General features: G+C 72.6%; 56 protein-coding genes and 1 riboswitch (1 of these 57 cut by a window edge). Of the genes, 35 read left to right on the top strand and 21 right to left on the bottom strand.

Translation table 11 applies throughout. The features are described from left to right. From glf to AB4880_RS19785, 6 genes are all read left to right on the top strand, one after another. Window positions 1-262, top strand: the end of a protein-coding gene (gene glf, locus AB4880_RS19810) for a UDP-galactopyranose mutase (protein WP_367920941.1). 932 nt of this gene lie to the left of the window's left edge; 262 of the gene's 1,194 nt are visible here — the last part of the coding sequence; its start codon lies off the left edge, out of view; its stop codon occupies window positions 260-262. Beyond that, on the top strand, window positions 259-2,271 hold the full coding sequence (locus AB4880_RS19805; RefSeq protein WP_367920940.1) for a glycosyltransferase: 2,013 nt from the start codon (window positions 259-261) through the stop codon (window positions 2,269-2,271). Before glf ends, AB4880_RS19805 begins: the two co-directional genes overlap by 4 nt. Next, window positions 2,264-3,157 carry an ABC transporter permease gene (locus AB4880_RS19800; protein WP_367920939.1) on the top strand — a complete coding sequence of 298 codons (894 nt, stop codon included), beginning with the start codon at window positions 2,264-2,266 and terminating at the stop codon, window positions 3,155-3,157. Before AB4880_RS19805 ends, AB4880_RS19800 begins: the two co-directional genes overlap by 8 nt. Window position 3,158: 1 nt before the next feature. Then, window positions 3,159-3,935 carry an ABC transporter ATP-binding protein gene (locus tag AB4880_RS19795; RefSeq protein WP_367920938.1) on the top strand — a complete coding sequence of 259 codons (777 nt, stop codon included), beginning with the start codon at window positions 3,159-3,161 and terminating at the stop codon, window positions 3,933-3,935. 284 nt (window positions 3,936-4,219) lie between these two features. Further along, entirely contained in the window at window positions 4,220-4,384 is a 165-nt protein-coding gene (locus AB4880_RS19790) for a hypothetical protein (protein WP_367920937.1), read from the top strand. Between the two features lie 256 nt (window positions 4,385-4,640). Next, on the top strand, window positions 4,641-6,806 hold the full coding sequence (locus tag AB4880_RS19785; protein ID WP_367920936.1) for an N-acetylmuramoyl-L-alanine amidase: 2,166 nt from the start codon (window positions 4,641-4,643) through the stop codon (window positions 6,804-6,806). Window positions 6,807-6,836: 30 nt separating this feature from the next. On the opposite strand, the gene AB4880_RS19780 is transcribed toward AB4880_RS19785, so the two are convergent. Beyond that, a complete protein-coding gene (locus AB4880_RS19780; protein WP_367920935.1) occupies window positions 6,837-7,556 on the bottom strand; it encodes a TIGR03089 family protein in 720 nt (239 codons plus the stop codon). Between the two features lie 24 nt (window positions 7,557-7,580). On the opposite strand from AB4880_RS19780, the gene AB4880_RS19775 reads away from it, so the two are divergent. Further along, on the top strand, window positions 7,581-8,660 hold the full coding sequence (locus AB4880_RS19775) for a mannose-1-phosphate guanylyltransferase (protein WP_367920934.1): 1,080 nt from the start codon (window positions 7,581-7,583) through the stop codon (window positions 8,658-8,660). A gap of 15 nt (window positions 8,661-8,675) precedes the next feature. Here the strand turns inward: AB4880_RS19775 and AB4880_RS19770 are convergent, their stop codons facing one another. From AB4880_RS19770 to cofD, 3 genes are read right to left on the bottom strand one after another with little or no spacing between them, the layout of a single operon-like run. Next, window positions 8,676-9,437 (bottom strand): DUF3105 domain-containing protein, encoded by a 762-nt coding sequence (locus AB4880_RS19770; RefSeq protein ID WP_367920933.1) that lies wholly within the window; start codon window positions 9,435-9,437, stop codon window positions 8,676-8,678. Window positions 9,438-9,482: 45 nt separating this feature from the next. Then, entirely contained in the window at window positions 9,483-10,439 is a 957-nt protein-coding gene (cofE, locus tag AB4880_RS19765) for a coenzyme F420-0:L-glutamate ligase (protein WP_367920932.1), read from the bottom strand. After that, complete coding sequence (cofD, locus tag AB4880_RS19760; protein WP_367920931.1) at window positions 10,439-11,467, bottom strand: 2-phospho-L-lactate transferase; 1,029 nt, start codon at window positions 11,465-11,467, stop codon at window positions 10,439-10,441. The genes cofE and cofD overlap by 1 nt, the downstream gene beginning before the upstream one ends. A 162-nt stretch (window positions 11,468-11,629) precedes the next feature. Here cofD and AB4880_RS19755 point away from each other — a divergent pair, with 162 nt between their 5' ends. The 4 genes from AB4880_RS19755 to AB4880_RS19740 all read left to right on the top strand — a co-directional run bounded on the left by AB4880_RS19755 (window position 11,630) and on the right by AB4880_RS19740 (window position 18,063). Further along, window positions 11,630-11,884, top strand: a complete 255-nt coding sequence (locus tag AB4880_RS19755) for a WhiB family transcriptional regulator (protein WP_038680682.1) — start codon at window positions 11,630-11,632, stop codon at window positions 11,882-11,884. A gap of 83 nt (window positions 11,885-11,967) precedes the next feature. Further along, on the top strand, window positions 11,968-14,832 hold the full coding sequence (locus tag AB4880_RS19750) for a glycosyltransferase (RefSeq protein ID WP_367920930.1): 2,865 nt from the start codon (window positions 11,968-11,970) through the stop codon (window positions 14,830-14,832). Continuing rightward, window positions 14,825-16,252, top strand: a complete 1,428-nt coding sequence (locus AB4880_RS19745; RefSeq protein WP_367920929.1) for a DUF5719 family protein — start codon at window positions 14,825-14,827, stop codon at window positions 16,250-16,252. The genes AB4880_RS19750 and AB4880_RS19745 overlap by 8 nt, the downstream gene beginning before the upstream one ends. 2 nt (window positions 16,253-16,254) lie before the next feature. Continuing rightward, window positions 16,255-18,063 carry an acyltransferase family protein gene (locus AB4880_RS19740; RefSeq protein WP_367920928.1) on the top strand — a complete coding sequence of 603 codons (1,809 nt, stop codon included), beginning with the start codon at window positions 16,255-16,257 and terminating at the stop codon, window positions 18,061-18,063. Between the two features lie 157 nt (window positions 18,064-18,220). Here the strand turns inward: AB4880_RS19740 and AB4880_RS19735 are convergent, their stop codons facing one another. Both AB4880_RS19735 and AB4880_RS19730 read right to left on the bottom strand, forming a co-directional pair. Continuing rightward, a complete protein-coding gene (locus AB4880_RS19735; protein ID WP_367920927.1) occupies window positions 18,221-19,510 on the bottom strand; it encodes an HNH endonuclease signature motif containing protein in 1,290 nt (429 codons plus the stop codon). A gap of 115 nt (window positions 19,511-19,625) precedes the next feature. Next, window positions 19,626-20,084 (bottom strand): metallopeptidase family protein, encoded by a 459-nt coding sequence (locus AB4880_RS19730; protein WP_367920926.1) that lies wholly within the window; start codon window positions 20,082-20,084, stop codon window positions 19,626-19,628. Between the two features lie 51 nt (window positions 20,085-20,135). Here AB4880_RS19730 and AB4880_RS19725 point away from each other — a divergent pair, with 51 nt between their 5' ends. The 6 genes from AB4880_RS19725 (at window position 20,136) to AB4880_RS19700 (ending at window position 25,437) form a co-directional block, all read left to right on the top strand. Further along, complete coding sequence (locus tag AB4880_RS19725; RefSeq protein WP_367920925.1) at window positions 20,136-20,513, top strand: DUF3499 domain-containing protein; 378 nt, start codon at window positions 20,136-20,138, stop codon at window positions 20,511-20,513. A gap of 112 nt (window positions 20,514-20,625) precedes the next feature. Continuing rightward, on the top strand, window positions 20,626-22,005 hold the full coding sequence (locus AB4880_RS19720) for a phosphomannomutase/phosphoglucomutase (protein ID WP_367920924.1): 1,380 nt from the start codon (window positions 20,626-20,628) through the stop codon (window positions 22,003-22,005). Further along, the gene (locus AB4880_RS19715) at window positions 22,002-22,187 is read left to right on the top strand and encodes a Trm112 family protein (protein ID WP_437440510.1); all 186 of its coding nucleotides are present in this window, start codon (window positions 22,002-22,004) and stop codon (window positions 22,185-22,187) included. Before AB4880_RS19720 ends, AB4880_RS19715 begins: the two co-directional genes overlap by 4 nt. Before the next feature lie 30 nt (window positions 22,188-22,217). After that, window positions 22,218-23,243, top strand: coding sequence for an SIS domain-containing protein (locus AB4880_RS19710; protein WP_367920923.1), 1,026 nt, complete (start codon window positions 22,218-22,220; stop codon window positions 23,241-23,243). A 59-nt stretch (window positions 23,244-23,302) separates the two neighbouring features. Further along, window positions 23,303-24,436, top strand: coding sequence for an acyltransferase family protein (locus AB4880_RS19705; protein WP_367920922.1), 1,134 nt, complete (start codon window positions 23,303-23,305; stop codon window positions 24,434-24,436). A 35-nt stretch (window positions 24,437-24,471) separates the two neighbouring features. After that, entirely contained in the window at window positions 24,472-25,437 is a 966-nt protein-coding gene (locus tag AB4880_RS19700) for a DUF808 domain-containing protein (protein WP_367920921.1), read from the top strand. A gap of 10 nt (window positions 25,438-25,447) precedes the next feature. On the opposite strand, the gene AB4880_RS19695 is transcribed toward AB4880_RS19700, so the two are convergent. After that, complete coding sequence (locus tag AB4880_RS19695; protein ID WP_367920920.1) at window positions 25,448-25,876, bottom strand: 6,7-dimethyl-8-ribityllumazine synthase; 429 nt, start codon at window positions 25,874-25,876, stop codon at window positions 25,448-25,450. A 52-nt stretch (window positions 25,877-25,928) separates the two neighbouring features. Further along, window positions 25,929-26,093, bottom strand: a riboswitch (FMN riboswitch). 33 nt (window positions 26,094-26,126) lie between these two features. Next, window positions 26,127-26,729 (bottom strand): class I SAM-dependent methyltransferase, encoded by a 603-nt coding sequence (locus AB4880_RS19690; RefSeq protein ID WP_367920919.1) that lies wholly within the window; start codon window positions 26,727-26,729, stop codon window positions 26,127-26,129. Window positions 26,730-26,788: 59 nt separating this feature from the next. Here AB4880_RS19690 and AB4880_RS19685 point away from each other — a divergent pair, with 59 nt between their 5' ends. The 3 genes from AB4880_RS19685 (at window position 26,789) to AB4880_RS19675 (ending at window position 29,789) form a co-directional block, all read left to right on the top strand. Continuing rightward, window positions 26,789-27,343 carry a hypothetical protein gene (locus AB4880_RS19685; RefSeq protein ID WP_367920918.1) on the top strand — a complete coding sequence of 185 codons (555 nt, stop codon included), beginning with the start codon at window positions 26,789-26,791 and terminating at the stop codon, window positions 27,341-27,343. A 67-nt stretch (window positions 27,344-27,410) separates the two neighbouring features. Next, window positions 27,411-28,136 carry a YcnI family copper-binding membrane protein gene (locus tag AB4880_RS19680; protein WP_367920917.1) on the top strand — a complete coding sequence of 242 codons (726 nt, stop codon included), beginning with the start codon at window positions 27,411-27,413 and terminating at the stop codon, window positions 28,134-28,136. Window positions 28,137-28,139: 3 nt separating this feature from the next. After that, window positions 28,140-29,789, top strand: a complete 1,650-nt coding sequence (locus AB4880_RS19675) for a copper resistance CopC/CopD family protein (RefSeq protein ID WP_367920916.1) — start codon at window positions 28,140-28,142, stop codon at window positions 29,787-29,789. Here AB4880_RS19675 and AB4880_RS19670 read toward each other — a convergent pair. From AB4880_RS19670 to AB4880_RS19655, 4 genes are read right to left on the bottom strand one after another with little or no spacing between them, the layout of a single operon-like run. Then, window positions 29,776-30,411 carry an SCO4651 family lipoprotein gene (locus AB4880_RS19670; RefSeq protein ID WP_496559910.1) on the bottom strand — a complete coding sequence of 212 codons (636 nt, stop codon included), beginning with the start codon at window positions 30,409-30,411 and terminating at the stop codon, window positions 29,776-29,778. The two genes, AB4880_RS19675 and AB4880_RS19670, sit on opposite strands and share 14 nt — an antisense overlap. Window positions 30,412-30,437: 26 nt before the next feature. Next, window positions 30,438-30,638 (bottom strand): hypothetical protein, encoded by a 201-nt coding sequence (locus tag AB4880_RS19665; protein WP_367920914.1) that lies wholly within the window; start codon window positions 30,636-30,638, stop codon window positions 30,438-30,440. 23 nt (window positions 30,639-30,661) lie between these two features. Next, entirely contained in the window at window positions 30,662-31,534 is an 873-nt protein-coding gene (locus AB4880_RS19660; protein ID WP_367920913.1) for a DUF8832 domain-containing protein, read from the bottom strand. Then, window positions 31,531-32,616, bottom strand: coding sequence for a calcium:cation antiporter (locus AB4880_RS19655; protein ID WP_367920912.1), 1,086 nt, complete (start codon window positions 32,614-32,616; stop codon window positions 31,531-31,533). Before AB4880_RS19655 ends, AB4880_RS19660 begins: the two co-directional genes overlap by 4 nt. Window positions 32,617-32,694: 78 nt before the next feature. Here AB4880_RS19655 and AB4880_RS19650 point away from each other — a divergent pair, with 78 nt between their 5' ends. The 3 genes from AB4880_RS19650 to AB4880_RS19640 are packed head-to-tail and all read left to right on the top strand — an operon-like array spanning window position 32,695 to window position 35,651. After that, window positions 32,695-34,635 carry a TIGR03960 family B12-binding radical SAM protein gene (locus AB4880_RS19650; protein ID WP_367920911.1) on the top strand — a complete coding sequence of 647 codons (1,941 nt, stop codon included), beginning with the start codon at window positions 32,695-32,697 and terminating at the stop codon, window positions 34,633-34,635. Window positions 34,636-34,653: 18 nt separating this feature from the next. Then, window positions 34,654-35,064: an SRPBCC family protein gene (locus tag AB4880_RS19645; protein ID WP_367920910.1), complete on the top strand. Its 411-nt coding sequence runs from the start codon at window positions 34,654-34,656 to the stop codon at window positions 35,062-35,064. 20 nt (window positions 35,065-35,084) lie between these two features. Beyond that, window positions 35,085-35,651: an AAA family ATPase gene (locus AB4880_RS19640; protein WP_367920909.1), complete on the top strand. Its 567-nt coding sequence runs from the start codon at window positions 35,085-35,087 to the stop codon at window positions 35,649-35,651. On the opposite strand, the gene AB4880_RS19635 is transcribed toward AB4880_RS19640, so the two are convergent. Continuing rightward, window positions 35,630-35,974 (bottom strand): hypothetical protein, encoded by a 345-nt coding sequence (locus tag AB4880_RS19635; protein ID WP_367920908.1) that lies wholly within the window; start codon window positions 35,972-35,974, stop codon window positions 35,630-35,632. The genes AB4880_RS19640 and AB4880_RS19635 overlap by 22 nt on opposite strands. Window position 35,975: 1 nt before the next feature. After that, window positions 35,976-36,296: a hypothetical protein gene (locus tag AB4880_RS19630; protein WP_367920907.1), complete on the bottom strand. Its 321-nt coding sequence runs from the start codon at window positions 36,294-36,296 to the stop codon at window positions 35,976-35,978. Window positions 36,297-36,401: 105 nt separating this feature from the next. Here AB4880_RS19630 and AB4880_RS19625 point away from each other — a divergent pair, with 105 nt between their 5' ends. Next, entirely contained in the window at window positions 36,402-36,776 is a 375-nt protein-coding gene (locus tag AB4880_RS19625) for a hypothetical protein (protein ID WP_367920906.1), read from the top strand. Between the two features lie 56 nt (window positions 36,777-36,832). Here the strand turns inward: AB4880_RS19625 and AB4880_RS19620 are convergent, their stop codons facing one another. Further along, entirely contained in the window at window positions 36,833-37,564 is a 732-nt protein-coding gene (locus AB4880_RS19620) for a DUF4190 domain-containing protein (RefSeq protein ID WP_367920905.1), read from the bottom strand. 110 nt (window positions 37,565-37,674) lie between these two features. Here AB4880_RS19620 and AB4880_RS19615 point away from each other — a divergent pair, with 110 nt between their 5' ends. Beyond that, complete coding sequence (locus AB4880_RS19615; RefSeq protein WP_367920904.1) at window positions 37,675-38,295, top strand: class I SAM-dependent methyltransferase; 621 nt, start codon at window positions 37,675-37,677, stop codon at window positions 38,293-38,295. Between the two features lie 13 nt (window positions 38,296-38,308). Here AB4880_RS19615 and AB4880_RS19610 read toward each other — a convergent pair whose 3' ends face one another. The 3 genes from AB4880_RS19610 to AB4880_RS19600 are packed head-to-tail and all read right to left on the bottom strand — an operon-like array spanning window position 38,309 to window position 40,337. After that, window positions 38,309-39,211 carry a glycosyltransferase gene (locus tag AB4880_RS19610; protein ID WP_367920903.1) on the bottom strand — a complete coding sequence of 301 codons (903 nt, stop codon included), beginning with the start codon at window positions 39,209-39,211 and terminating at the stop codon, window positions 38,309-38,311. Further along, window positions 39,208-39,564, bottom strand: coding sequence for a DUF2304 domain-containing protein (locus tag AB4880_RS19605; protein WP_367920902.1), 357 nt, complete (start codon window positions 39,562-39,564; stop codon window positions 39,208-39,210). The genes AB4880_RS19610 and AB4880_RS19605 overlap by 4 nt, the downstream gene beginning before the upstream one ends. Further along, window positions 39,561-40,337: a glycosyltransferase family 2 protein gene (locus AB4880_RS19600; protein ID WP_367920901.1), complete on the bottom strand. Its 777-nt coding sequence runs from the start codon at window positions 40,335-40,337 to the stop codon at window positions 39,561-39,563. The genes AB4880_RS19605 and AB4880_RS19600 overlap by 4 nt, the downstream gene beginning before the upstream one ends. 64 nt (window positions 40,338-40,401) lie before the next feature. On the opposite strand from AB4880_RS19600, the gene AB4880_RS19595 reads away from it, so the two are divergent. From AB4880_RS19595 to proB, 7 genes are all read left to right on the top strand, one after another. Further along, window positions 40,402-41,586 (top strand): winged helix DNA-binding domain-containing protein, encoded by a 1,185-nt coding sequence (locus AB4880_RS19595; protein ID WP_367920900.1) that lies wholly within the window; start codon window positions 40,402-40,404, stop codon window positions 41,584-41,586. 16 nt (window positions 41,587-41,602) lie between these two features. Further along, the gene (locus AB4880_RS19590) at window positions 41,603-42,322 is read left to right on the top strand and encodes a TIGR03936 family radical SAM-associated protein (protein ID WP_367920899.1); all 720 of its coding nucleotides are present in this window, start codon (window positions 41,603-41,605) and stop codon (window positions 42,320-42,322) included. A 308-nt stretch (window positions 42,323-42,630) separates the two neighbouring features. Beyond that, complete coding sequence (locus tag AB4880_RS19585) at window positions 42,631-45,711, top strand: Rne/Rng family ribonuclease (RefSeq protein ID WP_367920898.1); 3,081 nt, start codon at window positions 42,631-42,633, stop codon at window positions 45,709-45,711. Window positions 45,712-45,893: 182 nt separating this feature from the next. Further along, on the top strand, window positions 45,894-46,196 hold the full coding sequence (rplU, locus tag AB4880_RS19580) for a 50S ribosomal protein L21 (protein ID WP_367920897.1): 303 nt from the start codon (window positions 45,894-45,896) through the stop codon (window positions 46,194-46,196). A 39-nt stretch (window positions 46,197-46,235) separates the two neighbouring features. After that, the gene (gene rpmA / locus AB4880_RS19575; protein ID WP_308086007.1) at window positions 46,236-46,490 is read left to right on the top strand and encodes a 50S ribosomal protein L27; all 255 of its coding nucleotides are present in this window, start codon (window positions 46,236-46,238) and stop codon (window positions 46,488-46,490) included. Window positions 46,491-46,575: 85 nt separating this feature from the next. Further along, window positions 46,576-48,135, top strand: coding sequence for a GTPase ObgE (gene obgE / locus AB4880_RS19570; protein WP_367920896.1), 1,560 nt, complete (start codon window positions 46,576-46,578; stop codon window positions 48,133-48,135). Further along, window positions 48,128-49,243 (top strand): glutamate 5-kinase, encoded by a 1,116-nt coding sequence (proB, locus tag AB4880_RS19565; RefSeq protein WP_367920895.1) that lies wholly within the window; start codon window positions 48,128-48,130, stop codon window positions 49,241-49,243. Before obgE ends, proB begins: the two co-directional genes overlap by 8 nt. Here the strand turns inward: proB and AB4880_RS19560 are convergent. Further along, the gene (locus AB4880_RS19560) at window positions 49,212-50,306 is read right to left on the bottom strand and encodes an FAD-dependent monooxygenase (protein WP_367920894.1); all 1,095 of its coding nucleotides are present in this window, start codon (window positions 50,304-50,306) and stop codon (window positions 49,212-49,214) included. The genes proB and AB4880_RS19560 overlap by 32 nt on opposite strands. A gap of 67 nt (window positions 50,307-50,373) precedes the next feature. On the opposite strand from AB4880_RS19560, the gene AB4880_RS19555 reads away from it, so the two are divergent. From AB4880_RS19555 to AB4880_RS19545, 3 genes are read left to right on the top strand one after another with little or no spacing between them, the layout of a single operon-like run. Continuing rightward, window positions 50,374-51,549 carry a cysteine desulfurase family protein gene (locus AB4880_RS19555; RefSeq protein WP_367920893.1) on the top strand — a complete coding sequence of 392 codons (1,176 nt, stop codon included), beginning with the start codon at window positions 50,374-50,376 and terminating at the stop codon, window positions 51,547-51,549. Window positions 51,550-51,562: 13 nt separating this feature from the next. After that, window positions 51,563-52,678 carry a tRNA 2-thiouridine(34) synthase MnmA gene (gene mnmA / locus AB4880_RS19550; protein ID WP_367920892.1) on the top strand — a complete coding sequence of 372 codons (1,116 nt, stop codon included), beginning with the start codon at window positions 51,563-51,565 and terminating at the stop codon, window positions 52,676-52,678. Further along, complete coding sequence (locus tag AB4880_RS19545; RefSeq protein ID WP_367920891.1) at window positions 52,675-53,679, top strand: uroporphyrinogen decarboxylase/cobalamine-independent methonine synthase family protein; 1,005 nt, start codon at window positions 52,675-52,677, stop codon at window positions 53,677-53,679. Before mnmA ends, AB4880_RS19545 begins: the two co-directional genes overlap by 4 nt. Before the next feature lie 17 nt (window positions 53,680-53,696). Here AB4880_RS19545 and AB4880_RS19540 read toward each other — a convergent pair whose 3' ends face one another. After that, the gene (locus AB4880_RS19540; protein ID WP_367920890.1) at window positions 53,697-55,325 is read right to left on the bottom strand and encodes an MFS transporter; all 1,629 of its coding nucleotides are present in this window, start codon (window positions 55,323-55,325) and stop codon (window positions 53,697-53,699) included. Window positions 55,326-55,351: 26 nt separating this feature from the next. After that, window positions 55,352-55,954, bottom strand: coding sequence for a TetR/AcrR family transcriptional regulator (locus tag AB4880_RS19535; RefSeq protein ID WP_367920889.1), 603 nt, complete (start codon window positions 55,952-55,954; stop codon window positions 55,352-55,354). Window positions 55,955-56,044: the final 90 nt, after the last annotated feature.

Genomic DNA, 56,044 nt, shown 5'->3' with positions numbered 1-56,044 from the left:
CGTCCGGGAGTACAGCCGCTTCGCGGAGGACACCGACGAGCCGTACTACCCGGTCAACACCGCCGAGGACCGCGAGAAGCTGCTCAAGTACCGCGACCTCGCCGAGCGGGAGCCAATGGTCCTCTTCGGGGGCCGCCTGGGTACCTACAAGTACCTGGACATGCACATGGCGATCGCGTCGGCGCTGTCCATGTACGACAACAAGCTCCGCCCGCACTTCGCCGACGGGGCCGAGCTCAAGAGCGGCGGGGTGGACGCGTGAGCGACAACCAGACCGCGACCGTGCGCCGCCTGCTCCAGCGCCAGATCCTGCCCGTCGACGGCGACGTCGACGTCCTGCCGCTCTACCTCGACCCCGATGAGGCCAACCTCGACGAGGACAAGTACGTCGTCGGCGGCTCGCGCGCGGCCAAGGAGCTCAACAACGCCTCGATCCGGCAGAAGACCTCCAGCGGTCGCGGCATCCGTCCCGACCAGCTGCTCTCGCGCACGGCGGTGCAGATCCCGTCGGGCGACAAGCTCTCCTTCGGCACCTACTTCAACGCCTTCCCGGCCAGCTACTGGCGGCGCTGGACCGTCGTCAGCGCGGTGACGCTCGCCGTCACCGTCCGCGGCGCCGGCGCGACCGTCATCGTCAACAAGTCGATGGCCAACGGCCGGCAGCAGAAGGTCGAGAGCGTCGTCACCGAGGCCGACGGCCCGACCACGCTCACCTTCGAGCTGCCGCTCGGCCCGTTCGTCGACGGCGGCTGGTACTGGTACGACGTCGTGGCCGGCCACGGCGCCGTGACCGTCGAGTCGGCGGAGTGGACCGCGCTGGTGCCCGCCGACCGCGCCGAGCACGGCACCGTCGACCTGGCGATCACCACGATGAACCGCCCCGACTTCTGCGCCGAGCTCCTCGGCCAGCTCGGCACGGCCGAGCTCGCGCCCTACCTCGACACGGTCTTCGTGATGGAGCAGGGCACCCAGCCGGTCACCGGCAGCGAGCACTTCCCGGCGGCGCAGGCGGGGCTGGGCGACAAGCTCCGGGTCATCGAGCAGGGCAACCTGGGCGGCTCGGGCGGCTACGCCCGCGGGCAGCTGGAGTCGGTCCGCAAGGGCACCGCGACGTACGCGATGATGATGGACGACGACGTGGTCTGCGAGCCCGAGGGCATCATCCGCGCGGTCACCTTCGGCGACCTGGCCCGCCGTCCCACGATCGTCGGCGGCCACATGTTCAGCCTCTTCGCCAAGAGCCGGCTGCACAGCTTCGGCGAGATCGTCCAGCCGTGGCGGTTCTGGTGGATGTCGCCGCTCGACACCTACAACGACTGGGACTTCGGCGCCCGCAACCTGCGCTCGGCGCGGTGGCTGCACAAGCGGCTCGACGTCGACTTCAACGGCTGGTTCATGTGCCTGATCCCGCGTGCGGTGATCGAGGAGATCGGCCTGTCGCTGCCGCTGTTCATCAAGTGGGACGACTCCGAGTACGGTCTGCGCGCCAAGGCGGCCGGCTATCCGACGGTCACCTTCCCGGGCGCCGCGGTCTGGCACGTGCCGTGGACCGACAAGAACGACGCGGTCGACTGGCAGGCCTACTTCCACCTGCGCAACCGGTTCGTCGCGGCCCTGCTGCACTCGACGTACCCGCGCGGCGGCCGGATGATCCGCGAGAGCATCAACCACCAGCTCGCCCACCTGGTCTCCATGCAGTACTCCACCGCCGAGCTGCGGCTGATGGCGCTCGAGGACGTGCTCGCCGGCCCGCACGCGCTGCACGCGATGCTCCCGACCCGCCTGGCGGAGGTCAACGCCTTCCGCAAGCAGTTCTCCGACGCCCAGCTGCACGCCGACCCCGACGACTTCGCGCCGGTGCGCCGCGAGAAGCCGCCGCGCAAGGGCAAGGACCTCACCGAGGTCCCGAGCCGCAAGTCGCAGCTGATCACCGCCGGACTGGCGCCGATCCGCCACCTGAAGAAGCCGCGGCAGCTGTCCCGGGAGTTCCCCGAGGTCGAGATCCGCGCCATGGACGCCAAGTGGTACCGCCTCGCGTCCTTCGACTCGGCGGTCGTGTCGATGAACGACGGCGCTTCCGCGGCGCTGTACGTTCGCGACAACGAGCGGTTCAAGGACCTGGTGAAGCGAACGCTCGCGATCCACTCCCGCTACCGCAAGGAGTGGCCCGCGCTCGCACAGCAGTACCGTGACGCGCTCGCCGACATCACGTCGCCGGAGGCCTGGGAGAAGACCTTCGCGCCCTGGACGGACGGAGCCGCCGATGACTGAGGCCGTCGCCGCGCAGCCCACCGAGGCTGACCTCCCGCCGCTCAAGGCCCCGTCGGCCGGCAACGGCCTGGTGGGGGTCTTCGAGCGCCGCTACCTGCTCAAGCTGCTGGTCTCCCGCGAGATCAGCGCGCGCTATCAGGGCTCGTTCCTGGGGTTGCTGTGGTCCTACATCAACCCGCTGTCGCAGTTCTTCATCTACTGGTTCGTGCTCGGCGCGATCCTGGGCCTGCACAAGAACGTCCCGCACTTCCCGATCCACCTGTTCGCGGCGCTGATCATCGTCCACTTCTTCACCGAGACCTTCGGCGCGGGAACCCGCTCGATCGCTCGCAACCGGGCGCTCGTCGTGAAGATGGCCATGCCGCGGGAGATGTTCCCCGTGGCGACCATGCTGGTGTCGCTCTACCACGTGATCCCGCAGGTCGTGATCCTGACGATCGCCTCGCTCGCCTCGGGGTGGCGCCCCGACATGGTGGGCATGGCCGCCTTCCTGCTCGGCCTGGCAATCATCGCCACCCTCGGCACCGCGGGTGCGCTGATGTTCAGCGCGGCCAACGTCTTCTTCAACGACTTCGGCAACGCGGTCAACGTGTTCAACCACTTCGTCCGCTTCGGCGTGACGATGATGTACCCCTACTCGCTGGTCCACGAGCGCTTCGGCTCGGCCGCGCAGTACTTCCTCTTCAACCCGCTCGCGGACGCCGTCCTGCTGTTCCAGCGCGCGTTCTGGTACGGCACCGTGCCGGCCCACGAGAAGTTCAAGGCGGTCATGCCCGACCACCTGCTGCTGATCGGCGTCGCCGCTCTCGCGGGCAGCCTGGTGCTGCTCGTGCTGGCGCAGTTCGTCTTCAGCCGGCTCGAGAACAAGATCCCGGAGCGTCTCTGACATGGCGAAATCGATCGTGGTCGAGAACGCCACGAAGTACTTCACGCTGCGCTATCACCGCACCTTCAAGGAGGTGACGGTCGCGAAGGCGAAGGGCCGCGACACCGGTCACACCTTCAAGGCGGTCGACGACGTCTCGTTCACCGTCGAGCAGGGCGAGTCGATCGGCATCATGGGCCTCAACGGCTCCGGCAAGAGCACCCTGCTCAAGCTCATCAACGGCGTCATGCGTCCCGACGAGGGCAGCATCCTCACCCGCGGCCGGATCGCCGGCCTGATCGCCACCGGAGCCGGCTTCCACAACCAGCTCTCCGGCCGTGACAACCTCTTCCTCAATGCCGCCATCCTGGGCATGGGCGAGGCCGAGATCCGGCGGAAGTTCGACTCCATCGTCGACTTCGCCGAGCTCGGCTCCACCCTCGACGGCCCGGTCGGCCACTACTCGTCCGGCCAGAAGGCGCGCCTCGGCTTCGCGATCGCGATCCACGTCGACTCCGACATCTTCCTCGCCGACGAGGTCCTCGCCGTCGGCGACAAGCCCTTCAAGGTCAAGTGCATGCGGAAGATGCGCGAGATCCGCGACAGCGGCCGCACCCTCTTCTACGTCAGCCACTCGCCCGGCTCGGTGATGAAGATGTGCAGCCGGGTCATCGTTCTCGAGCAGGGCAAACTCGGCTTCGACGGCGACCCCGCCGCCGGTATCTCGTACCTGCACTACGACGAGCCCGACGAGGACGACGAGCTGCAAGCCGACGACGACATCGCCAACGACATCTAGCCTGCCTTTGACGCGAGCGCATCTTCGCCGCCGTCGGGGCAGCAAGCTGTCGGAGGGCGGCTCTCGCCGCGCTGCCGCGCACGCAGTTGTCGGGGGCGCGGTGCAGGGCCGTTGGGCGGCCAGTCGAGGCCGCAGCGGCGTGCTGGCGTTGGGTTGCTTTCGCTGTCCCGGCCATCCCTTCCGGTCGGCGTGGAGGGCCGGCAGGCTGTCAGTTAAGTCGACAGATGCTCGAGGTCATCGCCACACGAGCTGTCTGACGAGTGGCGTTCGGAAAGGAGGCGGTCATGACCGAGGGCGGGAAGTTCCAGCGCTTCGACGTCGCCGACCATCTCGACGGCCTCGAGGATCTCGCCACCTATCTCGAGCCGGCGCTCGAGGAGTCGGCCGACGATCCGTCCGCGGTGCCGCGGGCGCTCGGGCTGCGCTTCGAGCTGCACACGGTCGCCTGATCCGCCTCTGATCCGCCTCTGATCCGCCTCTGAGCCGCCCCGACGCGCCCGATCGCGCCGGGGCGGTCTTTTCGCGTGCCCGCATGCCCTCAGACGTGGCGGGGGAGCGCCGATCAGAAATCTGGCAACGATCGGCGTGTCGACTGGAAATTACACGCTTGTAGTTACTCACCAGGTCTTCCCTGACTGATGTGACTCATGTGAAAGTTGCTACTCGTGTGACACCTTCCCCTGCACACACGTCTGGAGCTTGATCATGTCGCCGTACCCCACGGAGATCCCTGAGCGCACCCGCCGCGGGCGGTTCGTGACGCTCAGCCAGCAGGCGTTCGCGCTTGCCGTCGTCGTCGCCGTCCTGACCCCCGCTGCGCGCACGGTCACCATGGACGTCCGTCCCGCGCAGCCGACGGCGGCCGCCGTCGCGCCGGGCATGGCGCTGGAGTCGGCGACCATCCCGACGCGGGTGCCGACCGGCGTGGTCGACCCCAAGGTCGCGGAGTACTCGCTGACGGCGCCCACCGGCGCCGCGCGCGGGCGCGTCGCGCTGCGGGCCACGACCCAGGCGAAGGCCGGGGGAGGCGACACGATCACGAGCACGGCGCTGCCGGTGACCGGCTACGGCACGGTCGGCGTGACGTGGGCGCACGACGCGAAGGTGATCCCGGACGACGCCATCTCGGTCAAGGTCCGCACACGCACCGGCGCGAAGTGGAGCGGCTGGACGGCGGCGGAGTACCACGACGACCACGGCCCCGACCCGCGCAGCGCGGAGGGCCGCCGCTCGCGCCCCGGCACCGAGGCGATCGCGGTCGGCATCGTCGACAAGGTCCAGGTCAAGATCACCACCAAGAAGGTCGCGCCGGCGGACATGAAGCTCGCCGTCATCGACCCCGGTACGCCGACCGCGACCGCCAAGCAGCGGCCCGCGATCGACACCGCGCGGCTCGCGTCGGCGCGCACCACCGGCGACGTCCCGGCCACGACCGGCACCACCGGCACCACCGGCACCGACACCCCGGGCACCGACCCGACCGGCACCGACACCACCGACACCACCGGCGACCTGGCGCTGCAGTCGGCGACCTACACGCCGAAGCCGCAGATCTACTCCCGCGCCCAGTGGGGCGCCGACGAGCGGATGCGCGACGGCTCGCCGCAGTACTACGAGGTCCGCGCCGGCTTCGTGCACCACACGGTCAACGCCAACAACTACACCGCGGCGCAGGTCCCGGGGATCATCCGCGGCATCTACAGCTACCACACCCGCTCCCGCGGCTGGAGCGACATCGGCTACAACTTCCTCGTCGACCGCTTCGGCCGGATCTGGGAGGGCCGCGCGGGCGGCGTCGACCGGCCGGTGGTCGGGGCGCACACCCAGGGCTACAACAACTACTCGTTCGCGATGTCGGCGATCGGCAACTACGACATCGCCCAGCCCAGCAGCGCCATGGTCAACGCGTACGGCGCCCTGTTCGCCTGGAAGCTCTCGCTCCACGGCGTGAGCGCGACGGCGACCAGCCAACTGCTCGGCACCAAGACGTTCAAGGCGATCAACGGCCACCGCGACGCCGGCAAGACGGCGTGCCCCGGCAAGTACCTCTACGCGCAGATCCCGAACATCCGCACGCTCGCGGCGAAGGCACAGAAGGGCTGGGCCGGACGCGACCTGCTCGGCAACTACGTCGGCACCGCCAACCCCGACATCCTCATCCGCAAGGCCGGCAACGGCCGGCTGATGTTCCTCGACACCAAGCGCGTCGGCACCTCGTGGCGTACGTCGGGCCGGATCCTCACCAACGTCTACGTCCCGTGGGCCTCGCAGATCATGCGCGCCGGCGACTGGGACCGCGACGGCAACAACGACATCATCGCGATCCGGGCCAGCGACTCGGCGGCGATCCTCTACCGCGGCAACGGGCGCGGGCAGTTCTGGCCCGGGTACGCGATCGGCACCTTCAAGAACGTCAAGCTGCTCGCGGCGGTGGGCGACGTGACCGGCGACGGCTACCCGGACTTCATGGGCCAGCCGAAGGGCGACCGGATGCGGATCTACCCGGGCAACGGCACCAAGGGCTTCCAGGCGAGCTACGCCGCCTACAGTGCGGTCGCCGGCACCCAGCAGATCGGCGTCGGCCTCTGGGACACCGACGGCGCCCCCGACAGCCTGGTCCGCAACGGCGGCTCGCTCATCGCCTACAAGGGCAACGGCCCCGGCGGCTGGAGCGCGGCCGCCACGGTCAAGGTGTACGCCGGCGCATGGGACTGGATCATCGGACTCGGCACGATGCCCGGCACCACCACCAAGATGCTCGCCGTCCGCGACAGCACGACGAAGACCGTCTCGCTGGTGCCCGTGGTCAACGGCAAGATCAGCCCGGCCATCCCGGTCACCACGCGAGCGGCGTTCGACCTGGCGGGCTAGCGCCCGACCGAGAAGGCTTGTCCTGGTCGTTCAGGCGGGGAAGCGGGCCGTGGCGTGCTCGGCGACGTAGGTCGCCTCGAGACGCTCCGGCTCGGCCCGGGCGACCAGGACGAGTGAGCCGCCCAGAGTGAGCGGCTCACTCACGATCGCCGGCTCCTTCACGGGGTCGGCGACGGACAGGAGGCGGCCGCTGCCGACCAGACGGCCGGCGGCCGCCTCCTGCCAGAGCTCTCCCTGACTGACCACGACCCCGTCGACGACGTACGCCGCATCGTCGGCGGTCGGCGGGTCCCACGGCGTGAAGGCGTCCGGCTGGGACCAGATCTCGACCCCCACGTCGTGGACGCCGGCCGGCACCGGCTCGGCGAACCGGACGCCGAGCGGCAGCAGCGCGCAGGCCAGCACGATCAGGCCGGGCGCGCGGGACGCCCAGTCGGGCAGTGTGTCGGGACCGCAGACGACGACGGCGAGCTCTGCGTCGTCCGTCGGTACGACGACCAGCCCGGCATTCCAGGCGGCGCCGAGGAAGACGGTACTCAGCCAGTGCGGCGGCAGGTCGATCGCGATCCGGTCGCCGCGCTCGAGACCCAGCTCGTCGACGAGCAGCGAGCCCGCCTTCGCCACCCAGTTGGCCCAGGTGGTCGCGGAGAGCTCGACGCGCTCGCCGCTCGCGTGGTCGTAGAAGGTGACCAGCGGCCGGCCCGGATCCTGGCGCAGGCGCTGACTGAGGACGGCGGCGAAGGTGGTCACGAAGGCAAAGATAGGGTGCGGCGCATGGTCGCTGACGAGATCCCTGGGTTCTGGGCCGTGGTCCCCGCCGGCGGCGCCGGAACCCGCCTCTGGCCGCTGTCCCGGTCGGGCTCGCCGAAGTTCCTGCACGACCTCACCGGCTCCGGCCGCTCCCTGCTGGAGCAGACCCACGACCGGCTCGCGCCGCTCGTCGGCGACCGGCTGCTCGTGGTGACCGGCAAGGCCCACCGCGACGCCGTCCGCGAGCAGCTGGCCGAGCTGCCCGACGACGCCGTCGTGGCGGAGCCGTCGGCCCGCGACTCGATGGCCGCGATCGGCCTGGCCGCCGCGATCCTGGAGCGTCGGGGCGCCGAGGTCATGGGCTCCTTCGCCGCCGACCACGTCATCGACGACCCCGAGGGCTTCGGTGCGGCCGTCGCCGACGCGGTGGCGGCGGCCCGAGAGGGCTGGCTGGTCACGATCGGCATCGAGCCGACCTTCCCGTCGGCGGCGTTCGGCTACATCCGCCAGGGAGACGGGCTCGCGGGCCACCCGTCCGCGCGGCGGGTCGTGGAGTTCGTCGAGAAGCCATCGGTGGCGGTCGCCGAGGAGTACCTCGCGACGGGCGCCTACCGTTGGAACGCCGGCATGTTCGTGGTCCGGCCCGACGTCCTGCTCGATCTGCTCGCCGAGCAGGACGCCGACTTCGCCGCGACCCTGCGTGCCATCGCTGCCGAGCCGCACCGGCTCGCCGAGCTGTGGGACACGCTGCCCAAGATCGCCATCGACCACGCCGTCGCGGAGCCCGCGGCCGCCGCGGGGCGCGTGGTCACCATCCCCGGCGCCTTCGGCTGGGACGACATCGGTGACTTCGACTCCCTCGCCACGCTTCTCGGCGACGCGAAGGACGCGACCGTACTGGGCGACGCGTCGCTGACCCAGCTGCTCGGCGCGAGCGGAATCGTCGTCCCCCAGGCGGGCCGGATGGTCGCCGTCGTCGGCCTCGACGACGTCGTCGTGGTCGACACCCCCGATGCGCTGCTCGTCACGACCCGCGCACGGGCCCAGGACGTGAAGCAGGTCGTCGCGGCCCTGAAGGATCAGGGCCGCGACGACCTGGTGTGAGTCAGCGGGAAGGGATCAGTACGCGTAGGGCTCCGGCGCGTCGGTGAACGGGTACTTGTCCATGAAGGACTGAAGGGCGGCGCCGCTCACGTCGGAGCAGTACTGCCAGGCGCCGTACTGCTTCTGGGTCTTGGGGTCGACCCGCCAGTGGGTGAACGCGATGTGCTGGCCCTTCGGGAAGTCCTTGCCGACCTCCTTGGCGTCCTTCGCGGTCCACGGCACGGCCTTGAACTTCAGGCGCTGGTTGGTGTCGTTGGCGTCCATGATCTTGGCGATCGACTTGATCGCGGTGATCTCGCCGGTGTCGTCGGCGGCGTGCTGGTCGTACCAGAGGATCGTGTAGCCGTGCTCGCTGTTGTGGATCAGCGACTCGAGCTCGGGACGGCTCGACGAGGTGTAGAAGCGGTCGGCGATCGGGGCGGGCGCGATGCCGGCCTCGTTCCAGTGCGGGCCGAACGCCGGCGGGGCGTCCTTGTAGGAGACCTGCTGGCCGGTGGGGACGTGGTCGCCGCTGCCGGTCGCGTCCTTCTCGGTGACGTCGCCGCACACGGAGGCCTTGGCACCGATCTCGGCGACCGACTTGCCCTTCCACTTCTGGGTGTCGATCATCTCGCGGACCTTGGGGTAGGCCGCCGCACCGATGATCAACACCGCGACGAGGACGCACACGCCGACGATCGCCATGCCCTGGCGCCGCTGGGCGCCCTTCTGCTTGCGGCGGATCTCCTCGATGACCTGCCGGCGGTCAGCCTTGGCGGTCTTGCTGGACTTGCCCACGTGCGGAGTACCTCGTCTTCGTGGTGGCGACGGAACGCGGTGAGTCTACGGAGTGACCGGGCGAAACCGCAGGTCGGTGCCAAGATCGCTGTCATCCTCGGCCGCCCAGCCGTGGGCGAAGGCGACGATGTCGGCGGCCGCCCGGCGGCTCGCGTCGGCGTGGACGGCGCCGGCGCCGGCGGTGCGCGCGGTGATCCCGGCGCGGCCCAGCGCGTCGACCAGGTCGTCGGCGCCGACGGGGGAGCCGAACGGGACCCGGCCCTCCGGCCGCGCGGCGACCGCCTGGATCACGGCCTCGCGGGCGCCGTACCCGAACAGGTCGGCGCCCTCGGCCCGGATCAGCGCCCGGGCGCCGGGCCCGTCGTCGCCGGCGGGGAGGACCAGGTCGGCCCGACCGCGGACGACGGCGCACGGGCGCGCGCCGAGCTTGCCCTGCGCGAGCTCGACGGCGGACGCCAGCTCGTCGGCGACGGCCGGCGCGGTGACGGCCAGCTCGTTGCCGTGGGCGTCGACCCGGCCGGCGAAGGACTCCAGGACCTCGATGCCGGCCGCGCCGATTGCGATGTCGGTCTGTCCCTCGCGCCAGGCGCGGCCGGCGGTGTCGGTGACGATCACCCCGATGTTGACGCCGCGGCTCTCGGCGACGCCTGCGCGCAGTCGGCGGGCGGAGGCATCGGGGTCGAGCGGCAGCAGGACGACGGCGCCCAGCTCGACGTTCGAGGCGTCGACCCCGGCCGCGGCCATGGTGAGGCCGATCCGGTTGCGGACGATCCGGGTGCCGCCACGACGGGCCACGAGCCGCGCGGTCTCGGCCTCCACCCAGGCCTCGCGGTCGCCGGTGACGACCCGGCCCTCGGCCTTGCTGACGACCTTGCTGGTGACGACGAGCACGTCGCCGTCGGTCAGAGCGTCGGGGCCGAGCGCGGTGAGGAGGACGTCGGCGAGGTCGTCGCCGGGACGGATCTCGGGGACGCCGTCCGGCGCGGCGACGTACAGCTCCATCAGCGGACCAGGTCGATCGCGGCGGCGGCCATCGCGGCCGTCGCGTCGTGGTCGGTCATCATCAGCGGCACCGCGGCCGCCGTGATGCCGGCCGCCTCGAGCCGGGCGACCTGGGCCGCGTCGCGCTCGTCGATCAGCCAGCCGTCGAGGACGCCGCCGGCGCTGCGGGCGCCGTAGTTGAGGCCGACCCCGGCCGCGCTCACCTCGACGCCGATCGAGGTCAGCATCTGCTGGGCCATGCCGCGGACGTGCGTGTCGCCGACGATGGGGGAGAGGCCGACGACTTGCGCGGACGTCGACCGCACCGCGTCGCGGATCCCGTCGACGCCGAGGATGGTGCCGACCGACACGACCGGGTTCGACGGCGGCAGGATCACCAGGTCGGAGCCCGCGATCGCCTCGACGACGCCGGGCGCCGGCGTGCTCTGGTCGAGGCCGACGAAGACGACCTGCTCGGCGGGGACCTCGGCGTGCAGCCGCACCCAGTACTCCTGGAAGTGCACGACCCTGCGGCCGCTCGGGGACGTGTCGTCCGCCACGGCGACATGGGTCTCCACCCGGTCGTCGGTCATCGGCAGCAGGGTCAGGGAGTCGCCGTACGTCGGGGCGAGCCAGCGGCGGCACAGGGCCTCGGTGACCTTCGACAGCGGGAATCCCGCGTCGAGCATCTGGGTCCGGACCAGGTGGGTGGCGATGTCGCGGTCGCCGAGGCCGAACCAGGTCGGCTCGACGCCGTACGCTGCCAGCTCCTCCTTCGCGCTCCACGTCTCGGCCCGCCGTCCCCATCCGCGCTCGAGGTCGATCCCGTCGCCGAGGGTGTACATCACCGTGTCGAGGTCGGGGCAGACCTTGAGGCCGTGGATCCACCAGTCGTCGCAGTTGTTGGCGATCACCGTCACGTGGGCGTCCGGGGCGACACCGGGTAGGGTTTCGGCGGCGATGCCGTGGAGGAGGCCCTGCAGGAAGCGGGCCCCGCCCATGCCGCCGGACAGGACGGTCAGGTTCCGCAATGCCGGAGCGGCTGTCACGTCAGGTGTCGATTCCACAGGGGACAACTGTGCCCTGCCCGTGCGACGCAGTCTGCACGGGGCTGCCTATAGCAGATTCGACCTTGACTGTTTGGATATGACACGTATGTAATTCCAGTAGTGTCGTTCGGGGCACTGGGTCGAGTCGTAAGGGGCGAAATCGTGAGGGAACTGTTCCTGGTCGAGGCAGATTCCGACGAGCTGGGGTGGCAGGAGCGTGCGTTGTGCGCTCAGACCGACCCCGAGGCGTTCTTTCCTGAGAAGGGAGGATCGACGCGTGAAGCCAAGAAGGTCTGCCAGACCTGCGAGGTCCGCGTCGAATGCCTCGAGGCGGCGCTGGGCAATGACGAGCGCTTCGGCATCTGGGGAGGCTTGTCGGAGCGTGAGCGGCGCAAGCTGAAGAAGAGGGCGGTCTGACCATCTGACGAGAGCAACGGCACGTTGCCGATCTGCGCTGACGGTTCGCCCCCTTCTTGCCGCCAGACGTAGGGTCAAGCCTCGTGTCGGAGCAACAGCCGGAGGTCGCCTGCCTCCTCGTGAGTCACGACGGAGCGTCCTGGCTGCCGGCGGTCCTCGACGGACTGCTCGGCCAGACGGCGCCCGTCGCGCGGGTGGTCGCGGTCGACACCGGAAGTCGTGACGGCAGCGCCGAGCTGGTCCGGACGACGCTCGAGGGCCGCGTCCCGCTGACCGCGCGCTCGCTGCCCGGCTCGGCCGGGTTCCCGGAGGCGGTCGCCGACGGACTGCTCGCCCTCGCCGAGTCCGGCCACGAGCCGGAGTGGGTGTGGATCCTCCACGACGACGCGAACCCCGACCCGGGCGCGCTGCGCGCCCTGCTGGCCGCCGCCGAACAGCGGCCGGACGCCGACTTCCTCGGCCCCAAGCTGCGCGAATGGCCCTCGCTGCGGCGGCTGCTCGAGCTCGGCGTCACCATCGGCGGCACCGGCCGCCGCGAGACCGGCCTCGAGCGCGGCGAGTACGACCAGGGCCAGCACGACGAGGTCCGCGAGGTGCTCGCGGTCAACTCCGCAGGCTTGCTGGTGCGCCGCACCGCCCTCGAGGAGCTCGGCGGGTTCGACCCCGCGCTGCCCATCTTCGGCAACGACATCGACCTCGGCTGGCGTGCCGCCGCGGCCGGGCGCACCACGCTCGTCGTCCCCGACGCCATCGTCTTCCACGCCGAGGCCGCCCACCGCGGCATCCGGCGTACGCCGCTCACCGGCCGCCACACCCACTTCCAGGAGCGCCGGGCCGCGCTCTTCACGCTGCTCGCCAACGGGCGCGGCGCCACCTTGCCGCTGCAGGCGATCCGGCTCGTCCTCGGCACCCTGCTGCGCGTCATCGGGCTGCTCTGCGTCCGCGCCGTCGGCGAGGCGCTCGACGAGCTCGCCGCGCTGATCTCGGTGCTGCGCCATCCCGGCCAGATCCGGCGGGCGCGCAAGACCCGCACCGGCGCCGACCGGGCGCGCGTACGACGCCTGCTGGCGCCCTGGTGGGTGCCCTACCGGCACGGCCTCGACTTCGTCGGCGACCTGGTCGCCGCCGCCACCAACCAGGCGGCCGACGTCGCCGACCGGCGCCGGGCCGCGGCCGCGGAGCGCGACGCCGGGAAGGCGCCGCCGCCGGCGCGCCACCGCGACGAGGACGACGACTTCGCCGACACCGGGCTGGTCGTCCGCTTCTTCACCAGCCCCGTCGCGATGGCCACCGCGGTCACCGTGCTCGCACTGTTGATCGGCGTCCGCGACGTCGTCGGCGGCATCAGCGGGGGAGCGCTCTCCGCGACGCCCGACAGCATCGGCGCCTGGTGGTCGCTGCACGTCGAGGGCCGCCACCCGATCGGCTTCGGATCCGACGTCCCGGCGCCGCCGTACGTGCTGCTGCTCGCGCTGCTCGGCATCCCGTTCGGGCCGTCTCTCCTCATGTCTCTCGTGATGGCGCTCGCCGCGCCCTTCGCGCTGTGGGGCGCCTGGCGCTTCCTGCGCGTGGTCGGCCGCTTCGTCACGCCCTACGGCGCCCCGCGCTGGCTGCTCCTCTGGGGCTCGGTGACGTGGGCGCTCGTCCCGCTCGTCTCCGGTGCCTGGGGCGGTGGCCGTTGGGGCATCGTCGTCGCGGCCGCGGTGCTGCCGTGGATGGCGCACAGCGCGCTCGGCTTCGCCGACCCCGAGCCGGCCCGGCGCTGGCGTGCGGGCTGGCGCACCGGCCTGCTGCTGGCGGTGGTGACCGCGGTGGCGCCGCCGGCCTGGCTGGTGACCGCCGTCCTCTTCGCGGTGCTGCTGGCGTGCGCGATCCGGCTGCTGCCGGGCGAGGCCGGCGAGCGCTCGGTGTGGGGTCCGCCGGTCGCGGCGCTCGCCGTACCGCTGCTCGTGCTGCTGCCCTGGTGGCTGCCCTCGTTCGTCGACGGCGCGTGGGCCGGCACGGTCCTCGACGTCGGCCGCTGGCCGACCGCGGCGACGTCCGGCTGGGATCTCCTCGCCGGTCGCCTCGGCGGACTGGGCGCCCCCGCCTGGCTCGGTCTGGTCCTGCCGGTCCTCGCGCTCCTGGCGCTGATCCCGCGTTCGACGCGCATCCCCGTCGTCGTCTGCTGGCTGGTCGCCGCGGTGACCGCGGTCGTCGGGATCCCGCTCGCCACCACGCATGTCGGCCTCGCCGGCTCGGTGTCGCAGCAGCCCGGCGTCGGCGCCGTCCTGCTCTTCCTCGCCGGTGCCTGGACGACGGCCGCCGTCCTCGGCGGACTCGCCCTCCACCACCTCGGCGACCAGGCCAAGCCGCTGCAGGCCGGGCTCGCGGTCGCCGCGCTCGCCGGACTGGTCACGCCGCTGGTCGGCCTGGTGTGGTTCGCCGGCTGGGGGGCCGAGGACCTGGCCGACACCCCGGCGTCCGACGTCCCGGTCTACATGGCGCAGCGCGCCGACCAGGCCGAGCAGAACGGCGTCCTCGTGCTGCGCGGCAGCATCGCCGACGGCGTGACCTACCAGGTCCACCGCGGCGACGGGCCGACCGTCGGCGAGGACGAGATCTCCGCGCTCACGCCCGAGGACCCCAAGGTCAGCGCGACCATCCGGTCGCTGGTGACCTCGCCCGACCCGGACGCCGTGGCCGCGCTGTCCAAGCGCGGCATCCTCTACATCGTCCAGGCCGCGCCCGCCGACGGCGCCGTGGCCGCCAGTCTGGACGCCACCGCCGGTCTCGACCAGGCGAGCTCCGAGCGCGGCACCCGCGCCTGGCAGGTGACGCCCGCGCCCGGACCGCTGCCCTCCCACCACGCCTGGCTGCGCTGGCTGCTGCTCGCCGTGCAGGCCGTCGCGATCCCCGTGCTGATCGTGCTGGGCCTCCCGCCGCTGCGAAGGAACCGCGATGTCTGAGCCGAACACCCCCACCCCCGGCCGCCGCGCGTCGATCACACCGCGACGCAAGGTCGACATCCTGGTCGCGCTCGCGATCGGGCTGCCCGCCGTCGTCGCGCTCAGCGTCGCCGTCATCGGCAACGAGAGCGACCCGATCGCCGGCATCAGCCCGCCGACGACCTCCGACCTGACGTCGGCGACGACGGTCTGCCCGAGCGCGATCTCCTCCGACGCCAGCACCGTGCGCGTGGGCCGGACGCCCGGCGTCACCGGCGGCGAGCTGCAGGTCCTCACCGGCAAGCGACCGGCCACGACCGTGGCCGACGCGGCGCCGGTGACGGCCGCGCAGGACGCCACCGTCGTCGTCCCCGGCAGCAGCGGCGCGACCGTCGTCGACGGCTCCGGCGCGGCCGCCCCCGGTCTGATCGCCGGCCGCTCCGACGCGCTCGCCGTGCCCGAGTGCCGCGCCCCGTCGTACGACGAGTGGCTGGTCGGGCTCGGCGCCAGCGCCCGCTACTCCACCACGCTCGAGCTGGTGAACCCCGACGACGGCGAGGCGGTCGTCGACCTCGCCCTCTACGACGCGGCCGGTCCCGTCGACGAGCCGGCTCTGCGCGGCGTCCAGGTGCCGGCCCACGGGGTGCGCCGGATCGACCTCTCGCAGTCGGCGCCCCGCCGTACGCTCACCGCGGCGCACCTCACCGTCATCCGCGGCCGCGTCACCGCCGCCGCCCGCACCACCCGCGACCCGCTCGGCCGGGCCCGCGCCACCACCGACTTCCTGCCCACGCAGGCCGAGCCGAGCGCGCGGAACCTGATCCTCGGCTTCCCCGCGAAGCCGCAGGCGGCCACCCTCTTCCTCGCCAACCCGGGCAAGGACGAGGTCCGCGCCAACATCCGGCTGGTCACCGCCGACGCCACCTTCACGCCCACCGGCGCGAAGGAGATCCCGGTCGCGCCGCAGTCGATGGCCACCGTCGACCTCGGTCCGCTGCTCGCGGGCGAGGCCGGCAACGGTGTGCTCGGCATCGTTGTCGACGCGCCCGAGGCGCTTGCTGCCTCCGTGCGGATGCTCTCGGCCGGCGACCTGACCCTGCTCGCCCCGGTCATCGACACCCGCGAGGTCACTGCGGCCGTCGTACCGGAGGGCGCGAAGACGCTCCAGCTCGGCGACGCCGACCGCTCGGGCGTCATCCACGTGACGTCGTACGACGCGACGGGCGCCAAGATCGCCGAGGAGCAGGTCGAGATCGAGCCTGACCGCGCTGCCTCCCTCGCGCTGCCGCCCAAGGCGGTCCGGATCACCGTCGAGCCGCGCAACACCCGGATCGCGGGTGTCGTCGACGTCCCCACTGGCGGTCGCCTGCCCGGCCTGGCGACGCTGCGGCTGCGCCCGGCCGAGACGCACGCGCGGATCCCCGTCGTCGCGCCGCAGTAGTCGTGAGGACTGTCTCGAGAACGGCGGCCGGAACGCCGACGGTACGACCGCGCAACCTCGCACTCGACGGCCTGCGCGGCGTCGCGGTGATCGCCGTGGTCGCCTATCACCTCGCCCCGGGGCGCGTCCCCGGCGGCTTCCTCGGCGTCGACATGTTCTTCGTGCTGTCGGGCTTCCTCATCACGGCATCGCTCACCGCCGAGCTCGACACCACCGGTCGGGCCGGCCTGGCCCGCTTCTGGCGGCGCCGCGCGCGCCGGATCCTCCCGGCACTGCTCGCCGTCCTGGTCGCCGTCACCGCGGTCGCGGGCGTGGTCGGAGGAGCGCTGGAGACCCGGCTGCGGCAGCAGCTGCTGGCCAGCCTCACCTTCAGCAGCAACTGGTACCAGGCGGGCGTGCCGACGTCGTACGCCGACCGGTATCAGGCACCCGTGCTCCAGCACCTCTGGTCGCTCGCCGTCGAGGAGCAGTTCTACCTCGTCTGGCCACTTCTCCTCGGGCTGATCCTCGCCGCCACCCGAGGCCGCCAGCACGCGACCCGACTGGTCGTCGTCCTCGTCCTCGCCGGCGCCAGCGTGCTCGCCATGGCGATCGGCCACCTCGCCGGCGTCTCGCTCAACCGGCTCTACTTCGGCACCGACACCCACGGCTTCGCGCTGCTCATCGGCGCCGCCGGCGCCCTCGCCACCGCGCGGCTCGAACGCCGCCGCGCGCGACTGCGCCGGGCCGCGCTGCTCGCCTGGGTCGGCGTCGTCCTCGGGCTGCTGCTGATGCCCTGGGACGCGCCCGTCACCTACCTCGGCGGCGCGGCCCTCGTGGCGCTCGGCACGACGCTCGTCGTCGTCCATCTCAACGACGGCTCGTCGGCCCTGACCCGGGCGCTGGAATGGGAGCCGCTGGGCTGGGCCGGTCGTCGCAGCTACGGGATCTATCTCTGGCACTGGCCGGTCATCGTCCTCCTGTTGCAGGTCGCACCGGACGTTCCTGTCGCGCTGGTCGCCGTACCGCTGACGGTGGGGTTGGCTGCGCTCTCCTGGCGCTATGTCGAGAGCCCCTTCCAGCGTGACGGCTACCGCGCCACCGCCGACCGTCTGGTCCAGATCGTGCGCGGACGCCGGCTCGTCTCGCTCGTTGCCGGTGCCGCTGTCGGGGCGCTCGTCGTGTCGGCGGTCGGCGCGGGCCTCCTCAACTCCCGCGACCACAGCGTGCTCCAGCAGCAGCTCGACGCGGGGGAGGCCGCCATCGCCGCCCACCAGGCCGACCTCGCCGCCCACCCGCCCGTGCCCCGCCCGAACCCCACCCGCGATCCGTGGCAGTCGCCGGCGCCCCGCAACGGTCGGGACGTCACCGTCATCGGCGACTCCGTCACCGTCGCCGCCGCCCCGGCCCTCTACCGCCGGATGCACCGGATCGACATCGAGGCCCACGTCGGCATGCAGATGTCGGAGCTCCGCCGCAAGATCGCCGTCCTGCGCCGCTCGGGCCGGCTCCGCCCGGTCATCGTCGTCGCCCTCGGCACCAACGGCGACTTCGCACCCAGCCAACTCGCCGACGCCCTCGCCGCCGCCGGACCGGGCCACCGCTTCGTCCTCGTCACCGCCAGCGGCCCGCGCCCCTGGATCGCCCCCGCCAACGCCAAGCTCCGCCGCTACGCCCGCGGCCACCACAACGCCCGCGTCGCGGACTGGAACGCCCTGCGGCCCCAGGTCCAGGACTTCGCCGCGGACCGGGTGCATCCGGGCCCGCAGGGTGGGGCGGTGTTGGCGCGGCTGGTCGCGACGACGGTGGCGTCGTTCTATCGGGGTGTGTGAACCTCGGGGTTTGCAGGGGTGCCAGGTCTCTTGCACTGAGAGCGCGGTGGCGCGCCGCGGTGGTCGAGGTGGTTGGTTGCGGTTTGCCTGTCGGCCGGCTGTTGCTGCAGGTACACCCCTGTCGTGCGGGGTGTGAGTGGGTGCTCTGTTCAGCGGCTCATGTTCGGAGTGGGTGGGTGCCGCGGTGGTCGACCTGCCATCGGTAGCCGTTGGGGCTGGTCCAGGTGTAGGTGCCGGGCTTGGTGACCTTGTAGCGCCAGCGTGAGTGGGTCTTGGCCCGGTGGTGGCGGCGGCAGAGGGGGACGAGGTTGCAGGGGCAGGTGGGTCCGCCCTTGCGGTGGGGTTTCGCGTGGTCGAGGTCGCAGGTCTTTGCCTTGCGGCCGCAGCGCGGGAAGCGGCAGGTGTGATCGCGCAGCTCGACACTCACACGGTGGCGATCGGGGATCTCGTAGGAGTCGACGGGGATGTGGTCGGCCAGGTCGATGACTGGGCGGACCACGATGGTGGTCGCGGTGGCGAGCCACTGACGGACCTGCTCGGTGGAGATGGGGCGGTCGTTCCAGCGGGCGACGGGGTTGTCGCCGGTCAGGGTGGTGTCGGTGATGTGGACGTTGAGCGTCGCTCGCTTCGCGGGGCTGCCGTCGAGGTCGAGTGCGAGGTCGGCCCGCGCCAACTCGCCGAGGGCCTGAGACCTGCGGACGTCGAGCGACGCCGCACTGCCCAGGCTGCCCAGGCTGCCCAGGCTGCCCATGCTGCCCATGCTGCCCATGCTGCCCAGGGTCCCGAGGAGGGCGGCGCGGCGGACGATGGCGTCGTGGAGGTCGCGGGCGTCGGCGGCGTCGAGGAGTCCGGAGATGTGCGCCAGGCCCTGGGCGTTGGGTTCGTCGATGTCCAAGTACCGCTCATCGGCCACGGCCGCACGTTCCGCCTCGGCCCGTACGGGGTCGAACCGGACGATCGCTTCGGTGATGAGGCGTTCGAGCTGGGCCCACCCGACGCCGGAGGCGTTGAACAGGTTGCGGTCCACGAACGCAGCGGCGTCGGCTGAGAGCGGTGCGACCAGCTTGGCGATGCGCGCGGCCCGCCAGGGCGTGAGGCGGCCGGCCATGACCGCGGCCCAGACGTTGGGCAGGCGCCAGGCGCAGCCCAGCACCTTCCCGACGTAGGCGCGGCCGCCGGCGGGTGAGCGGCCCAGGACCGCGATCAGCTCCATGAGGGCGAACTCCGACACCAACGGCGCCCCGTCACCGGCGATCGGGAGACCGGTGTCGGCGAACCCGTCGCCGGTCGCCGCCGGACTCTCCGCGGCCTCGACCACGTTGGCTTCAGCCCAGGCCGCGATCGTCGCCCACTCCCGGATCAGCGACGCCTCACGGCCCTCGATCTCCGCGCGCAGCGAGGCCAGCATCGTGCTGATGCCGGTGTCGGGAGCGGTCGCCTGAGCCATGCCGCCATCCCAACACCACCTCCCGACCCCGCCAACGTCGAAGCGGCAGCCTGTGGACAGAACCCGCTAGAAACAGGGCTGTGGATGGTTTCTGGCCGATGTCCCCGGGGTGGAGCTAGTCGTCGTCCGACGGATACCGGGGATCGACCTCGCTCGGCTCGATCCCGAGCAGCTCCGCGACCTGCTCCACCACGACCGTCAGCACGATCGCCTCCAGGTCCGCGCGGTCAGCGGCGCGATGCTCGAGCGGGCGGCGGAACACGACGAGCCGGGTCGGCGTGCCGCCGGTTCCGCGGACCAGGGAGGAGAGGGGGACGCGGCCGGAGTCCCAGTCGTCAGGGAGCTGGGGGGTCTCCTCGACGGCGTATTCGACGAGACCCAGGTGGTTGGACCAGCGGGCGTCGATCTCGGAGACGACGTCGAGCATGATCCGGTCGAAGACCTCGCGCGGGCTGCGGGGGACCGGCGGGCGGTGCGGCGGGGAGCCGGGGACCGTGGGCAGCGGCAGGACGGCAGGTCCGCGCATCCCGCGACCACGGCGGTCGCGCCGGCGACGCGGTTGTTCCTGCTCCACGATCAGCGAGCCTATCCACACCGATCCACCGGGCGCGGTAGCGTCTGCGCCGTGAGCGCGACCCCGGCCCCGCAGAGCCTGCGAACCTGTTCGCGCACCGCCTGTGCCCGTCGCGCCGTCGCCACCCTGACCTATGTGTACGCCGACTCCACCGCGGTGCTCGGTCCGTTGGCGACCTTCGCCGAGCCGCACGCCTACGACCTCTGCGACGTCCACAGCGAGCGGCTGTCCGCGCCGCGCGGCTGGGAGGTGGTCCGGCTCTCGCTGGGCACCCAGGAGCAGGGCCCCAGCAACGACGACCTGCTCGCGCTCGCCGACGCCGTCCGCGAGGCCGCGCGACCGGTACGACGCGAGCCGGTCGAGCCGCCCCGCGAGCCGGGACGTGAGGTCGCCCGCAAGGGCCACCTGAGAATGCTCACCTCCGATTGATGGGCCGAGCGCCTCTCCGGCGCAGGCGGGGGCAGCAAGCTGCCGCGCGGCGCCTCCCGCCGCGCTGCCGGCCGGAGTGATCCAGCACCCCGCAGTGCACTAGGGTCGCGGCATGGCCGGTTCCACGACCTCCCCCGAGAACCTCAGCAAGGTCTTCAAGGCCTACGACGTGCGCGGCATCGTCGGCGACCAGCTCGACGAGGACCTGGCGCGCGCGACCGGAGCGGCGTACGTCGAGGTGCTCGGCGTCGACGCGCTCGTCATCGGCTACGACATGCGGCCCAGCTCGCCGTCCCTGGCGGGCGCCTTCGCCGACGGCGCGACCGGCGCCGGGGCCGACGTCACGATGATCGGCCTCGCGTCGACCGACCAGCTCTACTTCGCGTCGGGCCACCTCAACCTGCCGGGGGCGATGTTCACGGCGAGCCACAACCCGGCGCAGTACAACGGCATCAAGATGTGCCGCGCGCTCGCCCAGCCGGTCGGCATGGAGAGCGGCCTGGCCGAGATCCGCGACCGCGTCGCCGCGGGCCCGCCCAGCAACGGAGGCGGCCGCACCGGATCGATCAGCGAGCACGACGTCCTCCAGGCCTACGCCGCCCACCTGCTCGCCCTGGCGCCGGTCTCCGGTCGCCGGATCAAGGTCGTCGTCGACGCCGGCAACGGCATGGCTGGGCACACCGCGCCGGCCGTGTTCGACCGGCTGGCCGACCGGGTCGAGATGATCCCGATGTACTTCGAGCTCGACGGCACCTTCCCCAACCACGAGGCCAACCCGATCGAGCCGGCCAACCTGGTCGACCTGCAGAAGCGGGTCCTCGCCGAGCGCGCCGACATCGGCCTCGCGTTCGACGGCGACGCCGACCGCTGCTTCCTCGTCGACGAGCGCGGCGAGCTGGTCTCGCCGTCCACGCTGACCGCGCTGATCGCCGCCCGTGAGCTGGCCAAGGAGCCCGGCGCGACGGTGATCCACAACCTGATCACCTCACGGGCGGTGCCCGAGATCGTGTCCGAGCTCGGCGGCACGCCGGTCCGCACCCGTGTCGGTCACTCCTACATCAAGGCGACGATGGCCGAGACCGACGCCATCTTCGGCGGCGAGCACAGCGGCCACTTCTACTTCCGTGACTTCTGGCGCGCCGACTCCGGCATGCTCGCCGCACTGCACGCGCTGGCCGCGCTCGCCGAGAGCGACCAGCCGCTGTCGGCGCTGCTGCGCGACTTCGAGCGCTATCCGCTCAGCGGCGAGATCAACAGCACCGTGGCCGACCAGGACGCCGTCCTGGCCGCGCTCGAGGCCGCGTACGGCGAGCGCGACGGCGTCGCCATCGACCGGCTCGACGGGCTCAGCATCGGCCATGCCGACTGGGCGTTCAACGTCCGAGCCTCCAACACCGAGCCGCTGCTGCGGCTGAACGCCGAAGGAAAGGACGAGCCCACCATGGCCCGAGTCCGCGACGAGGCCCTCGCGATCATCCGGGGCGGCAAGTGAGCGCCCCCGAGGTGTCGCCGGAGCTCCTGGCGATCATCGTCTGCCCGTCCTGCAAGGGCGAGCTGACGCTGTCGACGACCGACGGCGCGCAGGAGCTGACCTGCGGCGGCTGCGGTCTGATCTACCCCGTGCGCGACGGCATCCCGGTGCTGCTCGTCGACGAGGCCCACAAGCCGGCCTGAGAACCGGCCTGAGAACGAAGGGGCGCTGCCATGGTCTGGTTCGACGAGTCCCGGCTGGACGACGAGGCGGCGCTGTCCGGCGCCGACCTGCGGCTGCGCACGCTGGCCGAGTCCGGCGCCCGCGTCCGGCGTGAGGTCGGCGCGGCGGCGGAGGCGATCGCGGAGGCGGTGTCCCGCTCCATCGAGACGCGCCCGCGCGCGGTGATCGCCGCCGGTCCCGACTCGCGGCTGCTGCGCGCGGTCCTCGAGCCGTTCTGCCCGGTTCCGTTCGTCGCGTGGCCCTCGCCGGCGCTGCCCGGCTGGGCCGGCAGCCTCGACCTGGTCGTCGTCCTCGCCCCCGAGGGCGGTGACCCCGGCACGGCGCTCGCCGTCGCCGAGGCGGCCCGCCGCGGCTGCCAGCTCGTCGTCGCCGCGCCGCCCGAGTCGGTCGTGGCCGAGCACGCGACCGGCCGCTGGACGACGATCCTGCCCACCAGCACCGGCGACCAGCTCGCCACCGCGGTCGCGATGCTGTCCTTCCTCGACCAGGTCCAGCTCGGGCCGATGGCCGAGCCGGACGCCGTCGCCGAGGCGCTCGACGCGGTCGCCATCGCCTGCTCGCCGCACCGCGACATCTCGATCAACCCCGCCAAGATGCTGGCCATCTCGCTCGCCGACGCCAACCCGCTGCTGTGGGGCGGGTCCGTCCTCGCCGCCCGCGCGGCCCGTCGCGTGGCCGAGTCGATCCGCCGTACGTCGGGGCGCGCGGCGCTCGCCGGCGACGCCGAGCACCTGTTGCCCGTCATCGAGGCGGCCCGGGCGCGCAACGTCTTCGCCGACCCGTTCGCCGACGACACGGGCGACCGCCGTCCCGTGCTCGTCATCCTCGACGACGGCGTCGACGACCCGGTCGCGCGCGACCAGCGGATCCGGCTCGAGGAGGCCGCGCGCGGGCACGACGTCCGCATCGAGCACGTGTCGTCGGAGGCTGTCGGCGAGGTCGGCCGGTATGCGTCGCTGCTGCTCAGCGGCACCTACGCGGCCGAGTACCTGAGGCTGGGGCTCGTCGCCGACTGACCCCCCGCGGGTTGTCTGACACTTGGACTTCTCACCGCGCTCCCGGGTACCAAGGAGTGATGCCCTCCTCAGTGCGGACGACTCGGGACCCCTGGCTGGACAACGCGAAGATGGGACTCATCGTCCTCGTCGTGCTCGGCCACACGTGGGCGCTGCTGCCCTTCGACGGTCCGGTCGGCCACCTCTACGACTTCATCTACCTGTGGCACATGCCGGCGTTCATCCTGCTGTCCGGCTACCTCTCGCGCAGCTTCGCCTACAGCCCGGCGCGGCTGTGGCAGCTGGTCACCATGCTGCTCGTGCCGTACGTCCTCTTCGAGGGCGCGCTCGGCTGGTTCCGCCTGCACGTGGGAGGGGAGCGGCTCAGCGATCTGTGGACCGACCCGCACTTCCCGATGTGGTACCTCCTCGCCCTCGTCGTGTGGCGTCTCGCCACCCCGGCGTTCCGCAGGTTGGCCGCCTTCGGCGGCGCCGCGAGCGCGATCGTGGTCGCGCTCGGGATCAGCGTCGCGAGCGGCTTCCTCGAGGGCGACTGGATGTCGCTGATGGACCTGCCGCGGATCCTCGGCTTCCTGCCGTTCTTCGTGATCGGCCTGACGCTCACCCCGGACCGGCTGGAGTGGCTGCGCGGCCGGACGCCCGCCGTACCGCGGGTCCTGGGCGTCGCGACCTTCTGCGTCGTCGCGCTGCTCGCGCTCACCCTCGAGGACTGGGCACAGCGTCCCTACGTCTACTACCGCCCGTTCACGCTGCTCGGCGACGGTGACCTGACCGCGATCACGACCCGGCTGATGGTCATCGCGGTCGGCGTGGCCGGCGCCTTCGCGTGGCTGGCGGTGACGCCGCGCGTCGGCGGCTGGTTCACCGCGATGGGCTCGGCGACGATGGTCGTCTACGTCTTCCACGGCTTCGCCGTGAAGGGCCTCGCCTACGCCGGCTTCGGCTCGTGGTTCGACGGCCGGATCTGGCTGGGCATCCTCGCCGGCCTGGTCTGCGGCCTCGCCATCGCGCTCGGCCTGGCCGCGCCGCCCGTACGACGGCTGCTCGAGCACGTCGTCGACCCGTTCGGCATCGCGCAGCGCCGGGTGCGGGAGGCGGTCCGCCTCGCCGCGGTGGCGGAGACGCCCCTGGAGGCGCCGATCCCGGCCGCGGCCGAGGCGGTGGAGGCGGAGCCCGTCACCTCCGGCCGGTAGCCTTCGGGCATGCCCTCCACCTCGGACCGCCACCGGTGAGCGCCGGTCTCTTCGGCCTCCTCGACGACGTCGCCGCGATCGCGAAGATGGCCGCCGCGTCGATCGACGACGTCGGCGCCGCCGCGGGCCGTGCGACGACGAAGGCCGCGGGCGTCGTGGTCGACGACACCGCGGTGACACCGCAGTACGTCCACGGCGTGGCCGCCGAGCGCGAGCTGCCGATCGTGAAGCAGATCGCGATCGGCTCGATCCGCAACAAGCTGCTCATCATCTTGCCGGCGGCGCTGCTGCTCAGCCAGTTCCTGCCCGACCTGCTGCCGATCATCCTCATGGCGGGAGGCACCTTCCTCGCCTACGAGGGCGCGCACAAGGTGTGGCACATGCTGTCCGGCCACGCCGAGCACGGCGAGCCGGTCGCCGAGATCAGCCCCGAGGCGGAGAAGCAGATGGTCTCCGGCGCGATCCGGACCGACCTCATCCTGTCGGCCGAGATCATGGTCATCGCGCTCGACGAGGTGGCCAGCGAGAGCTTCTGGGCGCGGCTGGCGATCCTCGTCATCGTCGCGATCGTCATCACCGTCGCGGTCTACGGCGTGGTCGCGCTCATCGTGAAGATGGACGACACCGGCCTGCTCCTCGCCCAGCGCCCCTCCGCGATCGCGCAGAGGGTCGGGCGCGGCCTGGTCGCGGCGATGCCCCGCCTGCTGTCGATCATCTCCGTCGTCGGCACGGTCGCCATGCTCTGGGTCGGCGGGCACATCCTTCTCGTCAACGTCCACGAGGTCGGCTGGTGGGACGCGCCCTATGCGTGGGTGCACGACATCGAGCACGACATCAAGCATGCGATCCACGGCTTCCTCGGCGGCGTCCTCGCCTGGCTGGCGAACACCGGCATCTCGGCCGTGATCGGGCTCGTCGTCGGCTCGATCGTGGTCCTCGTCGTGCGGCTGCTGCCGTTCACCGGCGACAAGGACCCGATCGAGCGCTACGACGCGGCCTGAGCCCCCCGGCCTAGACGGTCGCCAGCTTGACCGTCGCATCGAGCGCGGCGGCGAGCTCGCGGCCCTTGGTCTCGAAGTGCCGGCGGAAGTACGACGTGTGCTCGTCGTGCTCGTGGAAGTGGTGCGGCGTCAGCACCGCCGAGAACACGGGGACGTCGGTCTCCAGCTGGATCCGCATCAGCGCGTCGACGACCGAGCCGGCGACGAAGTCGTGGCGGTAGATCCCGCCGTCGACGACGAGCGCCGCCGCGGCGACGCCGGCGTAGCGGCCCGAGCAGGCGAGCCGCCGTACCTGCAGCGGGATCTCGAAGGCACCGGGGACCTGGACCACCTCGACGCCGTACCCGCGGAGCTCGAGCTCGGTCTTGAAGGTGTCGACGGCGACGTCGACGATGTCGGCGTGCCAGCGGGCCGCGACGATGGCGACGGTGGGTGACATGGGCTCTCCTCGTTGCGTGTCACCCAGGGCGTGACGACGCGCGCGGGGCCCGTCGCGTTCTCTTCCATCCGGACTGTGACCGTCGGCTCCGGAGTCGCACCGGATCTGCTGTCCCACTCCGGCCGTGCCGGGCTGGCGCTCGCGGGCTCGTCCGCCCCGGATCGGCCGGGACGTCCATACCGCCGGTGGGGATTTCCACCCCGCCCTGAGAACGTACGACGTCAGCGTAGTGGGCGCCTGCGAGGAGTCGTCACGGGTCTCGCGTCGCGGAGCAGATGAGCAGCTCGTCGCCTTCGAGGGCCCAGACCCGGTGTCGCCCCAACGTCAGCCCGTACGGCGCGAGCGCCGCGGCCACCTGCTCGACCGTGCGGTAGTCGTCGTGGCGGCGCTCGAAGTCGCGCCGCGTCTCCTGGGCGTCCGGCGCGGGGCCGAAGGTGGCGGTGACCAGGTGGCCGCCGGGGCGCAGGACGCGTCGCCACTCCGCGAAGGCGGCGGCGGGGTCGGGGAGCAGGTGGAGGGCCGTGACGCAGGTGAGCAGGTCGGCGCTGCCGTCGGGGAGGGGCAGCCCGGCCGCGTCGGCCAGGACGAGGGCGACGTCCGGCGGGAGCGCGGCGCGGGCGACGCGCAGCATGCCGGGGGAGCGGTCGACGCCGACGCGTTCCCCTCGCCAGACCGGGGTGAGGGCGCGGAGCATCAGGCCGGTGCCGGTCGCAACGTCGACGGCGAGACCCGTCAAGGGTCCGGCAGCGAGGTCGGCAGCGATCACGTGGACCAGCTCGCGGTGCAGCGCGATCCGGTCGTAGGTGGCCGCGCGCGCGTCGTAGTGGCGCGTCACCGCCTCGTGGTGCTCCATCCGCCCATGATCGCCGACCGGAGCCCCGGACGTTCAGGGCTCACCAAGGGTCCGGCAAGATGTCACCCGTGCTGACCGTCCGCCGTACGCCGCGCGCCCGCGTGGCCGTGCCGGCGGCTCTGGGCGGCCTCGAGTCCGTGACGGCGCTCGTGCTGGCGCACGTGGCGGCCGGGGGAGAGCTCCCGGCGCCGTGGTGGCTGGCTGTCTTCGCCGGCCTCGTCTACGCCGCCGGCGGGCTCGTCCTGCGTCACCAGGTGAGCATCCGGGTGATGCTCCCGGTGCTGCTCGCCGCGCAGCTGCTGGGCCACGCCTGGCTGGTCACCCTCGCGCCCCACGCCCACCCCGGCCACGCCCACGAGAGCGCGGCCCTGCTCGGCCTGACGCCGGTCATGCTCGCCGCACATGTGGTGGCGGCCCTGGTCACCGGGACGATGTGGGCGCTGCGGCGACGCGCTGTCGACGTCCTGCTGGACTGGAGTGACGACGGCGTGCTGCCGGCGCCCTTCCTGCGCCCGCAGCGCGCGTACGCCGGCACGACTGCGCGAACCCCGCGCGAGCACCGCGCCCTCGCACCCACCCGTGGCCCGCCCGCGCGCCTGCCGGCGATCGCCTGACTCCCCAGGGAGACGGGCGGTCCGCCGCTGCCCGCCTCCCACCAAGCCAGAGTCAGAAGAGAGAACCATGCAGATCCGACGCTTCACCCTGCCCACCCTCGGCGCCACCGCCGCCCTCGGGATCGTCGCCCTCACCGCCACCGCCGCGAGCGCCCACGTCAGCGTCTCGCCGGACACCACCGCGGCCGGTGCGTACGCCGTCCTGACGTTCAGCGTCCCGCACGGCTGCGAGGGCTCGCCGACGACGAAGATCGCGATCCAGGTCCCCGAGGAGATCACCTCGGTGACGCCCACGGTCAACCCGAACTGGGACGTCAAGAAGGTCACCGCCAAGCTCGCCCAGCCGATCAAGGACGAGGACGGCAACGAGATCACCGACCGCGTCTCGCAGGTCGTCTACACGGCGAAGACGCCGCTCGCCGACGGCTACCGCGACACCCTCGCGCTGTCGCTGCAGCTGCCGGCCAAGGAGGGCGAGAGCCTGCAGTTCCCCGTCCTGCAGACCTGCGTGAAGGGCCAGACCTCGTGGAACGAGACGGCCGCCGAGGGCCAGGACCCCGAGACGCTGCAGAACCCCGCGCCCACCGTGACGGTCACCGCCGCGACCGGTGAGGGCCACCACGGCGCCGTGGACCCGACGGCCGCCGCGGAGTCCGACGTGGCCGTCGCGCCGTCGTCCAACAAGACCGAGGGCGACAACGGCAACATGCTGGCCATCGGCGGGCTCGCGGTCGGCGCGGCCGGTCTCGGCATCGCGGTGATCGCCCTCGGTCGCACCCGCCCGAAGGCCTGATCCGTGCGGCGTGCGCCGGCGTTCGTCCTCGCCGTCCTGGTCGCCGTCCTGACGGTGGTCGGGGTGGCGGGACCGGCGTCGGCGCACGCCACGCTGGTGTCCACCGACCCGGCCGAGGGCGCCGTCCTGCCGACGGCCCCTGGCCAGGTCCGGTTCACGTTCGACGAGCCGGTCCAGCTCGTCCCCGACGGCCTGCTCGCGTTCGACGCCGAGGGCCGGCGGGTCGGGATCGACCCGTCCGCCAAGGGCGCCGTGGTGACCGGTCGCTTCACCGGCGACCTGGCGAACGGCACCTACGTCATCGCCTGGCGGGTGGTGTCGGCCGACGGCCACCCGATCGCCGGATCGCTGACCTTCCACGTCGGTGCGCCGAGCCCGAAGGTGGCGCCGCCGCAGCTCGGGCCGGCCGATCCGGGCGCGGTGCCGACGGTGCAGGCGATCGTCCAGGGCATCGACTACGTCGCGGTGCTGCTCGCCGGCGGCCTGGCGATCTTCCTCGGCTGGAACGCCCGCGGCGTCCGCCTCACCGATGACGTACGGCGACGCCTGGTGCGCGTGCTCCGCGGCAGCGCCCTCGTGGCGGTGGTCGCGGCCGCGATCGCCGTCCCCCTCGCGGGGGCCTATCAGCTCGGCTCCGGCCTGGGCGGCGTGTTCGACTCCGACGCGATCGACCCCAACCTGGTCCAGGGCGACCTGCAGATCCTGGCCCTCCAGGCGGCCGGTCTCGGTGTCGCGGCCTGGGCCGCGGGACGGCAGCGCTCCTCGCTCGTCGTCGACATGGTCACCGCGCTCGCGGTCTGGTCACCGGCACTCGTGGGCCACACCCGCGCCTACGAGCCGAGCATGCTCCTGGTCGTCACCGACGCCCTGCACCTCAGCGCCGGCGCGGTCTGGCTCGGGGGGCTCGTCGGCCTGGCCCTCACTCTGCGCTCGGTCTCCGGGCGCCCCAAGGACGCCGCCCTGCTGCTCACCCGGTTCTCCGCGGTCGCGGCCGGCCTGCTCGCCGCCCTTGCGCTCACCGGTGTGTTGATGGCGTGGCGGATCATCGGCTCCTGGTCGCGGCTGGTCGAAGAGACCTACGGCCGGCTGCTGCTCGTGAAGGTCGCGCTGGTGCTGGTGGTCGTCGCGATGGCCGCGCTCAACCGCTACCGGCTGCTGCCGCGCGTCACCGGCGACGGTGGGCACGACGAGCGGCGCCTGGCCGCGACGCTGGTCCGGCGCACGGTCGCGGCGGAGGCCGCCGTCCTGGTGGCGGTCCTGGGCGTCACCGGCTTCCTCACCCAGAAGCCGCCGGGGGGCGAGCCGCCCGCGCCGCCGAAGACCGCCGACACCGGCGTCGTCGCCGGCCAGGCCGGCACGGACCTCAAGGTGCTTGCCGTCCTCGACCCCGGCCCCGGCCTGCAGCGCAAGCTGATCGTGCAGGTGCAGAACCTCGCCGGCGACCCGCTCGACCTCTACGGCGCGCCGGCCGTCGCGCTGCGCTCGGCGAGCGTCGACCTCGGCGCCGTCCCGGTCGTGCCGTCCGGCGCCGGCACCTACACCGCCGACGTGGTCTTCCCGACCGCCGGCACGTGGGAGCTGCAGGTGAGCGTCCGGGTCGACGAGTTCACCAGCCCGGTGACGACGATCCGGCTGGACGTCAGGAGCCGCTGAGCTGGCTCGGGGTCACCGTGTCGGCCGCCGCGGGCACGGTGACCTTCACCGGTGCGCCGTAGTCGGAGTAGAGCTGGTCGGTGCTGGTCTTCTGGCCCTGGACGGTGAGCTCCTGGTGCATCTTCACCGGCCGGTCGTCGCCGTCGAGCCACATGTCGAAGGTCAGCGTCTCGGGCAGCATGCCGGTCGCCTCGGCGGGCAGGTGCAGGTTCTCGGCGTACTTCTTCGACGCCACCGTGACCCGATAGTGGTCGGTCTGCTGGCCGGCGACCTTCTCGGAGCCGACGAGGGTGACCTGCTCGGGGTCGCCGATGACGCGCAGCGCGTTCTCCGGGTCGGCCAGCGTGGCCAGCGACGCGAACGGGCTGCTGGCGACCTTCGGGTCCTTCGGGTCGATCTTCAGCCACTTGCCGGCGGGGATCGGGAGGCCGGCGACCTTGAGGTAGGCGATGCCGTCGGCGAGGACCGCCTCGACCTGCTGGGCGCTGCCGGGCGCGGTCGCCACGTGGGCGCGGACGCTGCCGCCGGCGTACGCCATCTCGCTGTTCATGGTGAGGTTCATGCCGGCCGCGTCGACGCTGGCCTTCACCTTGAACGAGCCGGCCTTCTTCTGCGCGGCCAGGATCGAGCGGTAGAAGTCGGCCTTGGTCAGCCCGCCGGCGATGCCGCTGCCGCCGTCGGTCGACGGGTGTCGCCGGTCGACGGCGTCCCCGTGCTCGGGCTCGAGGTCGACTGGCTGGTGGGCGACTTGTCGGCCTCCTTGCCCTGGTCGCCGCTGTTGCAGCCGGCCAGGAGCAGGGTCGAGGCCAGGACGGCGGCGACGGAGGTACGGGCGAGCTTGACGGTCATGAGGTGCTCCTCGATCGATCGGATCAGTCGGTGACGGCGGCGGTGACGGCGAGCTGGTGGAGCAGCCCGTCGACCCGCACCTGGACGAACAGCCGGTAGTCGCCCGCCTGCGTGAACGTGGTGTGGAAGGTGAGCACGGTGCCGTCCTTGGTGACCTCGGGGGCGCCGTAGGGGTGGACGTGGACGAAGCCGCGCGAGTCGACCGCGAAGCCGGTCAGGTGGGCGGCCGCGCCGAGATAGCTGCCGAGCGTGACCGGCTCGCCCTCGGGGTCGGTGATCGCGAGCCGCAGCCGGCCGTTGGGGTCGACCTTGCCGGGGGCGAGCAGGCGGGCCTCGACGACGCCGTCGGTGCCGGTGGCCGCGGTCTCGCCGCGGGGGACCGGCGTCTGGGTCGCCTTCCCTGCGACGGCAAGGGTGTGGCCGAGGACGAGCGGCCGCGACGCGCCCTTCGGGATGAACTCCGTGACCATCCGCCAGCGGCCGGGCGTGCCGAGGTCGACCTGGCCGCGCCAGGTGCCGTCGGCGCCGAGCGTCGGGTGGAGGTGGCGGAACTGGGAGAGGTCGTCGCGGACGACGTACAGGTGGAGCTCCTTGGTCTGCTCCAGCGTGTAGTCGCGCAGCGGGACGCCGTTCTCGCCCACGATCCGGAAGCTGATCGCGCCGGGGGCTTCGGCGCCGGGCAGCCGGACGTCGGTCATCCGGTAGCCACCGACGGCGTCCTTGGTGCCGTCGCCGACCGGGTTGCCGATCGGCTGGACCGGCGTGCCGCCGTCCTTGGCCGGGGTGAGGACGATCCGGTCGCCGCCGGCGCCGTCGGACGGCGCCTCGCCGGACCCGCAGGCGGCGAGCGCCAGCGCCAGGACGACGGCTCCCGTGGCCGCGGACGCTCGCCTCATGGCGCGACCGTCAGGAAGAGGAAGGCCGCCATCAGGACCAGGTGGACGACGCCGTTGAGCGGCTTCGCGCGTCCCGGGACGACGGTCAGCACGCCGACCACCGCGGACAGCAGGAGCAGTGCGAGCTGCAGCGGCGCGAGGCCGAGCTCGAGGGGGCCCTCGAGCCAGATCGAGGCGACCGCGATGGCCGGGATGGTGAGGCCGATCGACGCCATCGCCGAGCCGTAGGCGAGGTTGAGGCTGATCTGGGTCCGGTCGCGCTGTGCGGCGCGGACCGCGGCGATCGACTCGGGCAGCAGCACGAGGAGCGCGATCACGACGCCGACGGTGGCGGCGGGGAAGCCGAGCGCGGCGACGGCGTCCTCGATCGGGTACGACTCGACCTTCGCCAGGCCGACGACGGTGACCAGCGCGAGGACGAGCATCCCGACGCTGGTCCACGCCTCGCGGGTGCTGGGGCGGCCGGCGTGGGCGTCGACGTCCTCGTCCTTGACGGGCAGGAAGAAGTCGCGGTCGCGCACGGTCTGGGTGAACACGAACGCGCCGTACAGCGCGAGGGAGGCGACGGCCGCGAACGCCAGCTGCTGGCCGGTGAAGATCGGCCCCGGCTCGCTGACCGTGAAGGTCGGGACGACGAGGGTCAGGCCCGCGAGCGAGATGACGGTCGCCAACGCGGAGCCGGTGCCCTCGGCGTTGAACTCCGCCAGCCGGTGCCGGACCGCGCCGACGACGAGCGCCAGGCCGACGATGCCGTTGAGGGTGATCATCACCGCGGCGAAGACGGTGTCGCGGGCGAGCGTGGCGGTCTCGCCGCTGCCGGACGCCATCAGGGTGACGATCAGGCCGACCTCGATGACGGTGACCGCGACCGCGAGCAGCAGGGACCCGAAGGGCTCACCTACTTTGTGGGCGACGACCTCCGCGTGGTGGACGGCCGCCAGGACGGCGCCGACCAGCGCGATCCCGATCACGCTCGCCCAGAACGGGCCCGGGTGGCTGCCCCAGCTGACGGCCAGCACGATGGCGGCGAGAGGCGGCGCGAGCACCGTCCACCCGAGACGTCCGGTGGTGGAGGCGCTCATGGTGCCCGATCCTACGGGTGGGCCCTCACCACTCCGGCGATGCCGCCCGGACCGCCTTGCGCTCGTAGAATCGGCCCCATGTCCGTCGAGTCCGTCTTCCCCCGGCTTGAGCCGCACCTGCTGTCGGTGTCCAAGCCCATCCAGTACGTCGGCGGCGAGCTCAACATGGTCTCGAAGGACTGGGACGCCGCCGAGGTCCGCTGGGTGCTCATGTACCCCGACGCCTACGAGGTCGGCCTGCCCAACCAGGGCGTCCAGATCCTCTACGAGGTGCTCAACGAGCGCGAGTGGATCCTCGCCGAGCGCACCTACGCCGTCTGGCCCGACATGGAGAAGCTGCTGCGCGAGCAGCAGATCCCGCAGTTCACCGTCGACGCCCACCGCCCGGTCGGCGCCTTCGACCTGTTCGGCGTGAGCTTCTCGACCGAGCTCGGCTACACCAACCTGCTCAACGCGCTCGACCTGGCCGGCATCCCGCTGCACGCCGTCGACCGCACCGACGACCACCCCGTGGTGATCGCCGGCGGCCACGCGGCCTTCAACCCCGAGCCGATCTCCGACTTCGTCGACGCTGCGGTGCTGGGCGACGGCGAGGAGGTCGTGCTGAAGATCTCCGAGCTGGTGCGCGAGTGGAAGGGCGAGGGGCGCCCGGGCGGCCGGCTCGAGCTGCTGCGCCGGCTCGCCGTGTCGGGCTCGGTCTACGTGCCGCAGTTCTACGACGTGTCCTACGACGACAGCGGCGAGATCGCGGCCGTCGTACCGAATCACCCGGAGGCGCCCGACCGCGTCCGCAAGCACACGCTCATGGACCTCGACCAGTGGCCCTACCCGCGCAACCCGCTGGTGCCGCTCGCCGAGACGGTCCACGAGCGGTTCTCCGTGGAGATCTTCCGCGGCTGCACGCGCGGCTGCCGGTTCTGCCAGGCAGGCATGATCACCCGGCCGGTGCGCGAGCGCTCGATCGAGACGATCGGCGCGATGGTCGAGAACGGCATCCGCAAGACCGGCTTCGAGGAGGTCGGCCTGCTGTCCCTCTCGAGCGCCGACCACACCGAGATCGGCGACGTCGCCTCCGGTCTGGCCGACCGCTACGAGGGCTCGAACGTCTCGCTGTCGCTGCCCTCGACGCGCGTCGACGCCTTCAACATCACGCTGGCCAACGAGTTCTCCCGCAACGGACGGCGCTCGGGCCTGACGTTCGCACCCGAGGGTGGCAGCGAGCGGATGCGCAAGGTGATCAACAAGATGGTCACCGAGGACGACCTGATCCGCACCGTCGCCACGGCGTACTCGCACGGGTGGCGGCAGGTGAAGCTCTACTTCATGTGCGGCCTCCCCACCGAGACCGACGACGACGTCCTGCAGATCGCCGAGCTCGCGAAGCGCGTGATCGCCACCGGCCGCGAGGTCTCCGGCCGCAACGACATCCGCTGCACCGTCTCCATCGGCGGCTTCGTCCCCAAGCCCCACACCCCGTTCCAGTGGGCCGCCCAGCTCGACTCCGAGACCACCGACGCGCGCCTCCAGGCCCTGCGCGACACGGTCCGCACCGACCGCCGCTACGGCAAGGCCATCGGCTTCCGCTACCACGACGGCCAGCCCGGCATCATCGAAGGCCTGCTCTCGCGCGGCGACCGCCGCGTCGGCCGCATCATCGAGCAGGTCTGGCGCGACGGCGGCCGCTTCGACGGCTGGTCCGAGCACTTCTCCTTCGCCCGTTGGGAGGCCGCGGCCGCCGTGGCGCTCGAGGGCACCGGCGTCGACCTCGACTGGTACACCACCCGCGAGCGCTCCTACGACGAGATCCTGCCCTGGGACCACCTCGACTCGGGCCTGGACAAGGACTGGCTCTGGGCCGACTGGGAGGACGCCCTCGCCGTCGGGTCGGGGGAGTCGGACGTCGAGGTCGAGGACTGCCGCTGGACGCCGTGCTACGACTGCGGGGTGTGCCCGGAGATGGGGACGGAGATCCAGATCGGGCCGACGGGGCAGAAGCTGCTGCCGTTGTCGGTGGTCTGAGGCGTGCCTCGCGCGGTCGTGACGACCCGGGAGGTCGAGATCGCCGCCGGCGCCCGTGCGGTCTGGGACGTCGTCGCTGCCCCGGCGGCCCACCCGCGGCTCGATCCCCGCGTGCGGCTCGTCGAGTCGAACGGCGCTGACGGCACGGCCGGCTCGAGCTATGTGGTGGCCGTGGGCTCCACCCGCCTGCGGTACATGATCACCGACGCCGTTCCCGGCGACCGGCTGGTCGCCGACGTCTTCCGCGGTGAGCGGAGGGTCGCCGAGCAGCGCGGCGAGCTGACTGCCTCGGAGCGAGGCGTGGTGCTGGCGTGGACCGTCACTCAGTGGGCGCCATGGCCGTTGCGCGGGCTCATGGCGAGGGTCTGCCGGAAGGCACTGCCGCGGTGGCTGGCCGCAGTCGAGCGCGAGGCCACCGGCGCCTTCTGAGCGCAGCTAGGCTGCCTCGGGTGGCCACGCTCATCCACCTCAACGGCGCCCCGGGCATCGGTAAGAGCACGGTCGCCCAGCGGTACGTCGCGGAGCATCCCGGCGTTCTCGACTGCGACGTCGACCGCCTCCGCCGCCTCGTCGGAGGCTGGCAGGACGACTTCGACGGCATCGGCGCGATCATCCGTCCCGTCGCCTTGGCCATGATCCGCGCACACCTGGACGGCGGCCACGACGTCGTCCTGCCGCAGATGCTGGTCAGTGAGGACCAGCGTGCCCGCTTCCGTGCCGCGGCCCTGGACGCCGGCCATGACTATCTGCACATCGCCCTGCAGGCGCCGGTCGGAGTGGCAGAGTCCCGGTTCTACGGCCGTTCTGAGCACGACACGCTGAACGCGGTGATCCGCCGGACCGTCGACGGGCAGGGCGGTTCCGACGCGATCGGGGCGCTCGATCGGCGGCTGGCGGGCAATGCCGAGGCGGTGGACGACGTCGTCCATGTCGACGCGAGCGGTGACCTCGAGGCCACCTACCGGGCGGTGGTGGGCGCGGTCGAGGCGGCCCGTCAGCAGCGGCCGCTCAGATAGACCAGTCGCGCGCCGTCGCCGGACTCCCACAGCCCGGCGGTCCACATCGCATGCTTGGCCAGCTGTTTCGCGGTCGGCTCCGAGGTGATGACGTACGTTCGCTCGCTCGCCCAGACGGAAGCGGCGTCGGCGCCGTCGCACCAGTCGAAGAGTGCGTCGCCGTACCGCTCGAAGACCAGGGGCGTGCCCGCGGCGATGAGCTCGTCGGCCTGGCGTCGCGCCATCCGGGTCGTGCGGCGGGCGTAGACCTCGCCGTCGGCGCCGGTGACGGTGCGATTGTCCGCATCGGCCTGCGTCTGGATGTCGGTCAGGTCGGTGCGCATCTCAGCCGTTCTCGCGCCCGGGCAGCGCCGCACCGCAGAGGAACGCCTCGTAGGCGTCACGGGCGTCCTCGTCGACCGAGGTGGTGGCCGGTCCGTAGCGGGTGTCGGTCCGATCGCGCTTGGGCCCGGAGAGCCAATAGGTCTCATCGGTCTCGACGTCGATGAAGTTGGCGTCCCACAAGCCCGCCGTACGGCGCAGCTCGCTGCCGCGGTAGCGCGCGGTGTTCCACGAGCGGTTGAAGTCGACCCATCCGATCCACGACGGGCCGAGGTCGGTGCTGTAGCCGGACTTCAGCTGAACGAACATGATGCGCCGTGCCATGCGGTCATCCTGACCTGGCCTGCAGCCTGCGGCGACCGAATTGATCAGGCCGGCCGTCGTAGAGTGCGGCGGTGGCCACGCTCCTCCACCTCAACGGTGTGCCCGGTGGCGCCGGCGATGATCCGCGCCCACCTCGACGGTGGGCACGACGTCGTGCTGCCGCAGATGCTGGGCAACGAGGACGAGCGTGCGCGGTCCCGGGCCGCGGCGGTCGACGGCGGTCATCGCTACGTCCACGTGCTGCTGCAGGCGCCTGCCGGCGAGGCCGGCCTCCGCTTCTACGAACGCCCGGACGACGCGCTGCACCAGGTGATCCGCGGTGTCGTCGACGCGGACGGGGGAGTGGCGGCGATCGACGAGCTCGACCGGCGCCTCGCCGCTCATGCGGCCACGAACGAGGCAGTGGTCGTCGACGTCAGCGGCGGCGTGGACGCGGCCTGCGCGCGCCTGCTGGCGGCGGTGGGCGGGCCGACCCGCTGACGATCGGTCGCAGCCGGTACGACGGCTACCTGCCGCCGTACCGGCTGCTCATCCGATCAGGGAAGCTTCTTGGTCAGCTTCGCGCCGCCGGCGTCGGTGATCACGCAGACGACCTTGTCGCCGCTGGCCGGCTTCTTGTTCTGGGTCAGGGCGATGGTGAAGTACTTGGGGTTCGCGACGAGGGTCAGCTCCTCGGCGCTCAGCATCGGGCTGCAGTTCTCGACGATCTGCTTCTGGTCGCCGAAGACGTACGAGTCGGCCTCCGACTTCGTCAGCGTCTTGGTCGCGACGACCTGCGCGTCGTGGCTCTCGGAGCAGTCGACGACGTGGATGCCGCTGACGCCCTCGTCGGCGTTCTTGTTCAGGCCGTTGCCGGTCAGGCACTGGCCGTCCTTGAGGTCGTTGATGGGCGTGCCGAGCACGCCGGTCGCGAGGACGACGACGAGGCCGATGCCCGCGAGCACCGAGACGACACCGAGCGCGATGCCGGCGATGGCGAAGCCGCGGCCCTTGCGCTGGCCGTTCTTGGTGCGGGACAGGCCGATGAAGCCCATGATCAGGCCGATCAGGCCCGTGCAGCACAGCAGGCTGAGCACGAACGACGCGATGGAGACGCCGTCGGTCTTGACCGGTGCGGCCTCGCCGCCGGGGAAGCCCCCGGGGAAGCCGCCGCCCTGGGGCGCGCCGTACGGGTTCGGCGGCTGCTGGCCGTAGGGGTTCTGCTGGCCGTAAGGGTTCTGGCCGTAGGGATTCTGGCCGGAAGGATTGTTGCCGTACGGATCGCTCACGCCGGACACCCTAGTGCCTGAGGAACGCTCAAGCGGGCGGTTCCGCGCGGTCCCGTAGGGTGAGTCGAGCGGGTGGCTCGCAGACCACCCTGATCGTGAGGGGGATCTCGATGGTGGACGAGCGCGACATCGACAGCGGGGCCGCGACGGCGGGCTCCGACTATGCCGAACGCCTCCGTCGCAAGGAGGGTGCCGCGTGGAAGCGGCTCCTCGACGTGCAGCGTCCCTATCGCTGGAACCTGCGCCGGCTCGAGCTCGGCCGCACGCTCGATGTCGGCTGCGGCCTCGGCCGCAACCTCAAGAACCTCGGCCCCGGCAGCATCGGCGTCGACCACAACGCCGACTCCATCGCGATCGCCCGCCAGGCCGGCCTCGACGCCTACACGACCGACGAGTTCTGGGCGACCGACCTCGGCGCGCCCGCGTCCTTCGACTCGCTGCTGCTGGCCCACGTCCTCGAGCACGTGTCGTACGACGTCGCCGACTCCATCGTCCGCCAGTACCTCCCGTGCCTGCGGCCCGGCGGCAAGGTCGTCTTCATCACCCCGCAGGAGGTCGGCTACCGCAGCGACCACACCCACATCCGCTGGGTCGACAAGGCCGGCCTGCGCGAGCACGCCGACGCCCTCGGCCTGCAGGTGCAGCGCTCGTACTCGTTCCCCTTCCCGCGCGTGGCGGGCAAGGTGTTCAAGTACAACGAGTTCGTGCAGCTCGCGACCTACGCGGGCTGAGCGAGCAGCAGGCTCAGCGCCGTACGGCGTGCCGCAGCGCGACCCGCGCGCCCGCGAAGTCCCGCGCCTTCAGAGCGCCGGGCACCATCGACATCCCGTGCATCCGCGACGTCCAGCGGCTGCGGGCGGCCCGGGCCGCCTTCGACCAGCGCCGCGCGCGCATCTGCTGCTCGGCCTCGAGGAAGTAGCGGCGGTCGTCGTCGAAGCGGCTGCCGTCGAGCAGGCCGACGCCGGACAGGCTTGCCGTGTGGCGCCGGTACTTGAAGGTGACCTCGGGGTCGAGGACCAGCTGCGCGCCGTCGGCGATCAGGTCGAGGATCAGCGCCAGGTCGAGGATGATCGGCAGGTCCTGGCGGAAGGGGTAGCGCTGCACCTGCTCGGTGCGGAACACCAGGGACGGCCAGTACAGCCAGTTGCCGTGCAGCAGGTTGCGCGCCAGCGCCTCGCCGCCGAGCAGGGTCGGGCCGTCGACCTTGGGGCGCAGCCAGCGCTTCACCCGGTCGGCGAGGGGCTCGCAGGGGCGGCCGTCGTCGTCGATGACCTGGACGCCGGGCTGCAGCATGCTCGCGTCCGGGTAGGACGCCAGCGTGGCCCGGGCCCGCGCGACGAAGGTCGGCTCGAGCAGGTCGTCGCAGCCGAGGAACATGACGAGGTCGCCCGACGCGAGGTCGAGGCACTTCTGGAAGTTCGCGGCGATGCCGAGGTTGGTCTCGTTGCGGAGGTAGCGGATCCGCGGGTCCTGCTCCTGCGCGAAGTGCGCGGCGACCGATGGGTCGGGATAGGCGTCGTCGACGACGATGACGCTCCAGTCCGGGCTGGTCTGCGCGCGGACGCTGTCGAGGGCGTCGTAGAGCAGGCCCGGATCGCCCCAGTAGGGCACGAAGATCTCGAGCACCGGGGTGCCGTCGGCGCTCACGCGTCGTCGTCCGCGGGGGAGTCGTCGAGCTCGAGGCGGAGCAGCGCGATCTCCTCGGCGAGGGTGCGGGTCCGCTCCTCGAGCCGGCCCAGCTCGGAGCTGTGCTGCAGGGTCAGCATCAAGATCACGATCGAGCCGCCGAAGAACAGCAGGTTCGACGGCACCTGCAGGCCGAGCAGCGAGGTCGCCTCGGTGAGGATCGCCGGGAACACCGCGAGCAGCGCGATGCCGAAGGCGACGATCGCCCAGATGATGGCGTACTTCTCGCGCAGCCGGCGGCGCCGCATCATCTCGAAGAGCAGCACCAGCACGGTCGCCGCGGCGACGAGCCCGAGCACCGTCGTCCCGTTCATGCGGCGCTCCCGGGGTTGGGCGTGGTCGGTGTGGTGGGCGTGAGGTGCTCGGTCTGCGACGACCAGTCGCGCACCAGCGCCAGCACCAGCGCCACGATCGCGCGGGAGAGGTAGACCGCCGCCTTCAGCGGCGACTGGCTCGCCTGGCCGGCGGCGCGGGCCCGCATGGTGACGGGGACCTGCGTGATCCGACAGCCGGCGCGCTGGGCGATGACGAGGGACTCGACGGTGTCGCCGAGGTATTCGGCCGGGTAGTGCGCGGCGAACACCTGGATCGCGCGCCGGTTGGCCACGCGGAAGCCGGAGGTGACGTCGGTCAGCCGGGTGCCGGCGACCCGCGACAGCACCCAGGCGAGCAGGATCATCGCCCACCGGCGCGGCCCGCGGACCCGGTAGGGGTCGTCGGGCGTCGCGAACCGGGCGCCGATGACGACGTCGGCGGTGTCGAGCCGCTCGAGGAGCTCGGTGAGATAGCGCGGGTCGTGCTGGCCGTCGGCGTCGATCTGGACGGCGACGTCGTAGCCGTTGCGCAGCGCGTAGCGGTAGCCGGTGCGCATCGCGCCGCCGACGCCGAGGTTGTAGGGCAGTCGGCACACCCGCGCGCCGTGCCGCTCGGCCTCGGCGGCAGTGCGGTCGGCCGATCCGTCGTCGACGATGAGCAGGTCGGCGTCGGGCACCGTGGCGCTGATCTCATCGATGGTCCGGCCGATCGACGCCTCCTCGTTCCACGCGGGAACGATGATCAGCACACGACGCGCTGGCACGGACTCCATGGGTGCGGACTCTAACAATCGTCGGACCCCGACGACGCAACCGCCGATGCGCGACGATGGCGTGGTGCTGAGGATCACTGACGACGAACGCCGCCGCCGTCTCGCCGTACGCCACGGGCTGGCGCGGCCGCATCCCAGCGTGGAGGCGGCGACCGAGGCCCTCACCGTGCTGCACGCAACCGAGGCCGCGACCGTCCACCTCGCGCTGTGGGCGCGGGTCGAGGACGTGAGCGTCGCCGACGTCGACAAGGCGCTGTACGACGACCGCAGCATCGTGAAGCAGCTGGCGATGCGCCGCACCCTGTTCGTCTTCCCGCGCGCGCTGCTGCCGGCCGCGTGGGGGAGCGCGGCCGCCCGCGTCGGCGCCCAGCAGCGGGCGCTCGTCGTCAAGGACCTGCGCGCCAACGGCATCACCGACGACCCCGACGCCTGGATCGCCGCAGCCGAGGCCGACGTCCTGGCCCTGCTCGCGGACGGCGAGCCGCGCACCACCGCGCAGATCCGGGAGAGCGTGGCGATGCTGGCCGGCAGTGTGGTGCGGGGCAACCCGGACAGCAAGTGGGGCGGCGAGGTCCCGCTCGCGCCGCGGGTGATGACGATGCTCGGCGCCGAAGGACGCCTGCTCCGCGCCGACAACGCCGGCCACTGGCGGCTCAACAAGCCGACCTGGACGACGACCTCCCACTGGTTGGGGGAGGTGGCGGAGCCGCTGCCGCAGGCGGAGGGTTATGCCGCGCTGGTCCAGCGCTGGCTGTGGACCTTCGGCCCCGGCACCGAGGCCGACCTGGTCTGGTGGCTCGGCGCGACCAAGACGATCGTGCGACGCGCGCTGGCCGACGTCGCGGCCGTCGAGGTGGCGTTCGACGACGGCGGCACCGGGTGGGTGCTGCCCGACGACACCGCACCCGTCGACGGGGGAGTCGAGCCCTGGGCGGCGCTGCTGCCGACCCTCGACCCGACGGTCATGGGGTGGAAGGAGCGCGCCTTCTACCTCGACGCCGCGGACACGCCGTTCCTCTTCGACAGCAACGGCAACGCCGGCAACACCGCGTGGTGGAACGGCCGGATCGTCGGCTGCTGGGTGCAGGACGACGACGCCCGCGTGCACCTGGTGCTGCGCCACGACGTCGGCGCCGACGCACGTGCGGCGCTGGCACGCGAGGCGGAGCGGCTCACCGCGTGGCTCGACGGCGTCCGGATCACCCATGTCTACGCATCCCCGCAGATGCGGGGCGCGGTGCTGCCCTGATCTACGATCCGGCCCTGTGAGTCGTCAGCAGCCCGAGCAGCAGGCACCGCCGGTCCAGAAGCTGCGGATCCGGTACGCCAAGCGCGGTCGGCTGCGCTTCACCAGCCACCGCGACGTGAGCCGTGCCATCGAGCGAGCCGTCGTCCGCGCCGGCATCCCGATGGCCTACTCGTCGGGCTTCCACCCGCACCCGCGGATCTCCTACGCCGGCGCGTCCCCGACGGGCGCCGCCAGCGAGTCGGAGTACGTCGAGCTCGGCCTCGCCGAGCAGCGCGACCCCGCCGAGATCGGCGCCGCGCTCGACGCCGTCCTGCCCGACGGGCTCGACGTCGTCGCCACCGTCGACGCCGCGACGTCGAGCCCCGGCTCGCTGTCCGACCTGCTCACGGCCAGCCACTGGCTGATCGACCTGGGCGACACGCCGGCCGAGCGGGCCGCGGAGGCGGTCGCCGCGTTCCTGGCGACCGAGTCGGTCACCGTGGAGCGGATGACGAAGAAAGGGATGCGGTCGTTCGACTGCCGCGCGGCCGTCGTCCGGCTCGCGGTGACCGCGGACGGAGCGTTGGAGCTGCTGCTCGAGCACACCGTGCCCGCCGTACGGCCCGACGACGTGCTCACCGGTCTGCGCGAGGTCAGCGGCCTCGAGGTCGCCGGATCCGGACTGCTCACCCGCGTCGCCCAAGGCGTCCTCGACCGGGCCGCGGAGTCGATCGGCGACCCGCTGGCGGAGCGTTGATGCCGGTCGTCTGAGTGGCGTGTGCGATACTCGCCACAGATCTACCCCCCGCGCGCGTCCCACAGGACCGCGTGCGGTGCGATCTGACGACGTTCTCGCCGGACGGCAGGCACAACTGACCGGTCGGCACGGTGGAGACGGACGAGCGCCCGACGCGACGCACAGAGCGACCGCGGCAGGCGAACGGACGGCCTCCAGTGACGCTCCGCGGAGGGTGTCGTCCCACGAAGGCTTACGGCGCCGCGCGCTGCGCGAGCGCCGATGACACACCCCGTGCGCGCGAGCGCCGGGTGGAGGAGTAGCGCCACATGAACGACGCGCCGACCAACACCGACACGCCCACCGAGGCCTCGTCACCCGCTCCGGAGGCTCCTGCCGCCGAGGCGCCCACCGCCGCGGCGAAGCCCGCCAAGAAGGCGGCGGCGAAGAAGACCGCGGCCAAGAAGACGGCCGCGAAGAAGACCACCACTGCCGCGGCGAAGAAGACCGCGGCGAAGAAGACGGCCGCCAAGAAGACGGCCGCGAAGAAGACCACCACTGCCGCGGCGAAGAAGACCGCCGCGAAGAAGACCACGGCGAAGAAGACCGCCGCGAAGAAGGCGGCCGCGGTCGCGGAGTCGACCTCGGAGCAGCTGCTGCTCGTCCCCGACGAGGCGCCCGTGGAGGCACCCGTGGAGGCGCCGGCCGAGGCCGTCGTCGAGGAGGCGCCCGTCGAGGAGGCGCCCGTCGAGGAGGCGCCCGTCGAGGAGGCGCCCATCGAGGAGGCCCCCGTCGAGGAGGCGCCGGCCGAGGCCGCGGAGCCCGAGGTCGCCGAGGAGCCCGAGCCCGAGGCCGAGGTCGTCGAGGCTGAGCCCGAGGTCGCCGAGGAGGCCGAGGTCGCCGAAGAGCCCGCGGCCGAGGAGTCGACCGACGACGAGAGCGACGACGAGTCCGCTCCGCGTCGCCGCCGTCGCCGGGGCGGCCGCCGTCGCCGCAAGCCCGCCGGTGCGGGATCCGAGGACGACGCCGCCGAGGAGTCCGACGACGACGCCGCCGAGGGCGGTACCGAGGGTGCTGCCGAGGGCGACCGGCCCAAGGCCGGCCGGCCGCGGTCCGAGAAGTCCGCGAAGGCCGGCCAGCCCGCCGAGGGTGAGGCCGCCGAGGGTGAGGCCGCCGAGGCCGCGGCGTCCGCCGAGGGTGAGGCGTCGGAGGAGTCCGACGAGTCCGAGGGGGGCGCCCAGGGCGGCTCCTCCTCGTCGTCGCGGCGTCGCCGCCGTCGTCGCCGCGCCGGAGAGTCCGGGGGAGACGCCGAGGGCGACGACCCGGAGAACACGGTCACCCGGGTCCGCAAGCCGCGCTCCGCCGACGACGAGATCACCTCGATCTCCGGCTCCACCCGCCTGGAGGCCAAGAAGCAGCGGCGTCGCGAGGGCCGCGAGGCCGGCCGCCGCCGTGCGCCGATCGTGAGCGAGGCCGAGTTCCTGGCCCGCCGCGAGTCGGTGGACCGCGTGATGGCCGTGCGCCAGCGCAAGGACCTCACCCAGATCGCCGTCCTCGAGGACAAGGTCCTCGTCGAGCACTACGTCGCCCGCGAGTCGCAGACGTCGCTGATCGGCAACGTCTACCTCGGCCGGGTCCAGAACGTGCTGCCCTCGATGGAGGCCGCGTTCATCGACATCGGCAAGGGCCGCAACGCGGTGCTGTACGCCGGCGAGGTCAACTGGAGCGCGCTCGGCCACAAGGACGGCGAGCCCCGCAAGATCGAGTCGGTCCTGCAGTCCGGCCAGACCGTGCTGGTCCAGGTCACCAAGGACCCGATCGGCCACAAGGGCGCCCGCCTCACCAGCCAGATCAGCCTGGCCGGCCGCTTCCTCGTCTACGTGCCGGACGGCACGACGTCCGGCATCTCCCGCAAGCTGCCCGACACCGAGCGCGCGCGGCTCAAGGCGCTGCTCAAGGAGATCGTTCCCGAGTCGGCCGGCGTCATCGTTCGCACCGCCGCCGAAGGCGCGTCCGAGGACGAGCTGACACGGGACGTCGAGCGGCTCAAGGCGCGCTGGGAGGACATCGAGTCCAAGGTCGCCAAGGGCAACGCCCCGCAGCTGCTGTACGGCGAGCCGGACCTCACCCTCAAGGTGGTCCGCGACCTGTTCACCGAGGACTTCGCCAAGCTCGTCGTCCAGGGCGACGAGGCGTGGGAGACCGTCAAGGACTACGTCGACCACGTCGCGCCCGACCTCGCCGAGCGGCTCGAGCACCACGAGTCCGGCGACGGCGTCCCCGACCTGTTCGCCACGTACCGGATCGACGAGCAGATCGCCAAGGGCCTCGACCGCAAGGTCTGGCTGCCCTCCGGCGGATCGCTGATCATCGACCGGACCGAGGCGATGACCGTCGTCGACGTCAACACCGGCAAGTTCACCGGCTCCGGCGGCAACCTCGAGGAGACGGTGACCAAGAACAACCTGGAGGCCGCGGAGGAGATCGTCCGCCAGCTCCGGCTGCGCGACATCGGCGGCATCATCGTCGTCGACTTCATCGACATGGTCCTGGAGTCCAACCGCGACCTGGTGCTGCGGCGCCTGGTCGAGTGCCTGGGCCGCGACCGGACCCGCCACCAGGTCGCCGAGGTCACCTCGCTCGGCCTGGTCCAGATGACTCGCAAGCGGATCGGCACCGGTCTGCTGGAGGCGTTCAGCGAGACCTGCACGCACTGCCAGGGCCGCGGCCTGATCGTGCACGAGCTGCCGGTCGAGCCGAAGCGCAGCTCGGGCATCACGCCGGCTCCGGGGGAGGGCGAGTCCCGCTCCAGCCGGCGCCGCAAGGGCCGCGGCCAGGGCGGCCAGGCGCAGGGCCAGGGCGGCAACGGCCAGGACGGCCAGGACGGCCAGAACGGCCAGAACGGCTCGAACGGCTCGAACGGGCAGGCGGCCGTGCCGTCGCCGAAGGACGTCGCCGCGATGGCCAAGCCGGCTCACGAGGAGGAGACCGCCGACACCGCCGAGGCCGTGGACGCTGTCGAGCCGGTTGACGCTGTCGAGCCGGTCGACACCGTCGAGGCGACCGCCGCGGTGACCGAGGCCGTCGAGGCCGTCGAGGCCGTCGAGACCGTCGAGACCGTCGAGGCCGTCGAGGTGCCCGCCGAGGTCGTCGAGGCGCCCGCGGAGGCCGTCGAGCCCGAGCCGACGCCGGAGCCGGCCCCGGAGCCGGCCCCGGAGCCGGTGGTCACGACCACGGTCGTGACCCGGACCCGCCGTCGTGCCGCGAGCCGCCCCGCCGGCCCGCCGGTGACCGCCGAGGCCCCCGTGGCGGCGCCCGCTGCCGAGGAGGCGCCCGCCGAGGAGGCTCCTGCGGAGGAGCCCCACGTCGAGCACGTCCCGATCAAGAAGAAGGGCGCGCGCAAGCGCTGACCCCCGGGGCCGGCCCGGACCCCGCGTTTTGGCGGATCCGGGCCCGGCCCGTAACATTGTTCGTCGGTGCGCCGCCGAGGCGTTCCGTTCTGCTGGCACCCGGCATCTCGCGATGAGCAGTCGCGACGCGGGATTCCGCAGTGTGCCGTAGACCCAGACGTTGAACCAGAAGGAGCCCGGTGGTGTACGCGATCGTGCGCGCAGGCGCGAAGCAGGAGAAGGTCGCTGTCGGCGACGTCATCGAGATCGACAAGGTCTCCACGCCCGTCGGCGACACCCTGACCCTGCCGGTCGTGCTCGCCGTGGACGGCGAGACGGTCACCAGCACCGGTCTCGACAAGGCCGCCGTGACGGTCGAGGTCCTCGGTGCCACCAAGGGCCCGAAGATCATCATCCAGAAGTACAAGAACAAGACCGGCTACAAGAAGCGCCAGGGTCACCGCCAGAAGTACACCCAGGTCAAGGTCACCGACATCAAGCTCTGAGTCTCACCGGACTCGACACCATTTTCGAAGGACTGAAACATGGCACACAAGAAGGGCGCGGCGTCCACCAAGAACGGCCGCGACTCCAACGCCCAGCGCCTCGGCGTCAAGCGCTTCGGCGGCCAGCTGGTCAACGCCGGTGAGATCATCGTCCGCCAGCGTGGCACCCACTTCCACCCGGGCTCGGGCGTCGGTCGCGGTGGCGACGACACCCTGTTCGCGCTGGTTCCCGGTGCGGTCGAGTTCGGCCGCAAGCGCGGCCGCAAGGTCGTCAACATCGTCCCGGGTGAGTGAGCGACGCTCACTCTGACCTGAGGCTTCGAAGGGCGTCCCGGTTCGGGGCGCCCTTCAACCATTTTCTACTGAAAGACTGATCCCCATGGCCGTTCCCACGTTCGTCGACCGCGTGATCCTGTCCGTGTCCGCCGGTCGTGGCGGCAACGGCGTCGCGTCGGTGCACCGCGAGAAGTTCAAGCCGCTCGGCGGTCCCGACGGTGGCAACGGCGGGCCCGGCGGATCCGTGGTGCTGCGCGTCGACCCCGACGTGACCACGCTGCTCGACTACCACCACAGCCCGCGGCGCAAGGCCGAGCACGGCGGCCACGGCGCCGGCGACCGGCGCAACGGCTCGCACGGCGCCGACCTGGTCCTGCCGGTGCCGGCGGGCACGGTCGTCAAGCACCGCAACGGCGAGGTCATCGCCGACCTGGTCGGCCCCGGCACCGAGCTGGTCGTCGCCCAGGGCGGTCGCGGCGGGCTCGGCAACGCGGCGCTCGCCTCGAAGTCGCGCAAGGCCCCCGGCTTCGCGCTGCTCGGCGAGCCCGGCGACGAGCTCGAGGTCGTCCTCGAGCTCAAGGTCGTCGCCGACGTCGGCCTGGTCGGCTTCCCGAGCGCCGGCAAGTCCAGCCTGATCGCGTCGATCTCGCGGGCGCGGCCCAAGATCGCCGACTACCCGTTCACCACGCTGGTCCCCAACCTCGGCGTGGTCACCGCCGGCGAGACGATCTTCACCGTCGCCGACGTCCCCGGCCTGATCGAGGGCGCGGCCGAGGGCCGCGGCCTGGGCCACGACTTCCTGCGCCACATCGAGCGCTGCGCGGCGCTGGTCCACGTCCTCGACACGGCCACGCTCGAGCCCGGGCGCAACCCGGTCGACGACCTCGACGTGATCGAGGCCGAGCTCAGCCGCTACGGCGGTCTCGACGACCGCCCCCGCCTGGTGGCGCTCAACAAGGTCGACGTCCCCGACGGGCGCGGCATCGCCGAGCTCGTCGTCGAGGAGCTGCGCGAGCGCGGCCTGCGGGTGTTCGAGATCTCCGCGGTTTCCGGTGAGGGCACCCGCGAGCTGATCTACGCGATGGCCGAGATCGTCACCGAGGCGCGGCACGCGAAGGCGTCCGAGATCCCGGCGCGGATCGTGGTCCGGCCCAAGGCGGTCGACGACGACGGCTTCACCATCAAGCGCACCGGCGCCGGCTGGCGGGTCCGCGGACCCAAGCCCGAGCGCTGGGTGCGGCAGACCGACTTCAGCAACGACGAGGCCGTCGGCTACCTCGCCGACCGGCTCAACCGGCTCGGCGTGGAGGCCAAGCTGGTCGCGCTCGGCGCCGAGGAGGGCGACGCCGTCCTCATCGGGCCCACCGACAACTCGGTGGTCTTCGACTTCCGTCCGGGCATCGACGCGGGCGCCGAGAATCTCTCGCGTCGGGGCGAGGACGACCGCTTCCACGAGGAGCGTCCGGCCGCCGCTCGCCGCCGCGAGATCCAGGAGCACCTGGGCGACCGGGCCGAGGGCGAGACGCGTGCCGACGTGGCGCGCCGCATCGACCAGCCCGACGTCTACGGACCCACCTCCTACGAGATCGGCTCGGAGGAAGACCCCGACCTCAAGCCGGCCACCGACGACGACGCCTGGCTCGAGGACGACCCCGGTGAGTGAGCGGGCGGCCGTCACCGCGGCCCGCCGGATCGTGGTGAAGGTCGGCTCGTCCTCCCTCACCACCGCCTCCGGTGGCATCGACCCCGAGCGGGTCAGCGCGCTGGTCGACGTCCTCGCCGCCGCGCGCGCCCGCGGCGCGGAGGTGGTGCTCGTGTCGTCCGGTGCGATCGCCGCCGGCCTGGCGCCGCTCGGCCTGCGCAAGCGGCCGCGCGGGCTCGCCGCGCAGCAGGCCGCCGCCAGCGTGGGACAGGGCCTGCTGGTCCACCGCTACACCGAGGAGCTCGCCCGCCACGGCCTCATCGCCGGGCAGGTGCTGCTCACCCTCGACGACGTCACCCGGCGCTCCCACTACCGCAACGCCCACCAGACGTTCGCGCAGCTGCTCGAGCTCGGCGTCATCCCGATCGTCAACGAGAACGACACGGTCGCGACGTCCGAGATCCGGTTCGGCGACAACGACCGGCTCGCGGCGCTCGTCGCCCACCTCGTCCACGCCGACCTGCTGGTGCTGCTCTCCGACGTCGACGGCCTCTACGACGGTCCGCCGTCGCGCCCCGGCGCCCGGCTGATCACCGACGTCCGCACCGACGACGACCTCGCCGACGTGGTCGTCGGCTCGGTCGGCGCGGCCGGTGTCGGCACGGGCGGCATGGTCACCAAGGTCGACGCCGCGGCGATCGCCACCGGCTCCGGCATCCCGGTCGTGCTCACCTCCGCCGACTGCGCCGCGCCGGCGCTCGCGGGGGAGCAGGTCGGCACGCTCTTCCACGCCACCGGCAAGCGCCGCCCCACCCGGCTGCTCTGGCTGCGGCACGCGACCGAGGGCAAGGGCGCGGTCGTCCTCGACGCGGGCGCGGTGCGGGCCGTCGTCCAGCGCCGGGCGTCGCTGCTCGCCGCCGGCATCACCGGCGTCCAGGGCGACTTCGCGGCGGGCGACCCGGTCGACCTGCTCGACCCCGACGGCACGGTCGTCGGGCGCGGACTGGTCAACTTCGACGCCGCCGAGCTGCCGACCCTGCTCGGCCGCTCCTCCCGCGAGCTCAAGCGCGAGCTCGGTGCGGCCTACGAGCGCGAGGTCATCCACCGCGACGATCTGGTCGTCCTCTGAGGGTCCGCAGCAGCAGGCCGTCCGGCACCAGCGACGAGAGCCGGTGCACGGCCGGCGGCGCGTCGACCACCCGGCTCGCCAGGCGGGAGGTGAGCACCACCCGCTCGGCCGGACGACGACGCTGCCGCTCGAAGGCGGCGAAGGCCGGAGCCGCCGCACCCGGTGCGCCGAGCAGCTCGGCCAGCAGCGCCGCGTCGACCAGCGCCTGAGCGCCGCCCTGGCCCAGATGCGGGCGCATCGGGTGTGCCGCGTCGCCCAGGACGACGACCGGTCCGTCGGTCCAGCGCCGGAGCCGCTGCCGGTCGAGGATGTCGTTGCGGCCCACTGCGTCCGGTGCCGTCGCGTCGAGGACCCGCGGGACCGGGTCCGGCCAGCCCGCGAAGGCCGCACGCAGGTGGGCGAGCTCGTCGTCGGCGGTCCCGCCCGCCGGCTCCCGGACGGTCGCGAACCAGTACGCGAGACCGTCGCCCAGCGGCACCACCCCGAACTCCTGGCGGGCGCCCCACAGCTGCACCGCGTCGAGCCCGTCGGCCCGGGCGAGACCGCGCCAGGCGGGGTAGCCGGCGTACGTCTCGCGGAGGGCGGGCTGCAGCGTCCGCGCCACCAGCGAGCGGAAGCCGTCGGCGCCGACCAGCGCGTCGGCCTCGACCGGCCCGGCGGACGTCTCCACCCGGACGCCGCGCGCGGTGCGCGCATAGCCCGTCACGGCCGTGCCGAAGGCGATGTCGGCGGCGGTGGCAGCGTGCAGGATCTCCACCAGCACCCCCCGCCGTACGGCGAGCAGCGGGACGTCCAGCGAACGCAGCAGACGCCCGCGTGCCGACCGCACGGAGCCCGCGCCGACCGGGTGTCCGGCCGCCCGCACCTGGGCGCCGACGCCGATCCGGTCGAGTGCGGCCAGCGCGGTCGGCCAGAGCGAGATCGCGCCGCCGCTGCTGCCCAGCTCGGGCCGCTCGTCGTAGAGCCGACAGCGCCACGGAGCGCCCGCGTGGGCGAGGCCGGCGGCCAGGGCGAGACCCGCGATCCCGGCGCCCGCGATCACCAGCTCCGGCCCGTCGCTCACCGCGCCACGGTAGCGGGCGGACGCGGTTGGGCTCCGCCCCCGGACGCGCCGTAACCTTGGAGTCGCCATGAACCACGCCCGGACGGTCTACCTCGACCACGCCGCGACGACGCCGATGACCGACGTCGCGGTGGAGGCGATGACCGCCCAGCTCCGCGAGGTCGGCAACGCCAGCTCGCTGCACGCCTCCGGGCGTCGCGCGCGTCGGGTGGTGGAGGAGTCGCGCGAGACGATCGCGCAGGCGCTCGGCTGCCGGCCCGGCGAGGTCGTGTTCACCTCCGGCGGCACCGAGGCCGACAACCTCGCGGTCAAGGGGCTCTTCTGGAGCCGTCGCGACGCCGACCCGCGCCGGGGCCGGGTGCTGTCGACGGCGGTCGAGCACCACGCCGTCCTCGACCCGCTCGAGTGGCTGGCCGAGCACGAGGGCGCCGACGTCGAGCTGCTCCCGGTCGACGAGCGGGGCCGGCTGCGGGTCGACGCGCTGCGTGCCGCCGTCGAGCGCGATCCCGCGTCGGTCGCGCTGATCACGGTGATGTGGGCCAACAACGAGGTCGGCACCCTGCAGCCGATCGACGAGGTCGTCGCCGTCGCCGCCGAGCACGGCATCCCGGTCCACACCGACGCGGTCCAGGCGGTCGGCGCGGTGCCGGTCGACTTCGCCGCCGCGGGCGTCGACGCGCTCTCGCTGTCGGGGCACAAGGTCGGCGGTCCGCAGGGCGTCGGTGCGCTCGTCGTACGGCGTGAGGTGGCGCTCGCCGCGCTGCTCCACGGCGGCGGCCAGGAGCGCGACGTCCGCAGCGGCACGCTCGACGTCCCGGCCATCGCGGGCTTCGCGGCCGCGGTCGAGCTGGCCGTCAAGCAGCAGGCCGAGCATGCCGCCCGGCTGTGCGCGCTGCGCGACGAGCTGATCGCCGGCGTACGGCGCGCGGTGCCCGACGCCGTCCTCAACGGCGACCCGGGGCACCGGCTGCCCGGCAACGTCCACCTCGGCTTCCCGGGCTGCGAGGGCGACTCGCTGCTCATGCTGCTCGACGCGCGCGGCATCGAGTGCTCCACGGGATCAGCCTGCTCGGCCGGCGTCCCGCAGCCCTCGCACGTCCTGCTCGCGATGGGTCGGACCAGCGCCGAGGCCCGTGGCTCGCTGCGCTTCAGCCTCGGCCACACCAGCACCGCCGCCGACGTCCAGGCCGTCGCCGAGGCCATCGGCCCGTGCGTCGAGCGCGCCCGCGCGGCCCGCGCCTGACCGGGGGAGTGGTATGAGGGTCGTCGCCGCCATGTCCGGGGGAGTGGACTCCGCCGTCGCCGCCGCGCGCGCCGCCGAGGCGGGCCACGACGTCACCGGCATCCACCTGGCGCTCTCGCGCAACCCCAAGTCGTACCGCTCCGGCGCCCGCGGCTGCTGCACCATCGAGGACGCCAACGACGCCCGCCGCGCGGCCGACGTCATCGGCATCCCGTTCTACGTCTGGGACCTCTCCGACCGCTTCCACACCGACGTGGTCGAGGACTTCATGGACACCTACGCCGCCGGGCAGACGCCCAACCCGTGCCTGCGGTGCAACGAGAAGATCAAGTTCGCCGCGGTGCTCGACAAGGCGCTGGCGCTGGGCTTCGACGCCGTCGCGACGGGCCACTACGCGACCGTGCGGGCTTCGGCCGACGGCGACATCGAGCTGCACCGGGCGGTCGACGGGGCGAAGGACCAGTCCTACGTGCTGGGCGTCCTCGACGAGCAGCAGCTGCGCCACTCGCTGTTCCCGCTGGGCGACACCACCAAGGACCGCGTGCGCGCCGAGGCGGCCGCGCGCGGCCTGCTCGTCGCCGACAAGCCCGACAGCCACGACATCTGCTTCGTCGCCGACGGCGACAACGCCGGCTGGCTGCGCGAGAAGCTCGGCGACCGGGCGCCCAACCAGGGCGGAGAGATCCGCGACGACGTCACCGGCGAGGTGCTCGGCCACCACGCCGGCACCTATGCCTACACGATCGGCCAGCGCAAGGGGCTCCGGCTCGGCCGGCCCGCCCCCGACGGCCGGCCGCGCTACGTGCTCGACATCGAGCCGGTCTCCGGCACCGTCACCGTCGGCCCGCGCGAGCGGCTCGCGGTCGACCGGGTCGAGGGCGACCGGCTGCGCTGGTGCGGGCGTCCGCTCGAGCCCGGCACGGTCCTGGACGGCGACGGGGTCACCGTGCAGCTGCGGGCCCACGGCGCCGAGCACCGCGCCGTCGTACGGGTGGGGGAGGACGGACTCGTGATCGACCTGATCGACACCGCCGACGGGATCGCGCCCGGACAGGCCGCGGTCGTCTACGACGGCACCCGGGTCGTCGGCTCGGCCACGATCACCGCGACCCGGCGGGTCACCGCGTGAGGGCGACGGGGATCGGATCCTTCCCCGGGGACACGCAGCGCGACTACGACGAGGCGCTCGCCGTCGTCCTCGGCGAGCTGACCGGCGACGAGGGGATCGGCCACGTGCCGGAGGTCCCCGGCCGCGGCGCGATCGCCGCGATGACGGGCCGCACCCTCGGGCTGATCGCCGAGCTGGACGCCGACCTGCAGCCGGGCGGTTGGCGGCTGACCGGATCGTCCGGTGCGACGCCGCTCGACCAGCGCCGCGCGCGCAGCCTGCTCGCCCAGGACCTCGACGCGCTCGAGGAGCGGGCGTCCGGGCACACCGGCTCGTTCAAGACCCAGGTCGCCGGACCGTGGACGCTGGCCGCGACGGTCGAGCGGCCGCGCGGCGACAAGCTCCTCGCCGACCACGGTGCGCGGCGTGAGCTGGCGCAGGCGCTGGCCGAGGCGGTCGCGGACCACGTGGGCGACCTGCGCCGCCGGCTGCCGGCCGCCGCCGAGCTCGTCGTCCAGCTCGACGAGCCGGCGCTGCCCGCGGTGATGGCGGGCGCGGTGCCGACGGCGTCGGGGTTCGGGAAGCACCGGACGATCCATCCGCCGGAGGCGAGCGAGGCGCTGGAGTGGGTCCTGGCCGCCGTACGGGACGCGGGGGCGGTGCCGTGGGTGCACTGCTGCGCGCCCGACGTCCCGCTCGCGCTGCTGCGCGGGGCCGGTGCGGCCGGGGTGATGGTCGACCTGGCGCTGCTCGACGCCGACGGGATGGACGCCGCGGCGGAGGCGCTGGAGGCGGGCGACACGATCGCGCTCGGCGTCGTGCCGACCTCGGGGGCGCTGCCCTCGGACAAGGCGCTCGTGGAGCGGGTGCTGCGCTGGCTCGACGTCCTGGGACTCGACCCGGAGGTCGTCGGCGGGCAGCTGGTGGTCACGCCGGCGTGCGGCCTCGCGGGCAGCACGGCCGCAGACGCGAGACGGGCCACCGAGCTGGTGCGCTCGGTGGCCCGCTCACTGGCTGGCTAGTCTCGATCAGCCGACGATCAACCCACGTGGACGCCCTCGGGCGCCTCGGTGGCCAGCTCGGTGTGCTTGACGCCGAGCAGGGCCCAGACGATCACCGATGCGGTCCAGATCATGAACGCGCCGGTGAGGAAGGCGTTGGTCGCGCCCTCGGAGAAGGCCGCGAAGTAGGCCTTGGTGCCGACCACCGGGTTGGTGAGGTCGGCGCCAGCCTGCTGCAGGGAGGCCATGATCGGGCCGAGCTTCTCGGTGGTGAAGTGGGCGGCGATGGTCGACAGGGTCGCCAGACCGAGCGCGCCGCCGACCTGCTGCATGGTGTTGAGGACGCCGGAGCCGATGCCCGAGTCCTGGGCGCGGATGCCGTGGACGGCGACGAGCGTCATCGGGACGAAGGTCAGGCCCATGCCGATCGACATGGTGACGATGAACGGCGCGATCTGGGTCCAGTAGTTGACGGAGTCGCCGAGGTTGGCGCCGTTGACCGCCGCGATGATGTTCGAGGCCGACGTGCTGATGTCGAGCCGGGAGAACATGAAGAGCGAGAAGCCAGCCAGGATCGTGCCGGTGCCGGCGAGGAAGCGCGGGTCGACGTGCGAGATCAGCTTCGACGACGCGGTCGCGCCGAACACCATGCCGACCGCGAACGGCAGGAAGGCGAAGCCGGTGCGCAGCGGGCTGTAGCCCATCACGTCCTGGACGTAGAGCGAGAGGAAGAAGAACATCGCGAACATCGCGGCCGGGGTGATCATCATCGACACGAAGGCGACCGCGCGCGGCCGGCTGGCGAAGATGTTGAGCGGCAGCAGCGGGTGCTTGATCCGGCGCTCGATGAGGATGAACGCGACGAGCGCGACCACGCCGCCGATGATGAAGGTGAGCGCGGTCGGGTCGCTCCAGCCGTAGGGCTGGTGGGTCGCGGTGTCGACGTTGCCGGTGCGGGTGATGCCGAAGACCAGCGCGAGCAGGCCCGCCGTACCGAGGACGGCGCCGGGCAGGTCGAGCTCACCGGCGTGGTGGTCGCTGTCGGGCAGCAGCTTCGGCGCGAAGTACGCCGCGGCGAGGCCGATCGGGACGTTGATGAGGAAGGTCAGGCGCCAGCCCCAGCCGGGGTCGAGGTTGGTGAGCCAGCCGCCGAGGATCAGGCCGATGGCCGCGCCGATGCCGGACATGGCGGCGAAGACCGAGAACGCGCGGTTGCGCTGCGGGCCGGCCGGGAAGGTCGTCGTGATCAGCGCGAGCGCGGTGGGGGAGGCCAGCGCGGCGCCGACACCCTGCAGGCCTCGGGAGCCGAGCAGCATGGCCTCGTTCTGGGCGATGCCGCCGAGGGCGGACGCGACGGCGAAGAGGGTGACGCCGATCATGAAGACGCGGCGGCGGCCGAAGAGGTCGCCCAGCCGGCCGCCGAGGAGCAGCAGGCCGCCGAAGGCGAGCGCGTAGCCGGTGACGACCCACGAGAGGTTGGCGCCGGTGATGTCGAGGTCCTTGCCGATGAACGGCAGGGCGATGTTCGCGATCGTGCTGTCGAGCACGACCATGAGCTGCGCGACGCAGATCAGGACGAGCGCCCAGCCCGGGTGCCGGGGACCGGAGGTGACGGTGGCCTCCGGCGACCGCGCGGTGGACGCGTCGGCCGGTTCGATCTCGGTCATGAGATTCCTTCGAGTGTGAGGAGAGATCAGCCGCGGGTGGCGGCCGGGACGATCACCTGATCGACGACGCGGGCGATCAGGTCGGGGTTGGCCTGCTCACCGAGCAGGAACATGCGGTGCAGGACGATGCCGGGGAGCGCGGCGGAGAGGATCTCGAGGTCGACGTCGTCGCGGAGCTCGCCACGAGCGTGGGCGCGCTCGTAGATCTGCCGGGCGACGGCGACCTTGGGGGCGATGAAGCGCTCCCGGAAGGCGGCCGCGAACTCCGCGTCGCGCCCGATGGCGGTGATGACGCTGCCGAGGATCGCGGTCTGGTGCTCGTCGGTCAGCCCGCCCGGCGCGCAGAACACGGAGAGCAGGTCGCCGCGCAGGGAGCCCGTGTCGGTGGGCACCTCGAGCGGCGTCTTCTGGGAGATCAGCGCGTCGGTGACGAGCGCCGCCTTGCCCTCCCAGCGCCGGTAGAGCGTCGCCTTGGACGCCTTCGCCTTGGTGGCGACGGCGTCCATGGTGAGCCGGTCGTAGCCCACGTCGACGAGGACGGCGAGCGTGGCGTCGAGGATCTCCTGCTCGCGGTCGCCCTCGATGCGGGGACGACTGGACGCCTCACGGCGGCTGCGACGGGGAACCATGGATGAAACGGTACGGTTTCGTTTCGTCCGGCGCAAGTCATTTCCTGGGGACGTGGGGGCGTCGTACCGGACGTCTCGGTCGCGCAACGC

The sequence above is a fragment of the Nocardioides ginsengisoli genome, from assembly GCF_039537225.1.
GTDB lineage: Bacteria > Actinomycetota > Actinomycetes > Propionibacteriales > Nocardioidaceae > Nocardioides > Nocardioides ginsengisoli.
The sequence above is the reverse complement of the archived record's forward strand: the minus strand, read 5'-3'. Positions and strand labels throughout refer to the sequence as shown.

Bases quoted from the DNA above. Each gene is read 5' to 3' on its own strand.
- AB4880_RS19555 (WP_367920893.1), top strand. From the start codon at position 50,374: ATGAACCACGCCCGGACGGTCTACCTCGACCACGCCGCGACGACGCCG.
- AB4880_RS19720 (WP_367920924.1), top strand. From the start codon at position 20,626: ATGGCCGGTTCCACGACCTCCCCCGAGAACCTCAGCAAGGTCTTCAAG.
- AB4880_RS19660 (WP_367920913.1), bottom strand. From the start codon at position 31,534: ATGAGGCGAGCGTCCGCGGCCACGGGAGCCGTCGTCCTGGCGCTGGCG.
- AB4880_RS19800 (WP_367920939.1), top strand. From the start codon at position 2,264: ATGACTGAGGCCGTCGCCGCGCAGCCCACCGAGGCTGACCTCCCGCCG.
- AB4880_RS19710 (WP_367920923.1), top strand. From the start codon at position 22,218: ATGGTCTGGTTCGACGAGTCCCGGCTGGACGACGAGGCGGCGCTGTCC.
- AB4880_RS19695 (WP_367920920.1), bottom strand. From the start codon at position 25,876: ATGTCACCCACCGTCGCCATCGTCGCGGCCCGCTGGCACGCCGACATC.
- AB4880_RS19585 (WP_367920898.1), top strand. From the start codon at position 42,631: ATGAACGACGCGCCGACCAACACCGACACGCCCACCGAGGCCTCGTCA.
- cofE (WP_367920932.1), bottom strand. From the start codon at position 10,439: ATGGAGCTGTACGTCGCCGCGCCGGACGGCGTCCCCGAGATCCGTCCC.
- AB4880_RS19605 (WP_367920902.1), bottom strand. From the start codon at position 39,564: ATGAACGGGACGACGGTGCTCGGGCTCGTCGCCGCGGCGACCGTGCTG.
- AB4880_RS19650 (WP_367920911.1), top strand. From the start codon at position 32,695: ATGTCCGTCGAGTCCGTCTTCCCCCGGCTTGAGCCGCACCTGCTGTCG.
- AB4880_RS19685 (WP_367920918.1), top strand. From the start codon at position 26,789: ATGTCACCCGTGCTGACCGTCCGCCGTACGCCGCGCGCCCGCGTGGCC.
- AB4880_RS19705 (WP_367920922.1), top strand. From the start codon at position 23,303: ATGCCCTCCTCAGTGCGGACGACTCGGGACCCCTGGCTGGACAACGCG.
- AB4880_RS19795 (WP_367920938.1), top strand. From the start codon at position 3,159: ATGGCGAAATCGATCGTGGTCGAGAACGCCACGAAGTACTTCACGCTG.
- obgE (WP_367920896.1), top strand. From the start codon at position 46,576: ATGGCCGTTCCCACGTTCGTCGACCGCGTGATCCTGTCCGTGTCCGCC.
- AB4880_RS19680 (WP_367920917.1), top strand. From the start codon at position 27,411: ATGCAGATCCGACGCTTCACCCTGCCCACCCTCGGCGCCACCGCCGCC.
- AB4880_RS19655 (WP_367920912.1), bottom strand. From the start codon at position 32,616: ATGAGCGCCTCCACCACCGGACGTCTCGGGTGGACGGTGCTCGCGCCG.
- mnmA (WP_367920892.1), top strand. From the start codon at position 51,563: ATGAGGGTCGTCGCCGCCATGTCCGGGGGAGTGGACTCCGCCGTCGCC.
- AB4880_RS19665 (WP_367920914.1), bottom strand. From the start codon at position 30,638: ATGACCGTCAAGCTCGCCCGTACCTCCGTCGCCGCCGTCCTGGCCTCG.
- AB4880_RS19635 (WP_367920908.1), bottom strand. From the start codon at position 35,974: ATGCGCACCGACCTGACCGACATCCAGACGCAGGCCGATGCGGACAAT.
- AB4880_RS19775 (WP_367920934.1), top strand. From the start codon at position 7,581: ATGGTCGCTGACGAGATCCCTGGGTTCTGGGCCGTGGTCCCCGCCGGC.
- AB4880_RS19745 (WP_367920929.1), top strand. From the start codon at position 14,825: ATGTCTGAGCCGAACACCCCCACCCCCGGCCGCCGCGCGTCGATCACA.
- rpmA (WP_308086007.1), top strand. From the start codon at position 46,236: ATGGCACACAAGAAGGGCGCGGCGTCCACCAAGAACGGCCGCGACTCC.
- AB4880_RS19615 (WP_367920904.1), top strand. From the start codon at position 37,675: ATGGTGGACGAGCGCGACATCGACAGCGGGGCCGCGACGGCGGGCTCC.
- AB4880_RS19785 (WP_367920936.1), top strand. From the start codon at position 4,641: ATGTCGCCGTACCCCACGGAGATCCCTGAGCGCACCCGCCGCGGGCGG.
- AB4880_RS19790 (WP_367920937.1), top strand. From the start codon at position 4,220: ATGACCGAGGGCGGGAAGTTCCAGCGCTTCGACGTCGCCGACCATCTC.
- AB4880_RS19535 (WP_367920889.1), bottom strand. From the start codon at position 55,954: ATGGTTCCCCGTCGCAGCCGCCGTGAGGCGTCCAGTCGTCCCCGCATC.
- AB4880_RS19630 (WP_367920907.1), bottom strand. From the start codon at position 36,296: ATGGCACGGCGCATCATGTTCGTTCAGCTGAAGTCCGGCTACAGCACC.
- AB4880_RS19690 (WP_367920919.1), bottom strand. From the start codon at position 26,729: ATGGAGCACCACGAGGCGGTGACGCGCCACTACGACGCGCGCGCGGCC.
- AB4880_RS19600 (WP_367920901.1), bottom strand. From the start codon at position 40,337: ATGGAGTCCGTGCCAGCGCGTCGTGTGCTGATCATCGTTCCCGCGTGG.
- AB4880_RS19735 (WP_367920927.1), bottom strand. From the start codon at position 19,510: ATGGCTCAGGCGACCGCTCCCGACACCGGCATCAGCACGATGCTGGCC.
- AB4880_RS19540 (WP_367920890.1), bottom strand. From the start codon at position 55,325: ATGACCGAGATCGAACCGGCCGACGCGTCCACCGCGCGGTCGCCGGAG.